Origin of the sequence: Halobacillus sp. A5 (assembly GCF_024189315.1) — a bacterium.
Classification (GTDB): Bacteria; Bacillota; Bacilli; order Bacillales; family Halobacillaceae; genus Halobacillus_A.
In genome coordinates this window covers 1-55535 of record NZ_JAIZEO010000006.1, presented here as the reverse complement: position 1 = coordinate 55535, position 55535 = coordinate 1, and the positions used below count along the sequence as shown (strand labels likewise).

Sequence of the window (55535 nt, the reverse complement as noted above, 5' to 3'; positions counted from 1 at the left end):
GGTAAGTCATCTCCACAATATTTCATGCTGGTGAAAAGCGCCGCTTCGAAGCGGGGCAGGACGGGCAGTTTCCGCGGTTTGCGGGACCTTCCCCCTCTGCTCGCCCAGCAGGAGTCGGCGTTTTGTTTGTTTCGTTTGATTGTAATAGGTTTTCGGGACCATTGAAGTATGGAGCCGTGTAAGAAAGTTCAGCCGTCAATTTGTCTAGTGATTCTTCTATCAAAAAAAGGATTTTAAGAAACGTCGGCACTCTGTTAGTTGTGATAGTATATAAGGGCAAAGCAAGTGATGAGAGGGTTGAATAGATATGTGGAAAAAGGCAGAAGACTTTATACGTCAATGTTATACAGAGTTAGATAAACCTTTCAATATAGACAGCAGATTACAGGAAGTTAAGACAGCTATTGAGCAGACCGGTACATATGAGCACACTTATGAAGAACTCGAATTTGGAGCGAAGGCTGCCTGGCGGAACAGTAACCGATGTATCGGACGGCTGTTTTGGGAAAGCTTACACGTGGTAGACCAACGCAGCGTGAAGAATGAGGACGATATATATGAAGGGCTTTTGGAGCACATCGACTATGCTACGAACGAAGGCAGAATCCGATCAGCAATTACTATTTTCCCGCCTCAATTAGGGGGGGAGCGAGTACGTGTCTGGAACCATCAGTTGATCCGCTATGCAGGTTATGATGAACCTGCAGGCGTCATAGGTGATCCTGCTTCAATTGAATTTACGAATTTCTGCCGGCAGCTTGGATGGAAAGGAGGCGGCGGTTCCTTTGATATCCTTCCTCTCGTTATTCAAATTGGCGAAGCCCAGCCGAAGTGGTTTGAGATTCCTTTAGAAAAAGTACTTGAAGTTCAACTGCGCCATCCAGAATTTGACTGGTTTAAGGACCTGCAGCTGAAGTGGTATGCCGTTCCGATCATTTCTGATATGCGTCTGGAAATCGGCGGTATCGACTATACAGCCGCTCCTTTTAACGGATGGTACATGGAAACAGAAATAGGGGCTCGTAATTTAGCCGATTCCTTCCGCTACAACATGCTGCCGGCCGTAGCGGAAGGAATGGGGCTTAACACACGCAGAAATACAATACTGTGGAAGGATCGTGCCTTAATTGAACTAAATCAAGCCGTCCTTTATTCATATAAAACGGATAAGGTAAGTATTGTGGATCATCACAGTGCTGCTGAGCAGTTTCAATTATTTCTTGAAAAAGAGAAGACATGTTCACGGGATGCGACAGGAGATTGGACATGGCTTATTCCTCCTGTGTCACCGGCAGCGACTAAGATTTTTCATCAATCATTTGAGAACCGCATGGATACCCCTAATTACTTTTACCAGAAGCCCCCCTATAGAAAGAGGTCGGGACAAAACTGAATAAAACATAAAATAATCCGAATGATTTTGTAGAAATCAGTTCGGATTATTTATGTTAAAGCGAACATGGAGCCTTGTAGAAAAGCACATCTTAGTCGCCGCTTGGTTTAGTAATCTATTACCTAAGACCCTTTCCTCTTGATCCTGCCACTAATGTTTACACTTTCGAGCTAAAAGAGAAAACAAGGGTTTCTCATTTAGCTGAAATGTGAAAAAGTTTTTTTATTCGTATAAGTCGGGTCGGCGGTCCTGGAAAATCGGGATCTGTTCTCGTATGGCTTCTACTCTTGTGAAATCGACATCACATAATAAAATTTCTTCATTGTTACCGGCTTCAGCCACGACATTTCCCCACGGATCAATTACGATTGAATGTCCGCCAAATTCATTATTCTCGTCAGCTCCCACACGGTTGCAGGCAATTACAAAGCTTTGATTTTCAATGGCACGGCTGATTAAAATATTTCTCCAATGCTCCACTCTGGGCTTCGGCCATTCCGCAACGACAAATAGTGCCCGCGCACCATTCAGCATATGGGTACGGATCCATTCAGGGAAGCGGATGTCATAGCAGATCACACCGGCGACAAGCGTGTCATTCAAAGTAAAGTTTCCTTTTTGATTTCCGGAATGAAGAAATTTCTCTTCATTCATTAAACGGAAGAGGTGAGCTTTACGATATTTTAATATACGATGGCCTTCCGGGTCGTAAGCGACTAGTGTATTATAAAAATGCCCCTGGTCTTTCTCTGCGATGGATCCAGTGATCGTCACGTGATGCTGTCGGGCGAGATCCCTCATCAGTTGATGAGTCGGGCCATCAATGGGTTCAGCAATTTCGTCAAAACGGCTCAGGTCATAGCCCGTTGTCCAGAGCTCAGGCAGGACGATTACTTCTGCTCCTTCTAAGACGGCTTCCTTAATTCGGGGGATGGCTTGCTGGCGATTCGTTTCCGGCTTACCAAATTCGATATGCATCTGAATAATAGCAATGGTAGTTGTCATCGTTTCACCTCTTTTTCTTTTTATTTTAACAGAAGAATTTAAGGAATTCATAGCATAGCCTTCTTCAACAAAGGGTATATAAAGGGAGGGAAGGGCAGGTGTTAGTGAAAAATGGCACGTATTCAACAGGAAGAAGGACGCTTTTATATTAAGGAAGGTGGAGAGACAGCGGCTGAAATGAAATTTGAAGAAGAGGACTCAGTCATAACGATTACGCATACTCACGTTGTTCCGCCTATGCAGGGAAAAGGGATGGCGACCGAGCTGGTAGAATTTGCAGCGGAGTATGCGAGAAAATATAACAAAAAAATTAATCCTGTATGTTCATTTGCTAAGCAGGTACTGGAGGATGATGAATCTTTTCGGGACGTACTCTAATCATGAGGAGGGGATGCTGCATGACGGTTGTCATTCGAAAACCGGCCGAAAGAGATTTAATGCATTTTACCCGCTATGCCATTGAGTTTACAAGGTGTGGTGTAGCGGACTCTGCTCACTCCGCTGGTTCTAAGCTGTTAAAAGAGAGAAAGGACTGGGCGGCTGATCATTTGTTTGTTGAGGATGAGAGTCAATGTATTCTCGTTGCCGAAGAAGGCGGAAAAGTGGTCGGTTATGTTTACGGAGTAGTTACTAAGCAGGGTGCGCTTCGCATTGGGAGAATGGAAGAGATTTTTGTCGATGAATTTTACCGGCGTGAAGGAATAGGGACAAAGCTCGTTAAAGGGCTGACACAGTGGCTGGACAGCAGACAGGTGGATCGTTTCGAAGCGGCAAGTCCTCCTGGTGTTGGGAAGGCGGAAGGATTTATTCATTCTTTAGAACTGTCGACTGACAACAAGGACCCTCTGGTTTAGCGTGAAGGAGATGATGAGCTTGAGTAAGGCAATGTTGATTGTAAATCCTTCTTCTGGAAAGGAAGAAGCGTTAGATTACGTTGAAGAGATTGAGTCAATTTTAAAGGATAAAGGCTATGTTGTAAGCACGGTTCAGACGGAGAAAGAGCTGGATGCTACGAAATATTGTGTGGAAGCGTGTAAAGATGAATTCGGTCTTGTCGTTTCGCTGGGCGGAGACGGGACGCTGAATGAAACGATAAATGGGATGGTCGATCAGGAGCACCGGCCTAAATTAGCGATCATCCCTTTAGGCACAGTAAATGATTTTGCGAGAGCTTTAAATCTTCCTTTAGATCCTAAGCAGGCTGTCGCTACGCTGCGGTCCGACCGGACGAAGAAAGTGGATGTAGGAACGTTTAACGACCGCTTTTTTGTAAATATTGTGGCTGTAGGGGCGATTGCTGAAGCCACTTCAGAAGTGACTACGGATCAGAAGACGAAGTTCGGTCCGCTTGCTTATCTAATGGAAGGAGCAAAGACTCTGGCTTCAACTAACGCATATCCTCTGCGTATCGAGCATGATGATAAAGTGTGGGAAGGTGAATCTTTTTTATTTCTAGCCGCTTTAACAAAATCGACCGCTGGCTTTGAAAAGCTGTCTCCGGAAGCGAAAGTAAATGATGGTGTTCTTCATTGTTACGTTGTTAAAGAAGTAGGGATGATTCGTATGGCTTCAATCATTACTTCAGTACTGCGCGGACAGTTAAAGGAGGATAAAGACGTTGAATATTTCAAAGCGGAAAAAATTCGTGTCTCCTCATCTGAGAAACTTCATACCAATGTAGACGGAGAGGAAGGCGGATCGCTTCCCGTGGAAATGGAAGTGTGGCCGAGGCATATTGAAGTAATTATAAGCGAGGATGGGAGCGAATAAAAAAAGCCCCTTTGCTATAAAGGGGACGGCAAGGACTGAACGTTTCGCCTGCCGTAAATCTACAGGTCTATTCTCACGACAAAGAATAGAGAGGGTGATTCGACATTAGAGACAAAAGAGACTCTTTAAAGATTTGAGAACATATGACCAGATGCCTTGAATTATTACATTCAAGAAAAGAGAAATCTCTTTTGCTTCCTACTATTATATCATCGAAAGCGGGGGTGTGGTTTTGGGAAAAGTTTTTTAAGAAAAGCGTTTAAATCGTGGGGTGATGAAAAAACTTTCTCAAGTTTTGGGTTTTACTGTCATTTCCTACTAACAAAAGGTTGAATTCATTCCTTTCATAAGTTGTGCAGGTGTTCGTTTTACTGTAAAATTAAGTTATTCAAAACATAGAGGTGAACTGATGGATTTTAATGCAATTCGTCATGCTATGCAAATGCAGACCATGTCTTTATTAGGCGGTAAATCAAGTGCCGGCACACCATCTCAAAGTGGTGGAGAGGATGTTTTTCAAGCTTTATTGCAACAGTTTTTAACTTCTACTGTTCCGTCCCAGTCTTTCCAGTCCAATCATTCTGCGGAAGGCGGAGAGAATTTAACGACTTTCAACGCGTTTAAGCCCACAAGCACTGATCAAATTATACATAACCAGTCTCCTTCTGATAAACAACCTTTAAAAGCAGAGGTTGAAGATCAGGAACTGGAGCAGCTTATTGAAGAAGCTGCCAGGGTGAATGATGTCGACGAATCGTTAGTACGGGCTGTCGTCCAGGCAGAATCAAATTTTAATCCGAATGCTGTAAGTCCGGTTGGGGCTCAAGGGTTAATGCAGCTTATGCCTGAAACCGCTAAAGGGCTTGGTATTACGAATTCTTTCGATGCCAGGGAGAATGTTATGGGCGGAACGAAGTATTTAAAGCAGATGATGGATCGTTATAACGGTGATCAGAAGCTTGCTTTAGCTGCTTACAACGCAGGACCCGGAAACGTAGATAAGTATGGAGGAGTTCCACCGTTTGAAGAAACGCAGAACTACATAGGGAAAATATTAGGTTAAAGAAATCCTCATGGCCGGAAGGGCTCCATGAGGATTTCTTTATATCGAATTCCGATAAAGCAAAAAAAAGCCTCTTCCCTAAAAAAGAAAGCGGCGGTTTAAATCTCTTTACTCATTTGAATGTACTGGTGAAATACCCGCGTCATTTCCTGCAGCCGATTGTGTACGTCTTCATCGATTAACTCACCCTGGGTGGAAAAATGATTAGTGTGAGTATATACATAGTTTGGAGTTACCAGGCAGCGGAAATAGTTTAGAATAGGTTTAAGCTGATTTTCTATAACGAGGTGGTGCTGCAGGGTACCGCCGTTAGCTACGATCGAAACGGGCTTATGGCGCATAGCTAGTGGAGACACAGCATCGAATATATTTTTTAAAGTACCGGGAATAGAACCTTGAAAAATAGGAGTCGAAATAACGTAGGCGTCAGCTTGTTCCATTTCTTCAATCAAATATCGCATATCTTCATTATATTGTTCAAAGGGACGTCCGTCGACAAATTGAAGTTCATAATCCTCCAGGTTAATCATTTTAGTATCGTATTGCTCTGGAAGTTTACTTATATATTTTTCAATTTCAAATAGTAACGTTTTTGTTTTCGTGCCGACAATTGTACCGTTTAGAAGTAGAATTTTCATAAAGGGGTCTCCTCTTTAACAGGTTGTTGCGTTCACGTAATCTTATCATTCATTATGTTAAATCATACGTACAGATTTAGCAATTGTTACAGCAGGAAGGCAGGGAAAAGAACGATGTTGAAAATGTGGAGAAGAATTAAGTTTTTAGCTAATTTGAAAAAATCAATTCCTTTTTTAATTCGCTTTTTTCGGTCCCGGGAAGTAAGTACAAATAAAAAAGTTATTTCGATTGCATTAATGCTGGGATATGTTGTCTTTCCGTGGGATTTGATTCCTGACTTTCTTGTACTGATTGGATTTATTGACGATGCTGCTGTTTTAGCATTCATTCTGCAGCAAATTATAAAGATGGCACCTGCTTCTCTTAAAGAAGAATTCGAATTTGAAGAAAATAGATAAGGTTTAATGGTATGGAAATTGAGGTACATACTATTTGTGGAATGATTTAATTAACTCAAGGAGTGATTATAATGAGTAACGTAATGTTTACTTCACACGCAACGGCTAAAGGCGGACGCGAAGGTCACGTTAAGTCAGATGATGGTATTGTTGACGTAAATCTTGTCATGCCTGGAGGCGACAGCAATGAAGAAGGCTCAAACCCGGAGCAGCTGTTTGCAGCCGGTTACTCCGCCTGCTTCGACGGAGCATTAAACCTGATGGCCAGCAAGCAGAACAAAGACATTGAATCTGAAACTACAGCAGATGTAAGCTTAATTAAAGATGAATCTGATAATGGGTTTAAACTTGGTGTAATTTTGAATGTAAGTGTCAAAGGTGTTTCTCAGGAGGAAGCAGAAAAACTTGTAGAGGATGCGCACGATTTCTGCCCTTATTCTAAAGCAACAAGAGGCAACATCGACGTGGAGTTAAATGCAACAGCTGTATAAACCTCTTATATAATGAACAAGCCTCCTTTAAGTAAGGGGGCTTGTTTTCATTGAGCATATTTTTACTAGAAATGCGCGGATGCCCTCATACTAGAGAAGAACAGCAAGGTGAAAGGGGGAATGGTTTTAATGAAAATTACAAATGAGGCTCGGGATTTAATCAACCAGATCCTTGAAGACGCAGGAGAAGGCGTCTTACGTCTGTATTTTGCTGGATATGGCTGCGGAGAACCTGAGATTGATTTAACTATCGGCCATCCGGAAGCTGATGATGAGCTTGAACGGATCAACTCTGTACCGGTGGCTGTTGACCGAAGAATTCTTCACCTTACAGAAAACTTAACGCTCGACGGAAAGCAGACGATGGAAGGACCGAAATTTAAAATGCTTGGACTGCCGGAAAAGGATTGTTAACGGGATGCGAATGGATGTTCTGTTCTTTGTTTACGTAAGAAATGGATTCAGCTAGTATAGAAGAAGCCCTATGGGTTAGGAATTATATAAGCTGAAGGAGAATAGAACATCATGTTAGCACCTGGACATCAAGCGCTCGGTTTAAGCAGCGGACTAATTGTATTAACCCTGCTGCCCCGATGGGGATTGGTTCCTGACGCCCCTTTGGAAGCCGTATTATTTATGCTGTTTGTATTATTTGGCTCACTGCTCCCTGATATCGATACTCCACGTTCAAAACTCGGATATCATTTTTGGCGGGGACTTATTTTCGTTTTGCTGATTGCTTTTGGATGTTATTTATTTGCTCCGGACTATCTGGATCAATACCGGGACGAGCTTAAGGTATTCGTTATGTTAATGGCTCCGTTACTTGTTATGGTGAAAAGTCACCGGAAAATGACTCATTCTCTCATGTTTATCGGTGTTCTTATACTGTATCACGCGGTCATTACCCGTTTTTTTGAAGTACCGCCCTATTACTTTTTCGGTTTTATTACCGGAGTGGTTTCTCATTTACTAGGAGATTACTTAACAAAAAGAGGAATTCCTGTTTTCTATCCGATTTTTAAAAAGCACTTTAGGTTTATAGTTACGTTTAAAACAGGTTCTTCATTTGAGAAAGGTCTCGTATGGTCTCTCTCTATTTGGAATATATGGTTTGTGGTCACACAGGTTTTTTAAAGGGAATGAGCTGTTTAATGATTACATACATGGATGTACGTGGTACATAGTAAGCATGACGGCAGATACTAAAAAGGAGCGGAGGCGTCATGCTGATTACTGGAGTTACAGGATATATTGGCCGTGAACTTGCCGGCTGTCTCCTGGAGAAGGGGATATCCTTCCGCGGTGCCTCCAGACATCCATCTGAGGCAGAGCGTATTTTTAACGACGATCATATGAAGGGCGTACGATTTGATTATGACTCACCTGTCACTCATGGCCCTGCTTTTGAAGGGGTAAGGACCATGTTCTTAACCTGTCCGTGCGGAGCTGAGCACTTTAAGTCAATAGAACAGGCACTGCGGACGGCCAAACAGAGCGGAATTGAACGAATTGTCTTTTTATCTGTATTAGGAAATGAAAAAATGCCTTTCCTTCCTCACAGGGAAATAGAAAAAGCAATTATCCATTTAGGATTTGATTACACCTTTTTACGTGCGAGCTCCTATATGCACGAATTGTTAAGGTCTCAGAGAAAAATAATAATGGAAGAACAGAAGCTCCGCATTCCTGTTGGAGATACAGAGGTCAGCTTTGTTGATGGGAGGGATGTGGCAGAGGCTGCTTTCACTGCATTATTAGGGAAATCCTATTCTAAAGATACTTATAAGCTGACAGGCAGGGAGGCTCTCACTTTTGGTCAAGTGGCAGATATTCTCACGGAAGAGCTTGGAACGAAGATCGACTATGAAAGCTCCGGGAAGCATGATTTTATAAAAAATTATGAAGAAAAAGGGTGCTCAAGCAGAGAAGCAGAAATAATTGCCAATTATTACACAGCAGTAAAGAACGGGGCGTGCAGGCGGGTAAGCCTGGATGTCGGGAAGATTCTTCAGCGTGAGCAGCGCACTATGAAGGAATTCGTTAGAGACTATCACCATGCGTTTGTTTAACTCTTAGACATTAAATGATTGAAGCATGGAGACAATAGAAATATCAAAAGAAATCGAGTATGAAATCAAAAAGATTCATACTCGATTTTTAGACTGTTGAAAAAAACTTAGATGGATATATTTTTTTCTTGAAGAAAAGGAAAAGGATATCGGGTGTGTAATCACAAAGAAAAAATTGTTGTTAGAAATCCTTAATTAGGGAATGGTAGATGAGAAAAGAAAGGAGCGGCAGCTATGTTTGAACCATGTCTTCAAGTGAATGAAGTGATGAAGCATTTTGATGGGAAATGGTTTGTTGCAGGCGGATGGGCGGTTGATCTCCATATTGGTGAGGAGACGCGCGAGCATGAGGATATCGAAGTTGCTGTATTTCGTGAGGAGCTGCCGGAATTATCGGATTGGCTGAATGGATGGACGACCTATATAGTTGATCACTCCAGACTTGTGGAGGGGAAAGTAGACAAATCTTTAGATGAGCATATTCACGAAATTCACGCCCATCGTGAAGAGACGAAACTTGAAGTTCTCCTGAACGAGAAATCAAGGGATAGATTCAAGTTCCGCCGTGATCCTGAGGTTACATTTCCGCTCAATCGTATGAATCTTCGATCGGAGCACGGGGTTCCTTACCTTAATCCAGAGATTGTGCTGCTATATAAAGCGAAAAATACAAAAGAAAAAGATGAGCAGGATTTTCAGTCGGTTTTTCCATTTTTAAATGAACAGCAGAAGGAATGGTTAAAGCAGGCGTTAATAATCCATCAGCCAGAACATCCCTGGTTAGAAAAGTTGTTGTATTAGTTCGAGGATGATTGCTTTCTGTTTATTTTTTAATAGAAGGGGGTAATCTTTATTCATATTCCACTGCTCAACAACCCTCGACAAATTCCACAGTATTCAGTAATTTATTACAATTTCGAAAGGAGCAGAACATTTGAATAAGCTTACTTCAGTTTTTTGGGTAACTCTTGCGATTGCCTTGTTTTCAGTTATTTGGGGAGCTGTGGCACCTTCCAACCTCGAAAGCATAACAGGCAGTATCCAGCAGTATCTTTCCGTGCATTTTGGGTGGTATTATTTATTAATAGTGACAGGGTTTGTCGTTTTTTGTTTGTATATGATCGTCAGCCCTTATGGGAAAATTAAGCTTGGGAAAAACACAGATAAACCGGATTATAACTATGCCACATGGTTTTCCATGCTTTTTAGTGCAGGAATGGGGATCGGGCTTGTCTTCTGGGGCGCCGCGGAACCTATCTATTTTTACGGTACAGAACCTCCGACAGAAGAGGCGGGAAGTCCTGAAGCTATGAGCGAAGCCATGCAGTTTGTATACTTCCATTGGGGGGTACATGCCTGGGGAATTTATGCGATTGTCGCCCTGGTGTTAGCTTACTTTAAGTTTAGAAGAGGAGCACCTGCATTAATCAGTGCCACTCTTGAGCCGCTTTTTGGAAAGAAGATGAAAGGACCGTGGGGTAAAGCAGTTGATGTAATCGCTGTTTTTGCTACGATTGTCGGTGTCGCGACAACTCTCGGGTTTGGGGCCGCCCAAATTAATGGAGGACTGACGTACTTAACCGGTATGGAGGAGTCATTTACCCTTCAGCTGGTTATCATTCTTGTGGTAACCGTTTTATTTATGATTTCCGCATACACAGGTCTGAGTAAAGGGATAAAATATTTAAGTAATGCAAATATGGCCTTAGCACTGATTTTATTAGCTATGATGCTGATCATCGGACCTACTTTGATGATTATGAATATCTTCACCGATACGATAGGAAGCTATTTAAGAAACATTCCATCTATGAGTTTCCGTTTAGCTCCTGAGAGCGAGGAGGCGAGAACTTGGATTAATGACTGGACCGTTTTTTACTGGGCATGGTGGATTGCGTGGTCGCCTTTCGTTGGGATCTTTATCGCTCGTGTTTCAAAAGGACGAACGATCAGGGAGTTCTTATCGGGAGTACTTCTCGTGCCTTCAGTTGTCGGTTTTCTGTGGTTTTCGACGTTTGGTTCTTCAGCGATCGATCTCCAACAGAATGAGACGGCGGATATCGCAGGTCTTGCTACTGAGCAGGCTCTGTTTGGCGTATTTGATCATTATCCACTAGGGTTAATTATGTCGATCATTGCGATGACATTAATCGGTACTTTCTTTATCACATCTGCCGATTCAGCCACCTTTGTATTAGGCATGCAGACGACGAATGGTTCACTGACTCCCCCGACTATGGTTAAGTTTGTGTGGGGGCTCGCCCAATCTTCTATGGCTGCTGTACTTCTATATACAGGCGGGCTGCAGGCTTTACAAAATGCACTGATCTCGGCAGCCTTTCCATTCTCGTTTATTATGATCCTGATGGTGGTCTCTTTATATAAAGCATTACGCGCTGATCGTGCTAGTGCAGAGAAGGACAGCATATAATGATTTTGCAGGGTGGGACTGTATATAAATTGTCTACAGTCCTTTTTTAAAGTTAAGCTATTAATCTGGTAAAACTTTGATAAAATAAAAAAGTGATGATTACGCTGGAGGGTGAGAACTAACTTATGTGGAAGTGGAAAAATATTTACCGTGGAATAATCATGGGAGCAAGTGATGTAGTACCTGGCGTCAGCGGTGGTACAATCGCTGTAGTATTAGGAATTTACGATCAGTTAATCGAAGCCATTAACGGTTTTTTCAGCAGGGAGTGGAAGAAGCATCTTCGTTTTTTACTTCCTCTTGGTATAGGAATAGGCACGTCCGTACTCGTATTAGCAAGGTTAATAGAATGGCTCTTCGAACATTTTCCCGGGCCGACTCAATTTTTTTTCCTTGGATTAATTATCGGCGTTATTCCTTATTTAACTCATAAAGCAGATATAAAGCACCGATTTGAAAGCAGACATTATATACTCCTTCTCATTGGAGCTTTGCTTGTAGCATCTATGGCGATTTTCCAGACTTCTGAAGGAGACGCCATGACAAATCTGTCTTTTGCCTCTTATGTTGGGTTGTTTTTCTCTGGATGGCTGGCCAGCAGTGCCATGATATTGCCGGGAATAAGCGGATCATTTCTACTGTTGATTATAGGTATGTACAGTACGATCATTTCGGGGATTTCGAATTTTAGATTTGATATCATTCTTGTGGTCGGGCTTGGTATTGTTATTGGAATTGTGATTATGAGCAAAGTTGTGAAATTCTTTCTAGAGAACTACACCTCTGGTACGTTTGCATTGATTATTGGACTGGTTATTGGTTCGATTGTTGTCATATTCCCGGGAGTTCCAGGAAGTGGAACGATGTGGATGGTAAGCATCCTCACTTTTATAGTGGGTCTTACAGCTGCCTGGACGTTGGGAAGAGTAGAATACAAGTGAGCCAATCATAAGACAGCAGGTCCTTTTTCCTTTATGATTAATATAGATTACGTTGAAAAAGGGGAAATTGTAAGATGGAATCTATTCACACGCTGGATGAATTTAATAAAGTCATTCAAAGCAGTCAGCCTGTAATCGTAAAATTTCAAGCTGACTGGTGCCCGGACTGCCGCCGTATGGACATGTTTATCGGTGGTATTTTGGAGGAATATAAGAATTACAGTTGGTACGATGTTAACAGAGACGAAATTCCTGCTGCCGCTGAGCAGTATGAAGTCATGGGAATTCCGAGTATTCTCATTTTCCAGAACGGAGAAAAAACAGGGCATCTGCATAGTGCCAACGCTAAAACTCCAGAAGAAGTGCAAGAGTTCCTGCAGGGCCGGCTGTAGGAGCACACTGGAACACCTGCATGGTATACATGCGGGTGTTTTTCAAATCATTCTTGATCTTGACCGGCTGTAACCAATTTTTTAAGGGGGATATGAGTTGAAGAAACGATTATTGTTAGTCGGGGCAGGACATGCTCATTTGGAAGTGATCCGACAGCTTAGAAATAACCCCATCGAGAATGTAGAGATATGTTTAATTTCGCCATCTGACTACCAATATTATTCCGGTATGTTTTCCGGCTATGCCGAGGGAATATATTCGGAGGAACAGACTCGTGTCAACCTGCGGGAACTCACTAAAAAAAGTAAAATAAACTTTGTACGCAAGAAAGCGGTTCGTATTTTTCCAGAACGAAGGAAATTGTTCTGTGAGGGAGGAGCCGTCTATCCTTTTGACTTGATCAGCTTTGACATCGGTTCAAAAAGCATTCCGCCTGATTTCACTGCTTCAATAGCTCGTTCAGTTAAGCCCAACTATCAATTTGTTGAACAGATTAACCATCTGAGAGAGAGACCGACTCCATTGATTGTAGGCGGGGGAGCAGCAGGGTGTGAGCTTGCTTTGTCCATTCAAACGTATAAGAATAACCACCGTATTGAGGGTCAGGTTAAGCTCATTACATCCAGAGCGGTGCTCTCTTCAACACCCGGACGAACTGCTAGAAAGTTAAGGTCCGTATTGGAAGAGGCCGGTGTTCTGCTGTGGGAACATGAAAAAGTCACCCATATTTTTGAAGATTATATAAGCACCAATGAAAATAACCGAATTCGGCACACAGGTGTGCTTTGGCTCGGCGGTCCGGTTGGAGATCCAATTTTCACAGACTCCTCCATATCAGTTGATGAAAGAGGATTTGCCTTTATTCGTCCGACATTGCAATTTGCAGAATATGACTTTATTTTCGGAGCAGGAGACTGCGTAACCCTGCGATCGGATCCTTCCATGGACAAAAGTGGTGTGCATGCTGTCAAACAAGGCCCTGTCTTATTCCGGAATCTTCGGGCTTATTTAACCCATGAGTCTTTGCAAACCTATGAACCTCAAAAACATGCACTTTATATATTATCAGCCGGAGATAAAAAGGGCTTTTTATTATACGGCGGCTTCTCTTTATACGGACGTCAGGCATGGAGGCTTAAACATAAAATTGATACAGATTTCATGAATAAATATAAATGAAAGCGTACCTTTATCAGAAAGTTACGCTTTTTTAGTTTGTGAGAGAAGAAGAAATCATCAAGTGAGGTGAGCTGGTCTCGGTTTATGGGCGTTTATCGCCGTTTATGGGCCATTTCACGATTTTACGGGCGATAATTAAATATTATGGGCGATAATTTCAATTTATGGGCAAATAGACAAAATTATGGCATTTACGAAAAAAGGACGGGATTAGAATGGACTTTACATTAGATGAAGATATTCAGTTTCTTAAGAAGAATGTGCGCCGCTTCGTTCAAACGGAAGTGGAAGCATCATCAATGGAGATGGAGAAAGAAGATTAGGTGCCCGGGCTATTGTGATGGTCCAAAATGCGCTTTTCGTAAATAGGAATAGGAACACGTCGCGCCGGGCGTGACCTGTCGTGACCGAGGAAACTTTCCCCCCGCCCCGCTTAAAAGCGGCGCTTTTCCTGTTCCTTTTCTCTAGATTCTAATGGAGGAACTATGGGATCCCTTGTGTACATGCATCCAAGCTTTTTTAACGAGTAAGCCAATGTTTAACTTTGCTTCGGAAGAGAAAAGTAAGCAGAAGAAGGACGAAAAAAATGGTGAACGCAAGAATAATTAAACTTTGATCGCCACTTGCCAGGCTGCTCCCAACAAGACTGTAGGCAAAGGTTCCCGGGAGCATCCCAATCACGGTGGCGGTAATATAAGAGCTGATCTTTACCCTTGCTAATCCAGCTGCGTAGCTTAGAATATCGAAGCCAACTACAGGTATGAGCCGCAGGATAAGAACATACATAAATCCATTTTCATTCATGCGGCGGTACAACCAGTCTGCCCATTTAAAATGCTGAAATCGGACAATCGAATCGCCGAAAAAACGACCCAAAATGTATCCAGTAATGGAGGCGCCCGCAGCTCCTATAATGATGTAGCCCATTCCCGGCCAAATGCCGTAAGCGAAAGCAGCGGCGAGTGACAAAACTGAAGTTGGAAAAGCGATGATCGGTCCAATCGTATAAAGACCCATAAAGAGTAAAGGGCCGAGCATGCCAAATGATAAAATGTAAGTTCGAATTTCTTGTGGAGAGGTCTCAATTTCCCGTCTGACGAGCCAGGCAGCAAGGATAAAGGCAGTAAGAAAAAGAAGTGCACGTATTAACGATTTATTATTCATTATTCTAAGCCCTGCTGTGAAAGTGGAAATGAGTGGATGTGCTCCTTAGGTACAAACAGGTTTATATAATTCTTCTGATTAAATTGAAGAGGCAGCCGCAGTGATAACCGTTTATCCTGTTCCTTAATATAAACATGGGCAATTCTTTCTCCGTATGAGATCGTGGTGTGCAGGAGTTCAGCTTTAATCACTACAGACGGGTCGTCTGTTTCAAAAAGAGTGATCCTGCTTAAGGGAGCATAGCTGTTATCATTGATCAGGATATGATTATTAAAGAATTGAACGACAAAAGGATTGGCCGGGAAATCCAATATAGTCTCAGCGGAGGCGGTCTGCTGGAATTCCCCATTGTGAAAGATACCAATTTTATCCCCCATAATCATCGCTTCCTCACGGTCATGGGTGACGAAGATGGACGTTATTTCCCGTTCATCTAACAGCCTTCTTACCCAGTACCGCAGCTCCTGGCGTAAAGCGGGGTCCAGGCTGCTAAACGGTTCATCGAGCAGCAGGATTTTAGGTTCTGCTGCAAGAGCTCTTGCTAAGGCTGTACGCTGCTGCTGGCCGCCTGAAAGTTCAGAAGGAAAGCTAGTCCGCGATTTTGTTAAACTCACAGCTTCGAGCAAATCATTTGTTTTCGTCTTAGAAAAAGTTCCTGACAGCCTTGCACCGTAAGTGATATTTTCTTCGACGGTCATGTGCGGGAATAGCAAAGGCTGCTGGAAGACGAGTCCGACTTTTCGCTTTCGGGCATCTATGCCAATGACGGACTCGCCATCTACTTTAATTGTTCCGGAGGAAGGTTGGTCCAGCCCTGCCAAAATGCGCAGCAAGGTTGTTTTTCCACCTCCCGAAGGGCCGACAATGCTCCATTTTTCTTCATAGTTGAGTTTGAAGCTTAACTGATTGATAATCGTTTCCTTCCCATATGCTTTAGACAAATTTTTCACTTCAATGGCTGTACTCATGTACGATTCCTCCAGAATGTAGGTGAATATGGAGCTAATGATAATAGTGCTTCCACTGCAATATACATCACAAGGGGCGGGACAGCGAACCAAATGGATAACGCAGCCATCAGCGGCGGGTTAGCTGAGTTCAGAAACGGAAAGAATATCATAGGCATTGTAATGACACTGCCGCCGCCAATAATGGCTGTAATCGCATATTGACTTAAGCTGATAACGATCGTTAAGAAAGTTACGCTGCGTATGGCGTTTTTTAATAAGGGCAGTTCCACAGTAAAAAACTGATGGCTTACACTTGCTCCGAGGTTCTCTGCCTGTTCCAGTAAAGGCCTTCCTATCTGGCTGTAAGCATGGTGGAAAATTTTTATAGTGTAAGGAACAGTAGGAACCAAATGGACGAGCGCGACACCTAACCATGTATCAGCCAGGTCCAGCCTGATCATGAACAAATGCAGACCGATTGCCACCGCTAATAAAGGAATAAGCAGCGGTGATAAGAGCAGTGCTTCTATGAGGGATCTCCCTTTAAAAGAATAGAAGGCTAACGCTTTACCGGCTGTCAAGCCAATGAATAAATTAAACAAAAGTACTACGGCTCCAATAATGATAGACCATACGGTAGCTGTCCATAAGTTTGGATCAGACCAGAGGACTGTAAAACTCTCCAACTGTATGTTTATGCCTTCCCGGGTCCGCCATGGTGTTGTTATGCTTTGCAGCAGCAACAGAACGATAGGAAAGATGAAAAAGAGAGCGGTGATGAGGCGGAAATATAGTTTAGGTCTCATTTACAGCCTTCCTCTCAATGCTCGCATTCTTTTTCGGTTCACGTATAAATAGCTTGACAATGATAGGAGGAAAAGCAAAAAGCTGGTCATGACCATAGCTGAGAAAGCCAGTGGGCGGTCCTCAAAACTCCCGCTGTAGAACCAATCGTAGCTTAAAACAGAGACCATTTCAGGGAAATTTGTTCCTAACATGGCCGGCACTTCGTAAGCTGTCAGCGTGAAAGCGAACAAGATGATAAAAGTTTCCATAACTACTGTAGAAATTTGCGGCCACTCCACAGTTTTAAACTGCTGATAACGTCCTCCGCCCAATGTTTTGACAACGTCAAAGTAAAATTGAGGAAGGGCTTGATAAACTGGATATAACATCAGAATCACAAACGGTACTTCTTTTCCAATATACGTAAGGATGATTCCAACTCCATAGTCATCGCGGGTAAGAATAGGAAATTGATCCGCTCCTCCTATAAAACAAAGAGTAGATAACAACTCGTAAAGCAGCCCTGTTTCTGAAAATAAAAGGATCACGATATAGCCAAAAACAAGGTGGGGAAAGAGCATGGGCAGCCACACAGCAAGTCTCGGAAGTATTTCCGTTAAATAGCGGGCAAAGCTGCGGGTAATTAAAATGCCGATAATGATAGATGCCATCGATGCTGTCCATGCCGTGCGCACACTGAACCACAGTGAATGAAGAAAACGCTCGGAGGTAAGAAGCTCACGGTAATGTAAAAAAGTAATACCGTCTGTACTGCTTACACTTGCCGAGGCTGCAGACCACAGTCCATACGCAGGCAATAGGAGAAAAAGCAAAGCAGGGAACAGCAGGATCCACGGTTTAATTCTGTGCAATCTCATTAATCCATTCGTCCTCTAGCCAATCCACGTATTCAAGGTCACCTTCAGGCATGAATGTGTTCTCGAGCTTCTCCTCGTCCAGGACGCTGCTTCCGCGGTCGACACTCTCAAATTGTTCTTTTTGTGCATCATTTAACTTCTCAAAGCTAATGGGAGAGCTCTCTCCCCAGACGCCGGGCTTCTGCTTCTCTAGTTGAGCTTCTGGTGACAGCATATCATTAATAGCGACGAGCGCCCCTGACTTGTCAGGGCTGTTAAAAGGGATAGAGAGAAAGTGAGTGTTTCCGAGCGAACCTGGTTCCATCACAAATGATTTTGTACTTTCAGGAAAAACTCCGTCTTCAATTAACGATTCTGCCCGCGCTTCGTTGTAACCCATAGTCATCGCTACTTCTCCTTGTCTATACAGCTGATCCAGCTCTTCTAAACTGTTTGGGTAGTGCTCGCCGGACCGCCATAAATCAGGTTGAATGTCATTTAAATAGTCCCACATGTCGTTTGCGGGGCCGCTGACCTTCTTTTCCTCAAAAGCTTGATTATAAATATCTGAGGGTTGGTCTGCTTTTGCATACAGAAGCTGTCTTAAAAAAGCATTACCCGTAAATTCATCAGCCGCAGGATAAGTGAACTGCTGCGGGTTTTCTTGCAGCCACTGCTTTAACTCATCAAAGGTAGCGGGAGGGGTGTCGATTTTCTCTTCATCATAATGAAAGACAAATTGTACTTGTCCCCACGGTGCCTCAAGACCTTCTACCTCCGTTCCGAAATCGGTGGTAATCGCGGGGTCTGTCTCATCGTAATATTCATTGAAGCTGGGCAGTTTTCCGGTAAAAGATCCAGCAAGCAATTCATTCTCCTTGGCATCTTAAAATTCTCGCCGTTCAGCCAGATGATATCAATTGTCCCTGTGTTTTTACCGGCCTGCTGCTCTGTTTGCAGCTTCTGCAGGATTTCTTCCGTATCCATAGGAACACGTTCTAAAGTCAGGTTGTATTTTTCTTTTAAACGCGGGATAAGCCACTCATCTATGTATTCGTTAATCCCTTCATCTCCTCCCCACATGTAAAGACGCACTTCAGAACCATCGGCTTCTTCTTTAATAGAGTCCCAGTCCTTGTCTTTTATTTCATCTAAAGAAGGGGGAGCATCTGATTGAGTGCAGGCGGATAGAATCAGACAGAATAATAGAAGGAGAGTGAACTTCATGATTTTCAAAAGGTTCAGCCTCCTTTGGTGTTTGAATAATACGGTACTGTTATCTATCTTACAAACTAATAAGACGGAATGGAAACAATAAAACTGCGTGAATCGGTTTTAAAGAGGGTAGAAATAAGAAGGGAGGTTGAAAAAATGTTAGAAGGTCAGTTTAAAAAGCCAAAAGGTTGGCTGGGAAAAGCTGTAGGGCGTTTTATGGAATTCGAAAATGACGAGCTCATTCAGTGGACCCAGTCTTTTTTACAAATAGAGGAAGACGATACGGTGATGGAAATCGGATTTGGTCCGGGAAGTGGACTTGCTTTAATAGCTGACAATTCTCCCGGAACGGCATTAATTGGAATAGATCCTTCAGAGTCGATGGTTGAAATGACATTGCGCAAGCTCCAAAAGATAAGCCGTGAGCAGCAGATCCTGCTCATTCATGGACCGGCTCAAGTTATTAAAAGGTTTGATGTGAAGCTTGATAAAGTATATGCCATTAATAACATTACATTCTGGGAGGCTCCAGTCGATACATTAACTTTCCTTCATTCCTGCATGAATAAAGGTGGAAGAATTGCGCTGACTTTATGTCCTCATGAAGAAGGTGCGACTAATGATACTACGGAAGTGCTGGGCGGGCAGTTAACATCGTTACTAAAGAAGGCAGGTTTCATTCAAATTGAAACATTTATAAAACCAACTGCTCCTAATAACACAGTGTGTGTGGCAGCCACGCGCTAATACATTCGTTTCGTGTAACTTTTGTGAAGCGACTTCCGCACCTGATTCTCATCCATTTCATTAAGCTGTGAGTGAGCCGCAAGCATTTTAGCAGGAGCAGGCAGGTCAGAAAGCTCCGGCCATTTCTCAGGTGACCATAAATGGGATCGTTTTAAAGCTTTGGCACAGTGGATAAAACATGCTTCCACATAGACGGCGATGCCGACAGAAGGAACGTGACCTTGGGATTCCAGTCTGTTCATAAAGGTCTCATCCTTAATGATCACAGCCTGGCCATTGATGCGAAGCGTTTCCTCAAGTCCTGGAATCATGAACAACAGTCCAATATGGGGATTCTCCAAAATGTTCTGAAGCGAGTCTGCACGCTTGTTTCCCATGCGTTCAGGCAGCACGAGATGCTTTTCGTCTAAAATATAAGCAAAACCAGGCGCATCACCCCGGGGGGAACTGTCACAATGACCTGCTGAATCAGACGTGCTTACAACTGCAAATGGGGCGTGCGCAATAAACTGCCGGCAGTAGGAATCTAAATGAGAAATGACTTTATGTTCAGCGAGCCGGCCTGGAGTCCCGAGAGTGTGCCGCAGCTCTTCCAGCGACTGAACCGGCTTTTCGAATTTTTTCATTGAGCTGCCTCCTTTTTAAAATAGGTGTGCTACGATAAGGTCATGGAGGGGATATTGTGAATAAATCATTATCGAAAGAACAGAGAGAATATATGATTGATCGTCTTCAAGAATATTTTGAGCTTGAGCGAGATGAACAGATGGGTGAATTAGCTGCCGGCCAGCTGCTGGAATTCATGGTGAAGGAATTAGGACCGTTTATGTATAATAAAGGGATTTATGATGCAAGACAAATGGTAGAGCAGAAGGTCGTTAATCTTGATGAAGATTTATTATCGCTCGAACGTCCAGCCGGCCGCCCCCAGCGTTATTAACCTTATTAACTAAACGAAGACAGCTGCTAAATGGTTTCATATTAATTGAATGAGGTTGTTTCTGTTTACGAGAAAGGGTCATCTATATACTTAAGTCTTCTTATAGAGACAGCGGGGAGGATGGGAAGGTAGACCGTCAACACTATTAATTAAAAAAGCTTTATAAAATGAAAAAGGAGCAATTGGTCTGCTCCCTTTTACCGGTTTGTTGAGAAACGATCGTTTCGAAAGTGTAACATTCCTTACATGATCAAGGGAAAGGGTTTTAGGAAACGACTCCCTTTCCAAGGGCGAACGGTGTGCCTCCTCGGGCGTTATCAGCCCTCCGGGGTCACACCTGATTCGTCTCTCCCTTAGGAGTATCGCCGTTTCCTAAAACCCTTTTTTGATAAATGATCACTGGACCTGGCGGCGTTTATGAGATCCTTTTCCACAAGGCTCCGTGATCAAACGGTTTCGAGAATCTCTTTTGGTTAAAAGGAAAGGAAAGCGTGACGCCTCCTGTGGGACGAGCAGAACAAAGAGATTTTCCGCCTCCCCCACTTAAAAGCAGCGCTTTTTCCAGTTCCTTTTTCTTCTTAGTCTGATAGAGGAACCATGAGATATCATGTGTACATCCATTCAAGTCTTTTCAACAGCTTGGAAAAAAAGGGAGCAATTGGTCTGCTCCCTTTTTGATATACTCAGCTTGCTGCATAAGGCATGCTTTCGTTATCGTCTTCTTTCTTTGTTTCACCCAGCTTCAAAAACTCTCCATCTGAAGGACGCTGCTCCCATTGAAAATGAGCTAATTGTTTATTTAAATCTACCACCATTCCTTCTAAATGGTCGGCTTCATTTTTTAATTGATTGAACGCATTCTGCTGCTCTTCAGCTGAAGCAGAAATTTCTTCTGTTCCTGCCGCTGTTTCTTCCGTTATGGCGCTGACATTCTCAACAGAAGAGGTTACTTGTGAGCTCTGCTCCTTCGACTCCATCATCCCTTTAACTAAATCGTTTAATTGCTGATAGATTGCATCCACCTGCGTGTGAATCACGTTAAAGGCCCCTTCAGAGGCGTTTAAGGATTGATGCTGTTGTTCAGTAAGTGTCATCGTTTCTTTCATTTCTTCCTCAATAGTGGTAACTCCTGATTTAATTTGCTGAACCATAGTAGAGATCTCGCCGGTTGCTTTCGTGGATTGATCGGCAAGCTTCCTTACTTCCTCTGCAACTACAGCAAATCCTTTCCCATGTTCTCCTGCGCGGGCTGCTTCAATAGCTGCGTTTAAAGCGAGCAGGTTCGTTTGTTCCGCAATTTCATTTACCAATTTCACGGTTACTTCAATTTGATCTGTATAACGGATAAATTCATTCACTGAACCTTCCACATTGGTGATCGACTGATTGTTTTTCTCCATGACCTGGCGCTGGTCCAGTATAGCTTCCTGACCTTCCTGTGCAGAAGAGAGCGCCTGTGTGCTTTTTTCAGAAGCAAGCTTGCTCTCCTCTGTATTACGCTCAAAATCACGGTTCATTTTGTCCATTAATGAGGCGATTTCCTGAATATCATTTGAAATGGACTGGCTTCCCTGTGCTAATTCATCAGTCGAACTTGAGACTTGCCCGGTAACCTCTGAGAGCCCTGCCATTTCCTTGTTCAGCTTAGAACTGAATTGTTCAACGTTGCCGCCAATGCGGTGTACTGACTGAAGGGTGGTTGTTAAGTTATCCACCATCGTTTGAAAAGCACGTTTCAGCTGGCCGATTTCATCATTTTCACGAGCTGTCGTTTCAATTCTTGTGGTTAAATCTCCGCCGGCTACTTGTGAAGCTTTATGAGCAAGCTCCCGCATCGGTTTAGCAATACGTGAAGTCAGGCGGGACGTAGCAAAAATGGATAATACGACTAACACTCCTGCTGACACGAGGGCAAAAATAATTAAATTACGAATCGAATCAGCCTGTGCGGCTACTTTATTGTCATACCAAGCCTGAGCTTCTTCCTGCAGATTATACGTATCATTTACTATACCAGCTGTACGTGATGCCTGCCTCTGCACTTCGTTATTGTCTTCGGCTTCAAGCGCTTCAATGGCGGTCTGCTGCCACTCCTCATATTTCGTCTGTGCCTGCTCATACCATTGTTCCTGCGATGCTGTCTGGATCATAGGGGACAAGTTTTCAAACGATTCACCTGTCGTCTCAATTTGAGTCAGCGCCTCCTCCTTAGTAGCTTCAGAAGGGCTGTATCCATATGTATCTAACGCCTGCTCGACTGAAACCAACTGGCTGTTTACCTCTTTTCCTTCTAGAAGAAAAGCCACGTCTTCGTTACTTGAACTCTCAAAGCTGATCATTTGAAACACGATATAAGAAATAAGCAGTAAACTTAACAAAAGAGGCAGAAGTGTCATCGTATATAAACGTTTACCTATCGTCATTGTCCAACCTCCTCGTCAATCCGTTCCTGTTCCTCATTCGACATATCAATTAACCGGATAGGGGCAAGACCGACGCCTTCTTCCTCAATGCCGAGCTCTTTCAATCCACCCTCGAGTTCCTCGCCATCAGCCAGCTGAGCCATGACATCATAGAGCGCGACATTTACATTCTTCATCATCGAAGACACAACGGCATCCTCAGCAACAAAGTATTGATCGCTGTCTGCGCCAAATGCATAGATTCCCAGGTTTTCCGCTTCCTTCATCACGCCGACACCCGTAAAACCAGCCGCATGAAAAACATAATCCGCATTCTCATCCGCCATTTCCCGGGTCAGCTCTGCACCTTTCGCATCATCGTCGAACGTCTCAGCGTATTCGACAAGCACTTCGGCCTCTTCATTTACTTCCTCGACCCCATCACGAAAGCCGGTCTCAAACCGCTCCACAACCTCAATCTTCTCTCCGCCGACAAATCCAACCACGTCCGATTCTGTCTTCATTCCTGCCAGCAGACCAATTAAATAACTGCCTTCATCCTCCCGAAACGTAATCGACGTCACATTCTCAAACTCAGAAACCGCGTCGATTAATACAAACTGCTGATCCGGATATTCTTCCGCAAGAGCATCGATAGACGCTTGAGCATCATAGCCAAGCCCCATAATTACATCGTGATCCTGTTCAATTAAATCTTCCATATGACCCTCGAAGTCTCCATCAAAAGGTTCACGATAATCGAAGGAAATATTCAATTCGTCCCTGGCCAGCTCCAGTCCCTGAAAGGCCGAGTCGCTAAACGAATCGTCACCAAGCCCGCTTTCTGTAACGAGAAGGCCGGCGCTGATTCCTTTATCGGCACTGGCCGAATCAGCTTCACTGCTGCTGCAGCCCGCTGCTGCTAGTAATAAAATCATTAAACCGAACCATCGGTAGGCTTTCATAAACTCAACTCCTAACGTAAGATGTCTGACATCCTGTAATATCGGTTAATTTTTACAAATGTAAATAGATGACCAAAAAAAAACGCCGACTCATGAGTCAGCGTTAGATGGAGAAATCAGTATAATCAGCACGGAGAGAGGGCGGATTCTCTTTTAAAATTAATTCACCATTAGCTAATGAAAATGTATGGTTTTCGACCTGGCTTTCTAATTGATAAATAGAGGGATACAGACTTGCAGCTGTCTTTAAGTTCTGAACACCGATGCAAATCCGGAGGAACCGGGATTGGTTTATTTCATGCTCGCTTGAAGGGACATTTTTACCAGTCCATTCAATAAGAAAGGGCAGAAGCAAATTTTCTTCACCGTTTGTGTGAGGAAAGAGCATCCGCCATTTCAGCAAAGATCCATCAGGACGTTTCCTTTCACCCGGAAAAGGGCCTTGGTAAGGGATGCTGTTTTCGTTAAAGTTCTTGACGTATTCATCCATGCAGGTGGTCCTGAGGGCGAACTGAAAGGGACCGAATTCACCCTGGTCAAACGTTTGTTTAAACTGCTGAATGAGCGGATTGTCTGATCTCGCTGCCTTTTCACGATCTAGAAGCCCGAGCCATTCGACGTAATTGTCGTTCGTAAAGTAGCACAGTTCATTGAATGTGCCCCAAAGCTTATGGTTTCCTCCTTCTACACCGAGAAGTCCATAATTCCGGGTGAAGGATTTCTGTTCTACCCCGGGCTGTTTAGAGGCAATCACCAAATGATCAAAAGCGAGCATGAATTGTTCACTCCTTGTTCAGCTGAAACGCTTCAGCAATTAATTGATAGGACTTCAACCGATCTTCAAAAGGAGAAACGATTGTATTGATAATCACTTCATCCACATTGTAGTAATGAGCCAGCCATTCGATTTCCTCTTTTACTTTGCCAGGAGAACCGACAACCATACGATTACGGTTATCCTGAATTTGCTGCTCTTCAAACACACTGTACGAATAGTCTAACGCTTCATCAGGGGTAGGAAAGCTGCGCTGCAGGCCGCCTTGTTCAATCTTTAATATCGCTAAGTCAAGACTTGAAGCAAGGAACTCTGCATGTTCATCTGTTTCGGCACACACAGCAAAGATAGATACGTTCCCATGGGGTTCTTTCTGCTGTACGGAGGGGTGAAAGTAATCAAAGTAACGGTTCATCGCCCGTGACCCTCCGTGTCCATTGATAAAATGGGCAAATGAATACGAAACTCCAAGTTCAGAAGCGACTCTGGCACTCGTGCCGCTTGATCCAAGCATCCAGATTGGCGGACTGCTCTCTCCTTTAGGTGCGGCGAAGATACCCATCCCGTGAGGGTCTTCTCCATAAAGATAGGAGAGAAGCTCGCTTAATTGTTTGGGGTAATCTTCAATGGATGGAATCTGGCCGCGGTTTAAAGCGAGATTCACATTAGGAACTCCCCCCGGGGAGCGGCCGACCCCTAAATCAATTCGTCCAGGGTAGAGCGTTTCAAGCACGCGAAATACTTCCGCAATTTTATAAGGGCTGTAGTGGGGGAGGAGTATACCACCTGTGCCAATACGTATACGGCTCGTCTGACTGGCTAAATGTGCAGCCAGAATTTCCGGAGAGGAACCCGCAAGTCCCTTTGTACTGTGATGTTCGGCTGCCCAGAAGCGGTGGAAGCCAAGTTCATCAGTTCGTTTAGCAAGCTCGGTTGTCTGCTGAAATGCTTCCTCTGGTGTACTGCCTGATAGAATAGGAGATTGATCTAGTACGCTTAACTTCATAAGATTGGCCCCTTTACTCGACGATGTTCTACTTAAACTACTATACATCGTGGCATGAGACTTTAACTTTTGCAAAAGCTTTCACTTGAAGAGAGCTGTTATCTATTAAAGATTCCGAGCAGGAAGTTCTCTTTCATAATCGCTTTTGAACCGTCGAAGAGCTCATCTTCTTTGACGTGGCTAAGATCGATTGGTGTGATAAAAGGGGTAAGGGTGCGGAATTGGCCTTCGGGTTCATCGGCAAGCTTCACCTGATTCTCCAGACCGTCTGTGATTTCCACAACTCCTTCCTCTTCTAACCCTGTCTCGATTTCTTTTCTTTCAAGTACACCGGCAGCCGTCATTTCCCAGGCGTATAGATGTTCACCCGTAATCAAAACGTCTTCATAAGCAGCAACTGCATCGGCCGCTTCATCTGTAATGACTTCAACATCCGTATGATAACCGGGTCTTATCTCTTCGTTTTCCTCAGTTAACGTGATTTCAAAAGGATATCTGCTCGCTTTTTGGACGTCTGTTTCCTTAGAAAACGTGTCGAGTTCAGCTATTGCGCCTGGAAGAGTAACTTCACCATCCTCTATATCTTCAACTGTGACTTCTGTCCGCATCTCTTCTTCAATAAGCTTCCGATCCTCTTCATTTACTTCCCCCTCAACGACAAGCTCTGTGGAAGACAGAGTAAGTATAGGAGTGGATAAGTCTTCTGACAGATCACGCACTACGCCTTCAAATGTACTGCGGACGGTGATCGTCTGCCCGGTTGTTGTCAGCTGATCAAGCTGGTCATTCACCATGGCCAGTTCAGCTTCCTTCTGGGCTCGTTCTTTTTCTTTATCGTTGATCGCTTCTTCCTGAATCAGCTCAGCCTCAGCTGTAGACTCTTCGTTATCATTGTCTTCACCGTTTTCCTCAGAGTCTTCATCTTCGTCAGATTCGTCAGACGGGAAAGGGGAGTCAAAGCCCTCGAATGAATCATCCGACCCTTCCTCGATCGTATAGCTTTCAAGCTCGGTAAGATATGTATCAATGGCCGTAATTTCCTCTTCTATTTTTGCCGCTTCAAGCTCAAGATCGCTAACCTGGTTCTCAAAATCGAGCACTTCGTAAGCGTACAGTTCATCCCCCTCACTTACCTCATCACCCACCTCCACAAAAAACTCCTGAAAAGCACCGGTGTTGTCGTCAAAATAAACAGGGGCGTCTTCATTGGAAGCAAATACACCACGGACGTCAATAGATTCCACCACGTCGTCAGTAAATGTACCTGACCAGTTATGGACGAATGATTTACGCTCAACAGCTTTTTCTTTATCAAAATAGAGTAATAGGCTGTTGCAGACAATAAAAAGAAAAACACCAGCTGCTATCCATTTCTTTCTGCGAGTTGACTTCATTATTCGATCATCCTTTTAAGAGAGTAATAGTTGTACGATAGTTTCATCGAAATAGACTAATGCCGCTGTTCCGGCCCATAAGATGATATTCCAAAGAATGACACCTGCTATGATCCACCATCTTCTTGATGGAGAGAGCCAGGTGATCGATTTGACTTGAAACCAAACAATGAAAAGCTGAAACAACGACAGTGATCCAAAGAAATAGATCATCCAATCTAAATGTGTAAAGTAAGAAGCGATGATACCAAATGATAAAGGCGATACATACCAATCAAGTCCCAGATAAATCATGAAAGGAATCCAGGTAAGACGCTCGACAAGCATCAATATCCATACGCTTAATTGAATGTTGACTATTTTTTTAAAAGGCAGGTCAAAGAGTAGCCAGAAAATAAAAGGGGGTAAGATCAATACTCCGAGGAATAAACTAAGACCTGCAGCGATCCGGCCGAATAAAAACCAAACTTTCTGGAATTCAAAGTCGATTCGGCTGAGAGTGCTTATTTCTCCTGATAGTGGATCGGTGCCCAGACCGGCCCAGGCTGTAGCTGCATATGTAAGAATAGTAAAAAAGAAGAGAAGAAAAAAAGTTTTCCAGAATCCACGAAGGCGTTCTGCTTTTCGCAAACTAACGAGCTGGTTACGCGGATGGAATAGTAGTTTAATAGAGCTTGTATAGTAGGTCATTGAACGTCACCTTCCTCATTACATCTAATCATAAGTGTAACTGAAAATTCTTAATCTTTCTATCGATTTTTATCAATAATTGGAAAAAGCCGCTTCATTTTGAAGCGGCTTTTGGATCAGACAGCGCGGGTAAGGGAGGCTGGTCATTCATTTTCTGTCAGCTTTTTGCGTCGTCGGTTAAGTTATTTTTCATTCTGTGCAGCCATGAGACGATGACCTGCTGCTCTTCAGAAGAAAAGCCCTTCGTAATTTCCGTTTCGATCTCCTGGATAATGGACCAAATGGTTTGATCCAGCTTTTCCCCTTTTTGTGTTAATCGAATCATCTTCGTGCGCTTATCCTTGACGCTTGACCCTTTTGTAATGCATTTATTCTTAAGCAGCGTTTCAATAATGCCGTTCATCGATGAGGCTTTAATATATAGACGGTTCTGCAAATCAGACTGACTCTGCTCCCCGTGCTTGGCCAGAAAGTAAATCACTTTCGCCTGCGCGTTGGTAAGGCCGTATTCGCTCAATTTATCATTATAAATATTTTTTAAGAAATGAGAGATGACATTGATATTATAGCCTAACAAAGGTTCGATTTGTCTATTCATTCTTCAGTCAGCCTCCTAAACTAGGATAAGTATATAAGTTTTGTGGGGAATGGTAAACCCCTTTGTTTATGGAGTGGACATACGTTTGATAGGGATGAAAACAGGCAATTATAATAAGACGGAGAACGGGGGAAGGAGGATGATGATGCCTCGTTATGAACGTGGGTTATTTATATACAACGGCAATTCGGGAAATGGACAATTAGAACAAAACCTTTCAGAAACCATCCCCGTTATCACAAAGGAAATCAAAGAATTGCAGGTCATACAGACGGAAACGCTGGAAGAGTTTAAAGAAACGTGCTGCAGCTATGGTCCGTATGTGGACGTTCTATTTATTCTGGGTGGGGATGGCACGCTGCATGAATGCATTAACTGTCTGGCGGACAAACCGGACAGACCAGTGATCGGCATACTTCCAGGGGGAACGTGTAACGATTTCAGCAGAGTGCTTGGTACCCCGCCGCAGATGAAGCAGGCAGCTGAAGCTGTGATAAACGGTGAGGAAACAAAAGTGGATATCGGTCAAAGTAATGATAATTATTTTATAAACTTTTGGGGAATCGGTTTAATTACGGAAACCTCGACAAATATTGATGAGGGGCAGAAGGATCGTTTTGGAGTTCTGAGCTATTTTATTAGTGCTTTTAAGACAATGAATCAGGCCGAATCTTTTCATTTTGTGTTAGATGTAGATGGGGAGAAGATTAGAGAAGAAGCCGTAATGGTTTTAGTATTGAATGGACGATTTATTGGAACGAGAGAGGTGCCGCTGCCGGAAGCCAGCCCGGAAGACGGGCGTTTTGACGTGCTCATTATTAAGAACTCGAACTTAACATTGTTCAGGGAACTGCTGTCGATGAACAAGCCCTGGTCCGATCCGGATAACTTTCAGGAGCTGTCGTATCTGCAGGGAAATAATATCAAAGTCAACGTGGAGAAAGAGCAGAAAGTAGATATGGATGGGGAGATAAAAGGAGCCACTCCTTCCCATATTCAAGTGCTGCACGGGCACTTTACGTTCCTGACCCCTGACCCGGCAGTCGCTAAGAATCAGGGAAGGCTGTCAAATGGACAGTGAAAAGATGAACTGGCGCTGACTTAGCAGGCCTCTATTTAAAGTCAAAGCGTTTTTTTCTATTGTTTGTCTTTTGCAAGCTCTGATTCTTTGATATATTAAACGTAACTAGAGGGCAGGATGAGAGGAAGAGAACTATGGACGAACATGAATCTTATAAACAGAAGAAACAGGACCCATCGTTAAAGCTGTTTGTTGTACTGGCAAAAGCTCAGCGTTCTATTGCAGATTTAGTGAAAGAGGATATTCAGGGTTATGGCTTAAACACGACGGAGTTTGGGGTGCTTGAGCTGCTCTATCACGAAGGGGAGCAGCCGCTGCAGAAAATCGGAGAAAAAATCTTATTAGCGAGCGGCAGTATTACGTATGTCGTGGACAAGCTTGAGAAGAAAGGGTACATTGAGCGTGTCCCATGTCCGAATGACCGGAGGATTACGTATGCCTCCATTAATGAAAAAGGAAGAGAGCTGCTCCACGGCATCTTTCCTGACCATTGGCAACAGATCGAGAAGATTACTGCCGGCTTAACAACGGAGGAGAAGAAACAGGCTATTGAACTGCTGAAAAAGCTTGGCACCTACGCAGATCAGCAAATTAACTAGACGGACGTTTTATTTTAGGTATAATAGAATATAACTAAGGACAGAAGGAGGGAATGAAGATGTTATCGAAGCACGTTATTGATCGTGAACTGCTCTATATCAATCGTGCGCTTTTTCATGATTTAACTGTACAAGGGATCAGTGTGTCCCAATTACCAGTTAAATAATGGAAATAGATAACGTCTCATACCTGATTGAATTATGATATTAAAGTCAGAGGTCACGGGACCTCTGGCTTTTTTTGGTCTTTAGGAGGATTTTATAAATGAATATTACACTAAAAGATGTCTATAAAATTATCGGTGGAAAAGTCTTATTTGAGTCGCTTACCTTTGAGTTATTGGAAGGAGAAAAAGTGGGGCTTGTTGGTCGTAATGGCAGTGGAAAGTCGACTCTTTTTCGACTGCTGACAAGAGAAGAAGAACTCGATGGAGGAAGCCTCTTTATTAAGAAGGGGCTTACGATCGGCTGCTTAAAACAAATTCCGGAGCAGTACAAAGGCACGGGGAGAGAGTACCTGCGGTCAGCCTTTCAAAAGCTTACTCAGTTATCTGACAAGATGAAGCAGTTAGAAAAGTCTATGCAGGATCCTGAACAGATGGAGAAAGCCTTGGTTCAATACGGTGAACTGCAGCAGCAGTTTGCTGAAGAGGGAGGCTATGAAATGGAAGCTTCCATCGACCAGGCAGCGAACGGACTTAAGCTCGCGTCGTTACTTGACCAGCCTTTCCATCTTCTAAGCGGCGGAGAAATTACCAAGCTGTCGCTGGCTAAAATTTTGCTGGAGCGTCCAGATGTATTGTTGCTGGATGAGCCGACGAACCATCTGGATCTGCACGCGATTGAGTGGCTTGAGAGTTATTTACAGAGATATAAAGGGTCCGTCTGCATCATCTCCCACGATAGAACTTTTCTCGATCAAGTTGTTACGTCGGTCATTGATTTAGAAGAGGGAGAAACGATGCGTTACAAGGGCAATTATTCGTCGTTTGAGAAACAAAAAGAAGAAAAGCTGCTAATTGAATTTCACCAATATCAGGAGCAGCAGAAGAAAATAAAGAAAATGAAAGAAGCCATACGAAGGTTAAGGCAGTGGGCCAATGAAGCCAATCCTCCAAATGAAAAGCTCTTCAGAAAAGCTAAGAGTATGGAGCGGGCACTCGAGCGTATGGAAAAGGTTGACCGTCCGCTTATCGATGCCAAGAAAATGACTCTTTCACTGAAAGCGGAAGAGAGAAGCGGCAAGGACGTAGTCGTCCTTGAACGCGCAGCTAAAGCTTACAATGGCCGGGAGATCCTAAGCGGTGTCGATCTTCATTTGCGTTTTCAGGAGCGGTTAGCGGTTGTAGGAACAAATGGCAGCGGCAAATCGACCCTTTTGAAGATTATCCTGAATAAAGAAAAGGCAGATAGCGGGCTGGTCCGCTGCGGGGAGTCTGTGAAAGTGGGCTACCTGCCGCAGAACCCGCTTCAGGATGTTGATGAAGCTCAGCGGATGATTGATTATTTTCGCAGCCAGATTATTGTAACCGAAGGGCAGGCCAGACACATGCTTGCCGCGTTTATGTTCTATGGATATGATGTCTTTCAAAAGATATCGCGCCTCAGCGGCGGCGAAAGAATGCGGCTGAAGCTGGCTGTGTTCATGCACCAGGGAGTAAACTTGCTCGTACTTGATGAGCCGACGAATCATTTGGATGTCGAATCGCAGGAAGTGCTGAAAGAAGCGTTGCAGCGCTTTGAAGGCACCGTCATAGGAGTCTCACATGACCGCCATTTTCTAAACGCCTGTTTCCCAGAGACGGCATACCTCGTAAATGGGCGGCTGCACCGCTGTCTGGGGAGCTATGAAGAAACAAGGGAGATTTGGCAGCAGTTATTAGAAAAAGTAGCAGCTTCGAATGCGCCCAAGAAAAAGGAATCAACAGGTGACCATCCAGCTGCGGGTTTAAACTGGGAAGAACAAATAATTCAGTTGGAGGAACGAGTTTTGCAAGAGAAAGATCCAGCGGTTCAAGCCGATATTCATGTTCAAATCGAACAATTGTATGCAAAATGGATGGATCAATAGCATAAAGAACAGCCTGCAGAAAGGAATGCAGGCTGTTTATTGTTATACCTACAACAGAGCAAGGTGCTTATGGCCGTCCTGTCGGTGGGCTTCATAATATTGAATTAATACAGGGAGGTAGCTCGTTAAATTCGGACAGCAGATGCTGGCTTTTTTTAAATCATTACAAGCGTTCTGCTGCTCGTATTTGCTGCTGCAAGTAAAATAGGATAATGCGTGCTTTTGAATTCCTGTTAATCTCCTGGATGTTTCAAATGATAAAGCGGCCTTCGCTAAAGGAAGGGGAATAGTGAAGCTCGGAGTCTTATGGAGATAAAGGTTCGCAAACATCCGGTAAATGTTATGGGCGGTATGCGGAGCCGGGTCTGTAAGGTGGTAGGTCTTCCCGATACTCTGAGGCAGGTGAGCTAAGTAAACCGCAGCTTTTGTAACAAAGTCCTGAGGCACAATATTGACATAGGCTTCTCCTTGACCAAAAGCAGGCAGGAGGGGCAGCCGCTTTAATTGATGTAACAAATTCAGAATAAAGTAAGGGCCGTCGAATTTCATCGTTTCTCCTGTCTGTGAATGACCAACGACAATCCCGGGGCGGAGGGTAGTGGTCGGAAGGATGGAGTTATATTGCTGTACCAGACGTTCTGCTTCGTATTTCGTGTATTCGTAATGGTTTTTGAAACCATGGGTATGGCTGAGCTCGTGTTCAAAAATCTTCCCTTCGCGTTTTCCCGAAACAAAGGCGCTGCTGAAATATATAAAATGTTCTAAAGCCGCTGCATGCCGAAGCCATTCGAGTACATTTCTTGTACCATCCACGTTAATTCTCCAGGAAGGTAAGAGAGGGGCAGCCAAATCATACAGGGCAGCTAAATGAAAAAAGTGAGTAATCTTTAGCAGCAGCGAAGCAGACCGCTCGGAGGTCAGTCCTAAATGAGGTAACGTAATATCTCCCTGTATCAACTGGACATGGTTTTCTTTTAGGAATCCTTCCTTGAGCAAGCTGTCCAACTCGTATTCTGCTGTATCTTTTACTGATGGATGATACAAAAGGTATAACTGATCAATCGGCTTCCCCTGGTTTGATATTTCTTTAATTAAATTAGTAGCGAGATAGCCTGGAAATCCTGTCAGCATGTAATTAGGCAAGTGGACCTCTCCTTTCTCTATTACTAAGTTACTTCGCTGTCTCCTGTGAAATTCCTGCGCGGAGAGCGTGATACTGTTTATTTTTCGGGGGATAGGGAACTTTACAGTAATAGATTGTCAATACGTAAGGAGGCTGGCACGTGCGCGTTTTAGTCATTGGAGCCAATGGAAAAGTAGGCAGGCATATTGCATATAAATTGAAGGAAGCTCACTATACCCCTGTAGCTATGGTAAGATCCACCGAACAAATTCCTCAATTCGAGGAAAAAGGAATTGCTACCGTACTCGGAAACCTGGAGAAGGATTTTGAATCTGCGTTTTACAACATTGATGCCGTGATATTTGCGGCAGGATCAGGACCTGATACAGGAGCAGACAAAACGATCTTGATTGACCAGGAGGGAGCAATTAAGGCAATTGAGCGGGCGAAGCACTTTGGAGTTCAGCGGTTTGTGATGCTGAGTTCGATGGCTGCAGACCGTCCGGAGTCCGGTCCAAGCGGGTTAAGGCATTATCTATATGCTAAACACCGGGCCGATGAGTATTTAAAACAGTCTGGATTAAGTTACACGATAGTACGTCCCGGCCGTTTAACGAATGAGGAAGGCACAGGCAGGGTTCAGCTGCAGGAGCATATGAATAATTTTGGGGAAATTCCTCGTGAAGATGCAGCCGAAGCGATTGTTCGTTTATTAAGTATTCCTAAAGCTGAGAATAAAAGCTACGACCTGATCAGCGGAGAACAATCCATACAAGAATTACTCTTATAAGGAAGTGGTGAAGACTACTGTTGGGTCCTCATCTATATAGAAGCTCCGGATCGCGGGGGTGTTCCCATTTCGGCAGATAGAAAAAGGTGGAATGTACAAGCGGCCTCGTCGGTTCACTGAGGATTCCTCCCCGGACTTCGTAGTTCTGAAGCAGGCTGACCACTCTGAATCTATTACTCTGCCTGATTGAGGACCATTTAAAAGGTTATTAATCCAAACGATGGTACGTTTTGGGAAAATGCAGGTTTAAAAAGAGAGAAGCCGGGTATTTATATAGTGAGTCAATAGAACTAGATGCAGACATGGAAGAGGAGGACCACCGATGAATCAACAAAGAGTAGTGGTTTATACGAGTGATCATTGTACCCACTGTAAACAAGTTCTCTCCAAGCTAGAGGAGTGGGAGATAGATTTTAAAGAGAAAAATATTTCGCAGGATCGAGCCTATTTTAAAGAACTGCAGCAACAAAAGATTTACGGCACTCCTGCAACGTTTATAGACGATGAAAAAGTACTGGGCTATCAGGAACGGGGCTTAAAACGAGCATTAGGTATTCAGGATGCGGGCCGGTTTCAAAGTGCAGATACCATTCATTTTTCATAAGAGTTCAAGTGATGTGCTGTCACTTGTTTTTTTTTACACTTTTTTAAAACGGTGTCATAGCCTATAGTATTAAACGTAAAGGGGGTCCTTCTATGTATCCGCCGTACAACCCGTACTATTGGCAGCCGCCTCAATCACTATACGGTAATGAGGCAATCGACCGCAGTTACAATGAATTATACAATCAAGTGCCGTATGGATGGGATCCGGGCATGTATCAAGCGCAAGGTCAACCTCAGGGTCAGCCTCAGGTTCAACCACAAGGTCAACCGGGCATTCAAGCACAATATATGCAGGGATATGGATATCCAGGTTATTATGATATTGGAGCTTATGGCATGCAGAAAAAGAAGATGATGGCTTATTTTCAGGATGAGAATGGGCAGATGGATTTTGATAAAATGATGAACACGACTGGGCAGGTCGTACAAACGATTCAACAAGTATCACCTATGGTAAAAGGAATCGGATCATTTGTGAAAGGGCTGCGCTAATTCGCAGTCTTTTTTACATATTAGAAAGAGTGGTGGGAGATCAGTGAGTACAGGGTGTCTATGTATCCATGGTTACACAGGAAGTCCTGAAGAGGTGGAGCCTCTAGTGGACTATTTACATTTGAGAACCGATTGGGAGTTCAAAGTCCCGACGCTGCCTGGTCACGGGACGGAGCTTGATTTACGGGGTCATTATTATCAAGAGTGGATTGCGACAGCAGAGCTCGCATTACTCGATTTAAAAAGCCGTCATGATACTATTCTCATCATCGGCTTTTCAATGGGGGGAATGATTGCTTCTTACTTAGCAGCTAAACATGAAGTTGACAGACTTGTGCTGCTGTCAGCTGCTTTAAAATATATCAGCTTTCCTCAGCTCGTGAAAGATACGTTTGGAATAGCTGCAGATGCATGGAAAGGTACCTTGACCAACAATCCATTGTTTGTACGTTATCAAACGAAAATGAAGCAGACTCACTTTCTGTCCAGCTTTGAATTCATGAAGTGCGTCGAGTTTACAAAGCCTTACCTTCAATATGTGAAATGCCCGACGTTAATTTTTCAAGGTAAACTGGATGGAATGGTACCGAGCAGAGCAGCTAACTTTCTGGAACAGGAAATAGGCTCCTCCCATAAGAAAGTAGTGTTTCTGCCCAATTCCAAGCATTTAGTCTGTCATGATGAAGACCGTGATACTCTTTGTGAAAGCGTATTGTACTTCTTAAGTAAGCTGTCCTATGAGAAGAAGGAAACGGAGGTGGGGGTTTATGGGTCATAATTGAGATTTATGGGCGAAAACCGAGGGTAGTCCAACCCGCTTCCGTGCGGGGGACAGCCTGGCAAGCCCTGCGGATCTCGCCAGCCTCATTCCCGCGGAAGTCTCGCTGTGATCCATTCAACCCCTCTATTCTGAGGTTTCAGGCACGCACTCTCTGCCTTTATCTAGGGCAAGGAATAGCTCTCCTCACAAATGAACAGAGTCTAATCTTTAAAAAAGGCAATAACTAGACCGCTTTCGCCTGCATAGGTTGAAATTAATGGGCCGGTTTCTGTGAAGATGGAATCTTTGAATGGGTATTTCTCTTTAATGGTCTGCAGGACGGAGTGTCCCCGTTCCTCATCATGACTGTGGGACATTGCAATCACTTTATCTTCAAAGTGATGGGCGTATTCCCCGATCTGCTCGACAAAGCGGCGGAGAGATTTTTTATCACCGCGAACTTTTTCCGTAACTTCAATCGATCCTTCGTCTTCGGTTGCTTTCATTAACAGCTTAATATTCAGCGTTTTTGCAATCGTTCCTTTTACTTTATCTAACCGTCCGCCTTTTATGACGTTCTCAAGTGTTTTTAAAATAAACAGCGTCGTCGTTTGTTCGATTTTAGCTTCCATATGGCGTACGATCTCTTCGAAAGGCTTGCCCGCTTCAATTTGGCCGGCTGCTTCATGAACGAGTAAAGCGATCCCGCAGGAAGCGGTCTTCGTATTCAGGACAGTAATCTTTCGGCCGGGTTCTTCTTCTAAAAGCATATCCCGTCCCATAACAGCACTGTCATACGTACTGCTTAAGCCTTGGGTTAATGCCAGCACAAGAATAGGTGTACCGCCTTCGACCTGTTTGTATTTTTCGTAAAAATCATAAGGGCTTGGTGATGACGAGGTCGGAAGCTCGTCTGAAGCTTTTAATTTTGTATAAAATGTCGGCAAGTCAATGGTTACCCCCGTTTTATACTGTTCTTCACCAAAGTGAATATTTAAAGGTACTACTTTAAGATGGTGTTCTTCAATCATCTGTTGTGGAAGATCGGCTCCTCCATCAACAATAAGTTGAATCGACATCTGTTCACCTGCTCTCCGGTATTAATCGTACGCTCTATCGTTTAGTATAACAGACGCACGTTCCTTAAGACTTTCCTGAGTGATGGGTAAGCTTCGGTTTCATCATTTTTTTCGTACTGATAATAAACAGCATAAGGCCGAAGATTACAATAGATCCGCCGAGCCATTGGGCCCAGGAAATTCTTTCACCTAGTATGATAAAAGCTAATATCGCTGCTCCAATGGGTTCTAACAAAATACTCATCGATATTTTGGAAGCACTGATCCAGCGTAATGACCAGTTGAACAATGAATGGCCAAAAAAAGTTGGAATTACAGCCAGACATAAATAGATGAACCATTGATTACCGCTATACCCTGTTAGTGGCACATGTAAGCCGATGTTGTAAAGCAGTAAAGCAGCCGTAGCTACAAAATAGACGATAAACGTATAAGAAGTCATGGATAAGCGTTTACGCAGATTTTGTCCGACCAGGAAATATCCTGTTACCATAACAGCTCCGCCAAGCGCCAGCAGATCTCCGTATAATGCGGTTCCGCTGACTTGGAAGTCTCCCCAGCTGATTATGACGCTTCCTGTAACCGCAATAATCATACTTAAAACGGCACCAGCTGAAAACCGCTCTTTAAAAAAGAGAAACGTTCCAATAAAGGCGAAAATCGGCTGCATGGAAACGAGAACGACAGAACTGGCAACAGAAGTATAATTTAAAGATTCAAACCACAAAATAAAGTGGAGAGCTAAGAAAACACCTGATACAGCAGCCCATCCCCAATCTTTTCCGGATACCCCTTTTAGGTCAGGCATGTGTTTAAGAAGAACATAGGGAGCCATTATGATTACCGCAAAAGCCAATCGGTAAAATGCAGTAATAGAGGATGGAGCATCGCCGGCCAGCTTGACGAAAATCGCCGAGGTTGAAATTGAGATGACCCCAACGATTAATAACAGTATGGGATGAAATGGAGGCTTATCCATTAAAAGGCCCTCCTTTTTAGTTAGTTTAGGATGACGACAGCTTAAGCGTAATGCCGTTTTCCTTAATTTTATCACTGTTACGATTGAAAAGCATTTGAAAAATGTGTAGAATTAATACAGTTATGTGTGTTATGATGGAAGAATCGTTCAGGCAAGTATGTCGAAGCCTCTCCGTAATTTCAGGACAGAAGGCTTTTTTCACTTGTTATAACATGTAAATCTATTTCGGGTCTAACAGCATCGAGGCTTATCATACTTCAATCAAGTAGAGTGGAAGGCGAGCCTCAAACGGTTAGATGCGTAATTCTAAACTGACCACCGTGTTCAACGGCTGGAGGTTTCACTTTATTTAAAAAGGAGTATGAAAGTATAGTGACAACATTTAATTCATTAGGTTTGTCAAAACCAGTACTAAAAGCATTAGATTTTATGGGTTTTGAAGAAACTACACCAATTCAAGAACAAACGATTCCGCTCGGGCTGGAAGGTAAAGATGTCATCGGGCAGGCGCAAACAGGAACTGGTAAGACTGCAGCGTTTGGTATTCCGATGATCGAAAAAATTGATAAAGACGTTCGCTCCGTTCAAGGGCTGGTTATCGCCCCTACACGTGAACTTGCGATCCAAGTGGCTGAGGAAATCAACCGTCTTGGAAAAAATAAAGGCGTTCGTGCGCTGCCGATTTACGGCGGATCGAACATGGACCGTCAAATCCGTGCGTTAAGAGACAATCACATCGTTGTTGCGACACCTGGTCGTCTGCTTGACCACATTCGTCGTAAAACAATTAAGCTTCAGAGTGTGCATACTGCCGTTTTAGATGAAGCGGACGAAATGCTCAACATGGGATTCATTGATGATATTCGTGACATTCTTAAATCCCTCCCTGAACACCGTCAAACCTTACTGTTCTCGGCTACAATGCCTAAAGAAATCCGTGACATTGCTACGAAGCTTATGAAGCAGCCGGAAGAGGTCAAGGTAAAAGCGAAGGAAATGACAGTAGAAAATATCGAGCAGTATTATATTGAAATTCCTGAGAAGCATAAATTTGATACGTTAACTCGTATGCTTGATATTGATGCGCCAGCTTTAGCAATTGTCTTCGGTCGTACGAAGCGCCGTGTCGATGAAGTTTCTGACGGTCTTCAGGCCCGTGGGTTCCTTGCAGAAGGTATTCACGGAGACCTTACACAAGGAAAGCGTATGTCAGTTCTGAACAAATTTAAAAAAGGACGCATTGAAATTCTGGTTGCTACAGACGTAGCGGCTCGTGGACTTGACATCTCTGAAGTATCTCACGTATATAACTTTGATATCCCACAAGATCCAGAAAGCTATGTTCACCGTATTGGACGTACAGGACGTGCAGGACGTAAAGGGAAGTCAATTTCCTTCGTTACACCACGTGAAAAAGCACAGCTGAACTTAATTGAGAAGCTGACAAAGAAAGAAGTGGAACGCCTGAGCGTGCCATCTTCTGATGAAGCTCGCCGTGGTCAGCAGCAGATGGCTGTCGATAAGATTGTCCAGACGCTTGATCAGGAAGATGTTTCTAAATACCAGCAGTCGGCAAGCGAATTATTAGAACAGCATGATGCTTCTGATATTATTGCGGCTGCCCTGAAACAGATGACGAAGGAACGCAGTGAAGTTCCTGTCAGGCTTTCATCCGTTCAGCCGATCAGTGTTAAAGGCGGCGGTGGCGGCGGTCGTGGTAAAGGCGGCAAGAAGCCTTACCGAAAAGACGGCAAACGCCCTTATAACAAACAAGGCGGCAATTCCCGTAACTATAAAGGTAAAGGCAACCGCAGCTTCCAGAACAAAGGACGTAACAACTCTAAATAAACACCAAAAAGCCCGATCATAGCGATCGGGCTTTTTGTTATGATGCAAAATCAATATTTAGAGCTGTTTGCCTCAAGGTTACATAAAAGCAAGGAGGACTAAGAAGATGATAACCCCCCAAAGAAGATATTTACCATATTTTTTAAGAGTCACGTTCGAACGTTTATTCCAGCGGTTCGGATTAAAGCCGATATCCTTTGGCTCACGATTCGCAAATTTGGACCTGTTCTGCCAGACTGAAAAAGGGCGCGCCTTTGTCAGCAGGGGAGGAGCTATGGCGAAACCGCCGATCAAACCGAATAAGTGAGCCCAAATGTTTATACCTGAGCGGGAGAAAGTCATAAATAAGCCTAGTACAAGCATGACCATGATTATTTGAGTATTTGCATATCCCATTAACGATTTACGATAAAGCACCATAAAGAGGTAAACGCCAAATATTCCAAAGATAGATCCTGAAGCGCCTAGATGCTGATAAAAAGCGTCAGGAGCCATAAAGTAAGTACCCAGGTTGCCGGCAATACCGGCTGTCAAATACATAAGAATGAATTTTGTCTTACCGAGCATCTGCTCTAGTGCCGGTCCGAACAATACGAGCGAGAAAGAGTTAAACAAGGCGTGCGCAAAACCACCGTGAAGAAATATAGGAGTCACGAGCCGCCAGTATTCGCCCTGACCGACTAAATAGTTATTGCCGATCCCTTCCCTCAATATCTGCATCGCAAACGACAGTTGAAAAATGTCAATAAATAACCAGAGCACGAGATGAATGACGATCAGCCCTGAGACAATAGGGTAAAATTTTATAAATTCTTGAAAGCTTTCCGTACGGACAAACATGTGCGACTGCTCCTTCATGTGAAAGGTTATTAATCACTATAATCAAATAATGAAAGAAGTATGCTTTTTGATCAAAGAGAAGATCGGGTATACTAATCACAAACGATTTAAAGGAAGATGACGATGATTAAAGGAATTGGAATTGATCTAATCGAACTAGATCGTATTAAACAAAGTATAAAGCGTAATCCTCGTTTTGTTCAACGAATATTAACTAAAGAGGAGCGTAATTATTATGAGCGGCTGAACGACAGGCGTCAAATAGAGTTTCTTGCTGGAAGATTTGCGGCAAAAGAAGCGTTTGCGAAAGCTGCAGGAACGGGTATTGGTACGATAAGCTTTCAAGACATCGAAGTTTTGCCTGATCAGAAGGGGGCCCCTCATATTAAAGTATCCTCTTATTCTGAACTTTCAATTTGGGTTGCGATTACCCACAGTGAACAGTATGCAGTGGCCCAGGTGATCCTTGAAGAACGTTAAGTGGACATATTTACATAGATTTAGTCATAGCATGGTAATGCGGGTAGGAGGGAACGAATGGATATAGTGACCGCACAGGAAATGTACGAGAGAGATCAAGTCGCTATTCAAACGGTTGGAATATGCGGATCAATGTTGATGGAGAATGCTGGACGAGCGGTTTCTGATGATGTGGAGAAGAAACTATCGGCCGGACAGCAGATTATCGTGCTGATTGGAGGTGGCAATAACGGGGGAGACGGCTTTGTCATTGCCCGGACTTTGCGGAATAGAGGGTATCTTGTCCAGGCGTGGCAGGTCGTACCTGATGAGAAGATTAAGGGAGATGCACTTGCGCACAAGAAATTGTATCTCCATTCTGGATATCGGCTGAATAAAATGGAAGACTTACCTTCTCTTCGTCAATCCCTGCATCAAGCTGACGTCGTGATTGATGCCATTCTTGGAATTGGAGTGGACGGTCCGCTGCGCTCTCCATTAGATCAAGTCGTGTCCATTGTGAATGAAATTCCGGCATATACAATTTCGGCATATACAATTTCGGTTGACCTTCCAAGCGGCGTTCCCGCAGATGAGGGAGCAATAGAATTTGACGGGGTGTGTGCAGATTATACGTGCGTTATTGACACTCCCAAGATGAGCGCTTTTCTGGAATCGACAAGCCCTTATTACGGGGAGTGGACGACGGTAGAAATCGGCCTCCCAAACCACCTCGTTAAACGTACAGGCCGGCAATGGTGGGGGATGGAGGATGCGTTAAATACGTTTCCTGTTCGTGACCCTCACTCGCACAAAGGAAGTCACGGCAAAGGAATTGTAATTGGAGGATCCTGCTCTATGCCGGGATCAGTCGGTATGACAGCAAAGGCGGCGCTGCGAAGTGGGATTGGGCTGTTAACCATCGCTGCTCCAAAAAGCTCTATACCTATGCTTGCGCCGTACCTCCAAGAAGCTATGTTTCATCCTTTGCCAGAGGACGGAGGCTTTATCCGGGATTTTAAAAATGTGGACTGGTCTGCTTATAATGGAGCTGCAATTGGGATGGGAATGGGGCGTGATGAACGCTTGACCGTTCAAATGGATGAGCTTTTCACCCATGCTGAAGGTCCGCTGATTATAGATGCGGACGGCCTCTATCATATGAAGGAGAAGGCAGCCAAGTGCAGGGATTATCCTCATCCTGTTATTCTAACCCCTCATCCGGGTGAGTTTGCTTTTTTAACGGATCGGTCGATCGCAGAAGTGATGCAGTCTCCATTTTCAATCACCCGCAATTTTGCAAAAACAAACGGTGTATACGTTGTCCTTAAAGGTCCTTCTACCATTATCACAAGCCCCGACGGAGAGCAGAGAGTCGAAACTTCGGGCAACGAAGGATTGGCTAAAGGCGGAAGCGGTGATACGCTCTCAGGTATCCTGCTCGCTCTGGTTCTGCAGAGCAGCTCCGTACTGGACGCGCTGGCTAATGGCTGTATGGTTCACGGGAAGACGGCAGAACGTTTGACGATGACGACTCACTCCACGTTTGATTTATCAGCGACAGATCTTATAAACGGTTTATCTCAAACTTTTCGTACATTTTCTTCTTCCACGTAAATTACGTTCCCTTTGTCCTTCAGGATGAGACAAAGGAGTTGAAACTAAGATGAGACGTTTTCCAATCCTTTTCTTTGTGGCTATAGCACTTACGCTTGCTCTTTCAGCTTGCGGCGAGCAGTCGAAAGAGGATGTCGTACAAAAGCTTGAAGAGCAGGAAAGTGAAATGAAGGGGTATAAGACAGACGCCAGCATGACCATGAAAACAGGAAAAGAAGAACAGAAATACCATATTCAAATCTCCCACAAGAAAAAAGATTTCTACAAAGTGGAGCTTGAGAACGACCAGGATGAAAAAGGAAGTCAGATCATCTTGAAGAATGACAGTGGTGTTTTTGTGTTGACACCGGCCCTGAATAAGAGCTTTAAGTTTCAGAGTGACTGGCCGGAGAATACGAGTCAGCCTTACCTGTTTAATTCATTAATTAAAGACATTAAAGCAGATGCCGATACAGAATTTAACGCTACCGACAACCATTATGTTTTTAAAACGAAAACTAATTATCAGAACAACCAATCGCTCCCTTATCAAGAAATATATTTTGACAAGAAATCGTACACTCCTGTAATGGTGAAGGTGTTTGACCAGGATATGACCGCTCTGGTAGAGGTGCAATTCTCTAATTTTGCTGCTGATGACTCATTTAAAGAAGAAGATTTTGACGTCGACCAGAATATGGCGATGACCTCTTCTGACGTTCCTGTATCTGTCCCTGAAGAGAAGCTGGCTGGGTCAGAAGTACTTTATCCAGAGGAGACTCTTGGCGCAAGTCTATGGGACAAGCAGGAAGTGGATACGGAGAATGGTGAAAGAGTGATTATGACTTATAAGGGCGATAAGGACTTTACAATTATTCAAGAAACAGCTTCCGCTCAGCCTGCAAGTGCCAGAGAAACTGTGGAAGTCAACGGAGAACCTGTCCAGCTTTCAGGTGGATTAGTAGGGGCGCTTTCTGATCAAAAACTTGAATGGAGCGATGAATCTACGACTTACCACCTGGCGAGTACCGAATTAACTCAGGATGAAATGGTCGCTGTAGCTAACTCTATTCACAGCTACTCAGAGAAATAAGGCATCACCTCGGGCAGGCTTAACGGTCTGCTTTTGTTTTGGTCTTTCAGCATATCATTTTCTTCTGGTTTGTCCCTGATTTGACACACCACTTCCTCCGTTCAATAATAGAAAGATATAGAAAGAAAAGGAGTGCTGGTTGTGTCACAGGAGCCGTATTATCGAGATACGTGGGCAGAGATTAACCTGTCGAATATCGACTTTAATATAAAACAATTACGAAACCGATTAAAGGAAGAAACAGGGATTTACGCTGTGGTTAAAGCCAATGGTTATGGGCATGGTGACATTCAAATAGCGGAGCAGGCGCTGGAATCAGGAGCAGACCGGCTGGCCGTCAGCCTCTTAGATGAAGCAATTAAGCTGAGAAGGTCCGGGATTAACGCCCCGATCCTGGTTATGGGTTGGATTCGCCCGCAGGACGCCATAGCAGCTTCTGAGTATGACGTTGCGGTTACCGTTTTTCAGAAAGAGTGGCTGGAACAAATAGAGACGGAGAAACTGAAGAATCCTCTGAAGATTCATATGAAATGGGATACGGGAATGGGCCGTATTGGTATCCGAACCACAGATGAAATGGATGAGATTCTTCAAGAGATCAACAAGCATCCAGATTTCAAGCTGGACGCCATCTTTACTCATTTCGCTACTGCAGATGAAGAAGAGACCGCCTACTTCCTGAAACAGGAGCGGCGGCTGGATGAGCTTTTAAATCACCTGCAGAAAGTCTGGCCGGAGGACGTAGATATTCATTCGGGGAACAGTGCAGCCAGTATGCGTTTTCCGGAGCGGATGAAGCAGTTTATCCGCTTTGGCATCAGTATGTATGGTATGTATCCTTCAGGCGATGTGAAACGGGAGAAGCCGATCGAACTGAAGCCGGCTTTTTCGCTTCACAGCCATTTAATTCATGTGAAGAAAGTTCCGGCCGGGGAATCCCTCAGCTACGGAGCGACTTATACAACGAGTGAGGAAGAATGGATCGGAACGGTCCCTGTTGGTTATGCAGACGGATGGATTCGCAAGCTTCAAGGCTTTGAAATACTCGTTGACGGGAAAAAGCAGCCGATTGTCGGACGAATTTGTATGGATCAATTCATGATTCGGCTGGATCAGGAATATTCTATAGGAAGTACGGTTACATTAATTGGCAAGCAGAAGGAAGAAGAAGTGCATATGGACGATGTGGCTGAATACCTAGAAACGATAAACTATGAGATTCCGTGTACAATTAGTTACCGAGTTCCACGAATGTATGTGAAAAACGGGCATATTGTAGAAGTAGAGAATGCTGTATGATTTTTTTCTGAATTAAAGAATTCCTGCTAAAATCCTGCGTCACGCTGCATCTTTCACGAAAAAAACCGAAGACTCCTTTGCAATAGACACAAGCGAATGATAAGATTAAATTGGAATTTATACGACTGGTTTCTTTTTGGGTAAAAGATGGTGGAGGTGTATGGATGTGTCCGATAGCATGCGAGAGATTGTCATTCGGATTCCGAATAACCTACTAGTTGAATTGGATGGACAGGTTCAACTCGAAAACAGTGATCGGAGCGATTTTATGTGTAAAGCTACGAAAATGTATTTGCGTGAAGAAAAGCAGAGACACGTAAGAGAGTCAATGCGCAGAGGCTATATGGAAATGGCAAAAATTAATCTTAATATCGCTTCAGAAGCGTTTCAGGCCGAAGAGGAGGCGGATCACACCCTGGAGCAACTAGTGAGCGGGGTGTGAAGTCGGTGATAGTCAAACGAGGAGATGTTTATTTCGCTGATTTGTCCCCAGTTGTAGGATCAGAGCAGGGTGGAGTCCGCCCGGTGCTCATTCTTCAAAACGATATCGGGAATCGTTTCAGCCCCACAGTAATTATCGCCGCGATTACCGCGCAAATACAAAAAGCCAAACTACCTACACATGTCGAAATTGATGCCGAAAAATATGGTTTCGAACGAAATTCTGTTATTCTGTTGGAGCAAATCAGAACGATTGATAAACAGCGTTTGACCGACAAAATCACTCAACTGGATGAGCCTATGATGAAGCAGGTGAACGAAGCGCTGCAAATCAGTTTAGGGCTAATTGATTTTTAAAATAAAGCTGTCTGTTACAGGCAGCTTTATTTTTGTTTGCAGAAATGTATCATGCACTTCAACGAAGCCTCCCGTGCGGCACGGGCTTCTTACATATATTTCATAAACTTTAAAAACAGCAATAAGGTTGGCGTCTACTTAAAAAAAGTATAAAATAATGTTAATTAGTATATTTAGATCGGATTTTTTGATAACATTATTTTTATATAGCGATAGAACGTGAGATTCATTTTGAAATAGAGAGAGTTCACAGTTGAATGCGGAGGTATGGGTAATGGATCAGAAGTTAAAGGATATAGTAATTGAACACAGCGACGACATTGTGAAAATGTGGCTGGATGACGTAAATAAGAAGAAATCAAGTGACTACACAGCGGCTATATCTGACGAGCTGTTCGACAGCACGAACCGTGAATTTGTTAATGTTATTTTTTCAAGTATTGAGAAATTAGGTTTAGCTAACGATATTACCGAGTTCTCGGAGCGCCTCATTAACTTAGGATGGCCGCTGAGCTACTTAACAGATGGGATGCAGGTCTTCCGTCGTGTGACCTCTGAATATATATTGAGGCAGTCTGATCAGGTGGACTCGGACTATTTTGCGGAAGTCCTCCGTGAAGTAGATAGTTGGGTGGACCCGGTAATTAACAAGCTTGTCAATGAGTACTCTGGAAGCTGGGAAAATATTGTTTCTCTGCAGAGAGTTGCCCTGCAGGAATTATCCGCCCCATTAATCCCGGTGATGGATAATATAACGATCATGCCGTTGATCGGGACGATTGATACGGAAAGAGCAAAGCTGATTATGGAGAATCTGCTGGACGGTGTTATTAAGCACAATGCCGAAGTAGTACTGATTGATATTACCGGTGTGCCGGTAGTCGATACGATGGTGGCCCATCACATTATACAAGCTGCAGAAGCTGTGCGTTTAATCGGATCGCGCTGTATTTTAGTAGGAATCCGGCCGGAGATAGCTCAGACCATTGTTAACTTAGGAATAGATCTAAGTAAATTCCCGACTAAGAGCTCCCTTAGAAAAGGGTTCCAATCCGCACTTGAACTTACTAATCGCACTATTGAAGATGTCCAATCTAAAGATGAAGATATAGAAAAACTAATTGATTCTCTAAATAGGGAGTGATGGGAAGATGAGAATACCTATTTTAAAGCTTCATAACTATCTGTTGATCTCGATTCAAATTGATTTAGACGATCAGACAGCCATCCAGTTTCAAGAAGACCTGTTAAGCAAGATCCATGAAAGTGGAGCAACGGGTGTGGTCATTGATCTGACTTCTGTTGATATTATCGACTCTTTTATTGCTAAAGTACTCGGGGATGTAGTGACGATGTCTGACTTAATGGGAGCAAAGGTTGTCTTAACCGGGATCCAGCCAGCCGTTGCTATGACATTAATTGATTTAGGTATCCACATGCAGGATGTTCCAACTGCACTAGATCTAGAACAAGGGTTGATCAAACTTCGCCAGGAATTGGAGGAGTAATTATGGAATTCCAATCCTGTGTCAATATTAAAAAAGAATGGGATATTGTTGGAGCTCGTCAGCTCGGCCGGGATGTAGCAAGAAAAATTGGTTTTGGAACCGTAGATCAAGCCCGCATCGCGACCGCAATATCTGAATTAGCAAGAAACATTTATTTATATGCTGGGACAGGTAAAATTTGCTTTGAAGCCATTGATGATATTAATCAAAAAGGGCTCAGTATTGTAGCTATGGATGACGGCCCTGGTATTGAAGAGCTCAGCCAGGTGATGGAAGACGGATACTCCACTTCCGGAGGCCTGGGAGCAGGACTGCCAGGTGTACAAAGGCTTATGGATGAATTTGATATCCAGTCAAACCCCGGTCAGGGTACTGAAATTAAGGTTATCAAATGGCTCCGTTAAAGGAGGTTTAATATGAGTACGTTGAAAATTGATCTCGAAAATTACAAAGAATTAATGCGCCAATATATAGAAACAAAAGATGAACAAGCGCTCTATCAAGCGGAGCAGTTTAGTAAATATTCAATGCAGCAAAACATTTCTCCAGAAGAAATAATCAATGTTCATATCCAATCCTTAGAGGCTCTTTACCCGGAAATGCCTGAATATATTCAATCTTCTCTCGATTTTTTATTGGAAACGATGATTTCCTACGGGCTGGCCTACCAGGAATACCAGTCTTTAAGGGAAAAACAGCTAGAGTTGAAATCAGAAATTTCTGTAGCGGCCAATATGCAGAAGACTCTTCTAGCGACGGATAAACCACAAATCGACGGGCTGGAAGTGGGAGCCGTCAGCATCCCTGCCAAACAAATGAATGGTGATTACTATCACTTTGTTAAAGATGACAACGGTGCTCTTGGTGTGGCTGTGGCTGACGTTGTAGGTAAAGGTGTGCCTGCAGCGTTATGTATGTCTATGATCAAGTATTCCATGGATAGCTTTCCGGAGAACAGAATGGATCCTGATGTTATTTTAGGCAGCTTAAACCGGGTTGTGGAACGAAACGTTGACTCCAGTATGTTTATTACAATGTTCTACGGCTTATATAACATTAATAATCATACGTTCCGCTATTCCTCCGCAGGTCATGAACCAGGTTATTACTATGACAGCAGCCAGGATAAGTTTGAAGAAATAGACGCCTCTGGTTTAGTGCTCGGTGTATCTTCAGAAGCTACATATGAGCAGTGCACGAAGAAAGTAAATGTCGGCGATATGATCATTATGCTTACGGATGGCGTAACCGAGTGTCGTCAAGGCGACCGTTTTATTGAGGAGGATGAAGTTCTTGAAATTATTCAAAAGTACGCTCATCTGCCTGCTCAAGAAACCGTGGAGCAAGTTTACAAGCACTTTGAACGTTTACAGGATTTTCATTTAAGGGATGATTTTACATTAATCATTTTAAAAAGAAGGGTTTAACAAGGTTCTGTGAAGGGAATGCTCCCTCTACTGGGCTAATTTAAGGATTATTGGGAGGCTGAAGAAATGAACTTAACGATAGATGTTTCTAATAAAGATAAATTGACGACGGTATCGCTGGCAGGAGAAGTGGACGCCTTTACTGCTCCTAAGCTTAAAGAGACACTGCTGCCTTTAACAAAAGAAGACGGACAAACCATTGAAGTAGACCTTCAAGGGGTTAATTATATGGATTCAACGGGATTAGGTGTATTTATAAGCGCATTGAAATCTACAAAAGAACATGATACAAACCTGAAACTGATTCAGATGCAGGACCGTGTGCATCGTTTGTTCAAGATTACCGGTTTAACCGAGATTATGGATATTGACAATACTGTTCGAGGTGGAATGTAATCATGGAACCATTTGATTTTGTCGAGGTTAAAGTCCCTGCAAAAGCGGAATATGTGGGTGTCGTACGTCTGAGTACATCAGGTATTGCCAATCGAATGGGATTTGCATACGAAGAAATTGAAGATCTTAAGGTCGCAATTTCTGAAGCGATTACGAATGCTGTGAAGCACGCGTACAACGATTCAGGAGAAGGCGAAATTACGATCGGTTTTGGCGTGTATAAGGATCGCTTAGAAGTAATGGTTGCTGATCACGGCGGCAGCTTTAACTTAGGTGAAATCAAAGAAGACATTGGACCTTACCAGCACAAGGATGATATTGGCGAGCTGCGGGAAGGTGGTTTTGGTCTCTTCTTGATTGATGCATTAATGGATAAAGTCGAAATTAACAGTAAATATGGAGTTATTGTCCTAATGACAAAATACCTTCATGAAAATGGGGTGGGTCAAGATGGCGACCAGATCTCAACATCATAATGACGAAGTTTATGAGTGGATCGCATTTTTACAGGAAAATCCTCGTGATGAAGAAGTGCAGGAAAAAATTGTCCTCGTCTATAATGATTTAGTTGAATCCATTGCTAGAAAATATTCCAAAAACAGCACCATTCACGAAGATTTAGTCCAGGTAGGGATGCTTGGTCTGCTTGCAGCGATTCGAAGATATGACCCTTCTTTTGGTAAATCATTCGAATCGTTTGCTATCCCTACCATTATTGGTGAGATCAAACGCTTTATTCGTGATAAGACGTGGAGCGTTCACGTTCCGCGTCGAATAAAAGAACTCGGTCCGAAAATAAAAAAAGCAGCAGAGGATTTAACAAGCGAGCTTCAGCGCTCTCCTTCTGTTATCGAAATTGCTGATTATCTTGAAGTTTCAGAGGAAGATGTTCTTGAAACGATGGAAATGGGCAAAAGCTATAAAGCTCTGTCAGTCGATCGGAAAATTGAAGCAGATTCAGATGGAAGTACGGTGACCATTCTGGACTTGATCGGTAATCCGGAAGGCGGATATGATCAAATCGATCAAAAAATGCTTCTTCAAAAAGTACTGCCGATATTAAGTGAGCGTGAGCAGGAAATTCTGCAGTGCACTTATTTTGAGAATTTGAGTCAAAAGGATACAGGTGAACGCCTGGGGATTTCACAAATGCACGTTTCCCGCCTTCAACGTCGAGCCCTTCGAAAACTTAAAGAAGCTTTACAAGCTGAGTCAATCGAGGCATTCTAATGGACGACGAGCTGTCAAGAGTAGCTATTTCCATCTATCAGAAGGCGAAAAAAGGGAATTATTATTGTGGAGATAGTTATTATTATAAAGAGACGGAAAATGAATTTGTCTGTGCGTTAGCTGATGGGCTGGGAAGCGGAGAACCAGCAATGGATTCTTCTCAGGCGGTCATGGATATCATCGAGAAATATCCCGAACTTCCTATTGAATCGATCATAAAAAAATGCAACGAAGCTCTGCTCGGTAAACGCGGAGTAGTGCTAGGCATACTTAAAATCGATTTTAACCAAAACACATATTCATACTCTTCTATAGGAAATATAGGTGTAATTACCATCGATCAAGATGGTCACCGGAGCCGAAACATTCCTTTAGCAGGTTACTTGGCTGGTTATCCACGAAAGCTCAGGGTGAGCAGAGGTAAGGCCGGGGAAGGGATGGTCTTTATGATGTTTTCGGATGGCGTTCAGGACCGCAGGTTATCAGCGAAGCATACGTCTACGCGTAATGTTAAGTTCATTACAGAACAATATAAGCAGCTTTATGGGGAGAATCGTGATGATGATACGACGTTAATCGCCATGAAGTATAAATAAAAGGGGCCTTATTCTGAAATTCAGATATAGGGTCCCTTATTAATGGGAATACATTTGATACAATAGATAGGTGAACTATCGTGAGGAGGCTTTTGAATTGAGTGAGAAACAAAACTTAACCGAAATCGTAGCAAAACAGACAGGTCTTGCTGCCAAACCGATTGAACAAGTTATTGAACTTCTGGGGGAAGGGAATACGGTTCCCTTTATAGCACGTTATCGAAAAGAACTGACAGGCGGACTGGATGAAGTGCAGATTAAAGCCATTGAGGATCAATGGAATTATGCGCAGAACCTGGCGCAGCGGAAAGAAGAAGTGATCCGCCTCATCGAAGAACAGGACAAGCTGACCGATGAGCTGAAGCAGGAAATTGAACAGGCTGATAAGCTTCAAAAAGTAGAAGACCTTTATCGTCCATATAAACAAAAGAGACGCACAAGAGCGACAGCAGCTAAAGAAAAAGGATTAGAACCGTTAGCCCGGCTTCTTTGGAAGCAGGACGAATTCAATTTTAATGAAAAAGCAAAAGAATTTATATCTGAGGAGCACGAGCTTCATACCATTGAAGATGTCAGGGCAGGAGTCAATGATATTGCAGCAGAGTGGATTTCAGACGATCCAAAGTACAGAGAGAGCATTCGGCAGCAGACTTCCCGTTCAGGTACCATCGAATCCAAAGGAAAGAAAACGGAGGAAGATGAAAAAGGGATCTTTGAAATGTATTACGAATACCAGGAGCCTGTACGGGCTATTGCCTCTCACCGGGTTTTAGCCTTAAATCGTGGGGAGAAAGAGGGAATATTAAAAGTAGCTGTCCATCCTCCTGAAGAGAAAATAGTGAAATATCTCGAGGATCAAGTCATTAAGCGTTCAGCTAACCACGAGCATCGCGAGTTGTTACAGGAAGCGATTGCGGATAGTTACAAACGTCTGATCCAGCCTTCCGTGGAACGGGAAATACGGAATTCGTTGTCCGAAACAGCAGAAGAGAAAGCGATTGAAGTCTTCTCTAGTAATTTAAAGAGCTTACTGCTTCAGCCCCCTCTTAAAGGGAAGGTTGTACTTGGCGTTGACCCAGCATATCGCACGGGATGCAAACTTGCTGTCATTGATGAAACCGGGAAAGTGCTTGAGATCTCCGTGATTTATCCGACACCGCCAAAGAGTGACATAAAAGGGTCGGAGCAAAGAATTCTCGAATATTTTAATAGCTATCCGATCGAACTCATCGCAATTGGAAATGGAACAGCTTCAAGGGAAACAGAACAGTTTATAGCGAATATGATCCAGACGCAGTCGTTAAATGCTGGCTACATGATTGTGAATGAAGCCGGCGCAAGTGTGTATTCAGCTTCGAAGCTTGCACGTGAAGAATTTCCGGACTTAAAGGTCGAAGAGAGAAGTGCAGTCTCAATCGCACGACGTGTTCAGGATCCGCTCGCAGAACTAGTGAAAATTGATCCAAAATCAATCGGCGTAGGTCAGTACCAGCACGACGTAGGTCAGAAGAAGCTGAACGAATCGTTGACATTTGTCGTAGAAACCGCTGTAAACCAAGTAGGTGTGAATGTGAACACGGCCTCGCCATCATTACTGCAATATGTATCCGGTTTAAGTAAATCCGTAGCAAATAACGTCTTGAAAAAACGAGAAGAGCTCGGAAAATTCACAAACCGCAGGCAGCTCAAAGACATTCCCCGCCTCGGAGCTAAAACGTTCGAACAAAGTATTGGATTTTTACGCGTACTTGAAGGAGAAGAACCACTCGATAAAACATCTGTACACCCAGAGAGCTATCGAGCAGCGAAGTCACTGCTGAAAATGGTGAATGCGTCACCGCAGGAGATCGGAACCGATGAAGTAAGCGAACAGCTTGGCCGGCTTGAACCAGTATCAACTGCCGCCGAGCTCGAGATCGGAGAACCAACGTTAAAGGACATTGTCAAAGCATTAAGAGAACCAGGAAGGGATCCACGAGACGACCTGCCTAAACCATTGTTAAAAACGAATGTCTTGTCAATGGAAGATTTAGAACAGGGGATGGAGCTTGAAGGAACGGTTCGCAATGTAGTGGACTTTGGGGTATTTGTTGATATTGGAGTGAAACAGGACGGGTTAGTTCATATCTCCAAGCTATCCAACAAATTTGTAAAGCATCCGATGGACGTAGTATCCGTAGGTGATGTTGTCACCGTTTGGGTCGATACTGTAGACATAAAGAAACAGCGTATTGCTTTAACGATGTTAAATAAGTAAACCAAAGATAACCTGGGGAGCTCATCTTCCGGGTTATTTTTCATATTTATGACGGTAGAAATACCAGCATTGATTCAGCATTTTAATCTGGTATTTATCCTTGTTGAAAAAGGCGTCCGCCATTTGCTTCTGTAACCAGCGGGGCACAGAAATCTCCTCCCTTTTGAAATAAAGAATGAACCCATTTATAATAAAGTATGCAAAAAAGGGAGAGGTGTGCCACATTGAATAAAACAGATATCGATTTACAGCATTGGACAGACCATGTGTCCCGTCGTTACTTTGGCAAACCGTATACCGATGAAGTCGTTTTTAATGCAAGACTGCGTACGACGGGAGGCCGGTACATACCGTCAAAACGTGTCATTGAATTAAATCCCAGGTACTTAGACGAATTAGGAAAAGCTGAATTTGAAGGCATTATTAAACACGAGCTCTGTCATTACCACCTTCATATTGAAGGGAAGGGATATAAACACGGGGATCGTACATTTAAGGAACTGCTTAAAAAAACAGGCTCTCCGAGACACTGCAAGCCGCTTCCTTCGGTAAAACAAAAATACTACCATTATCAATGCTCTAAATGTAGTCAGAACTATATGCGGAAGAGAAGAATGAACCTTTCACGCTATGTGTGTGGAAAATGTAAAGGAAGGTTAAAAAAACTTCACTAAATCCATTGACGAAAAAACGCCTCCGTGTTAAATTAAATAAGCCCTGAAGAAAGGGCGTTCGAATTCTTGAGACAAGCAATTCTGTTCCAAAAACTATAGACGAAAAATATTGACATTCAATGGTGATTGTTATAATATATAAAACGTCGCTGACATTACTTACATAAATTCTTCAATTGAATTTATCCGGCATTATTCCACAGTAGCTCAGTGGTAGAGCAATCGGCTGTTAACCGATCGGTCGTAGGTTCGAATCCTACCTGTGGAGCCATTACGGAGAAGTACTCAAGTGGCTGAAGAGGCGCCCCTGCTAAGGGTGTAGGTCGCGCAAGCGGCGCGAGGGTTCAAATCCCTCCTTCTCCGCCATTTTTTATTTGTCTAAAATGGCCCGTTGGTCAAGTGGTTAAGACACCGCCCTTTCACGGCGGTATCACGGGTTCGAATCCCGTACGGGTCACTTTATTCCCATTACATATTTGGGGTCCGGTAGTTCAGTTGGTTAGAATGCCTGCCTGTCACGCAGGAGGTCGCGGGTTCGAGTCCCGTCCGGACCGCCATTTTCAGTTGGGCTATAGCCAAGCGGTAAGGCAACGGTTTTTGGTACCGTCATGCGCTGGTTCGAATCCAGCTAGCCCAGCCATTTTCTTTTGAAAAAAACATTGACTTTTCTTTTTAAAAATTATATGATGTTTCTTGTGCTTAAAACGCACAATGATCATTTCTTTTCTTTAAGAGCCATTAGCTCAGCTGGTAGAGCATCTGACTTTTAATCAGAGGGTCGGAGGTTCGAGCCCTCCATGGCTCACCACTTTTTTTGCGGGTGTGGTGGAATTGGCAGACACGCTAGATTTAGGATCTAGTGCTTCACGGCGTGGGGGTTCAAGTCCCTCCACCCGCACTTTAGTAAGTCAGCATTGCTGCTTACCCATATTTATCAATTAGCGGTCGTGGCGGAATCGGCAGACGCGCTAGGTTGAGGGCCTAGTGGGGGCAACCCCGTGGAGGTTCAAGTCCTCTCGGCCGCACTAAGGTTTTATAAAAAAAGTTATTGCATCACAAGCTGAAACGTGATATATTAGATATTGTCGCTTCAAAAGGCGCCCGTAGCTCAATTGGATAGAGCGTCTGACTACGGATCAGAAGGTTAGGGGTTCGACTCCTCTCGGGCGCGCCAATACTTACGGGAAGTAGCTCAGCTTGGTAGAGCACTTGGTTTGGGACCAAGGGGTCGCAGGTTCGAATCCTGTCTTCCCGACCATGGATGCTCATTAACTAGGTGACTATCAATCTTAGATCAACTATTTTACATTAAGCTTAGAGATAAAGGCATAAATGAACAAAGCTAATGAAACTTTATAAATGCGGGTGTAGTTTAGTGGTAAAACCTCAGCCTTCCAAGCTGATGATGAGGGTTCGATTCCCTTCACCCGCTCCATTAAATCTTTTTACTACCATTGGGGCCTGTAGCTCAGTTGGTTAGAGCGCACGCCTGATAAGCGTGAGGTCGGTGGTTCAAGTCCACTCAGGCCCACCATTAAGTCAATTTGATCTTTGAAAACTGAACGAACCAACCAGTACGTCAACATCTTCTTTCTATATAGAAGGAAGTAAAACAAGCACATTCGGTGTGCAGAGCTAAAGGATCTTCAACTAAGTTCGCAACGTCCTGT

64 protein-coding genes and 12 tRNA genes (1 of these 76 running past the window's edge) are annotated in these 55535 nt (G+C 43.6%); 55 read left to right on the top strand and 21 right to left on the bottom strand.

From position 1 onward, the window contains the following. Both LF822_RS20395 and LF822_RS20390 read left to right on the top strand, forming a co-directional pair. Nucleotides 1-5, top strand: partial view of a zinc ribbon domain-containing protein gene (locus LF822_RS20395; protein ID WP_253925942.1) — the 3' portion only. The gene continues 202 nt to the left of window position 1, outside the view; 5 of the gene's 207 nt are visible here — the last part of the coding sequence; its start codon lies off the left edge, out of view; it ends in the stop codon at nt 3-5. A gap of 302 nt (nt 6-307) precedes the next feature. Next, nucleotides 308-1393: a nitric oxide synthase oxygenase gene (locus LF822_RS20390; protein ID WP_253925941.1), complete on the top strand. Its 1086-nt coding sequence runs from the start codon at nt 308-310 to the stop codon at nt 1391-1393. A gap of 222 nt (nt 1394-1615) precedes the next feature. Here LF822_RS20390 and LF822_RS20385 read toward each other — a convergent pair whose 3' ends face one another. Further along, on the bottom strand, nt 1616-2398 hold the full coding sequence (locus LF822_RS20385) for a carbon-nitrogen family hydrolase (protein WP_253925940.1): 783 nt from the start codon (nt 2396-2398) through the stop codon (nt 1616-1618). 111 nt (nt 2399-2509) lie between these two features. On the opposite strand from LF822_RS20385, the gene LF822_RS20380 reads away from it, so the two are divergent. The 4 genes from LF822_RS20380 (at nt 2510) to LF822_RS20365 (ending at nt 5231) form a co-directional block, all read left to right on the top strand. Then, nucleotides 2510-2776 carry a GNAT family N-acetyltransferase gene (locus LF822_RS20380; protein ID WP_253925939.1) on the top strand — a complete coding sequence of 89 codons (267 nt, stop codon included), beginning with the start codon at nt 2510-2512 and terminating at the stop codon, nt 2774-2776. Between the two features lie 20 nt (nt 2777-2796). Further along, nucleotides 2797-3252, top strand: a complete 456-nt coding sequence (locus LF822_RS20375; RefSeq protein WP_253925938.1) for a GNAT family N-acetyltransferase — start codon at nt 2797-2799, stop codon at nt 3250-3252. A 19-nt stretch (nt 3253-3271) separates the two neighbouring features. Continuing rightward, nucleotides 3272-4168, top strand: a complete 897-nt coding sequence (locus LF822_RS20370; RefSeq protein ID WP_253925937.1) for a diacylglycerol/lipid kinase family protein — start codon at nt 3272-3274, stop codon at nt 4166-4168. Between the two features lie 409 nt (nt 4169-4577). Then, the gene (locus LF822_RS20365; protein WP_253925936.1) at nt 4578-5231 is read left to right on the top strand and encodes a lytic transglycosylase domain-containing protein; all 654 of its coding nucleotides are present in this window, start codon (nt 4578-4580) and stop codon (nt 5229-5231) included. 98 nt (nt 5232-5329) lie between these two features. Here the strand turns inward: LF822_RS20365 and LF822_RS20360 are convergent, their stop codons facing one another. Further along, complete coding sequence (locus LF822_RS20360) at nt 5330-5869, bottom strand: NADPH-dependent FMN reductase (protein WP_253925935.1); 540 nt, start codon at nt 5867-5869, stop codon at nt 5330-5332. Nucleotides 5870-5983: 114 nt separating this feature from the next. Here LF822_RS20360 and LF822_RS20355 point away from each other — a divergent pair, with 114 nt between their 5' ends. The 10 genes from LF822_RS20355 (at nt 5984) to LF822_RS20310 (ending at nt 13775) form a co-directional block, all read left to right on the top strand. Further along, a complete protein-coding gene (locus LF822_RS20355; RefSeq protein ID WP_253925934.1) occupies nt 5984-6268 on the top strand; it encodes a YkvA family protein in 285 nt (94 codons plus the stop codon). A 71-nt stretch (nt 6269-6339) separates the two neighbouring features. After that, the gene (locus LF822_RS20350) at nt 6340-6759 is read left to right on the top strand and encodes an organic hydroperoxide resistance protein (RefSeq protein WP_253925933.1); all 420 of its coding nucleotides are present in this window, start codon (nt 6340-6342) and stop codon (nt 6757-6759) included. A 129-nt stretch (nt 6760-6888) separates the two neighbouring features. After that, a complete protein-coding gene (locus LF822_RS20345) occupies nt 6889-7173 on the top strand; it encodes an iron-sulfur cluster assembly accessory protein (RefSeq protein WP_253925932.1) in 285 nt (94 codons plus the stop codon). 111 nt (nt 7174-7284) lie between these two features. Next, nucleotides 7285-7896, top strand: a complete 612-nt coding sequence (locus LF822_RS20340) for a metal-dependent hydrolase (RefSeq protein WP_253925931.1) — start codon at nt 7285-7287, stop codon at nt 7894-7896. Between the two features lie 89 nt (nt 7897-7985). Then, entirely contained in the window at nt 7986-8831 is an 846-nt protein-coding gene (locus LF822_RS20335; RefSeq protein WP_253925930.1) for an NmrA family NAD(P)-binding protein, read from the top strand. A gap of 234 nt (nt 8832-9065) precedes the next feature. After that, complete coding sequence (locus LF822_RS20330) at nt 9066-9632, top strand: nucleotidyltransferase domain-containing protein (protein ID WP_253925929.1); 567 nt, start codon at nt 9066-9068, stop codon at nt 9630-9632. Between the two features lie 133 nt (nt 9633-9765). Continuing rightward, nucleotides 9766-11262, top strand: coding sequence for a glycine betaine uptake BCCT transporter (locus LF822_RS20325; protein ID WP_253925928.1), 1497 nt, complete (start codon nt 9766-9768; stop codon nt 11260-11262). 125 nt (nt 11263-11387) lie between these two features. Beyond that, entirely contained in the window at nt 11388-12203 is an 816-nt protein-coding gene (locus LF822_RS20320; RefSeq protein WP_253925927.1) for a DUF368 domain-containing protein, read from the top strand. Between the two features lie 74 nt (nt 12204-12277). Beyond that, nucleotides 12278-12595 carry a thioredoxin family protein gene (locus LF822_RS20315; RefSeq protein WP_253925926.1) on the top strand — a complete coding sequence of 106 codons (318 nt, stop codon included), beginning with the start codon at nt 12278-12280 and terminating at the stop codon, nt 12593-12595. Between the two features lie 97 nt (nt 12596-12692). Beyond that, nucleotides 12693-13775, top strand: coding sequence for an FAD-dependent oxidoreductase (locus LF822_RS20310; protein WP_253925925.1), 1083 nt, complete (start codon nt 12693-12695; stop codon nt 13773-13775). Between the two features lie 519 nt (nt 13776-14294). Here LF822_RS20310 and LF822_RS20305 read toward each other — a convergent pair. From LF822_RS20305 to LF822_RS20280, 6 genes are read right to left on the bottom strand one after another with little or no spacing between them, the layout of a single operon-like run. Then, complete coding sequence (locus tag LF822_RS20305) at nt 14295-14939, bottom strand: TVP38/TMEM64 family protein (protein WP_253925924.1); 645 nt, start codon at nt 14937-14939, stop codon at nt 14295-14297. Next, entirely contained in the window at nt 14939-15907 is a 969-nt protein-coding gene (locus LF822_RS20300; RefSeq protein ID WP_253925923.1) for an ABC transporter ATP-binding protein, read from the bottom strand. The genes LF822_RS20305 and LF822_RS20300 overlap by 1 nt, the downstream gene beginning before the upstream one ends. Next, entirely contained in the window at nt 15904-16695 is a 792-nt protein-coding gene (locus tag LF822_RS20295; RefSeq protein ID WP_253925922.1) for an ABC transporter permease, read from the bottom strand. The genes LF822_RS20300 and LF822_RS20295 overlap by 4 nt, the downstream gene beginning before the upstream one ends. Next, nucleotides 16696-17553 carry an ABC transporter permease subunit gene (locus LF822_RS20290; RefSeq protein ID WP_253925921.1) on the bottom strand — a complete coding sequence of 286 codons (858 nt, stop codon included), beginning with the start codon at nt 17551-17553 and terminating at the stop codon, nt 16696-16698. Beyond that, nucleotides 17534-18400, bottom strand: a complete 867-nt coding sequence (locus LF822_RS20285; protein ID WP_253925920.1) for an ABC transporter substrate-binding protein — start codon at nt 18398-18400, stop codon at nt 17534-17536. Before LF822_RS20285 ends, LF822_RS20290 begins: the two co-directional genes overlap by 20 nt. Continuing rightward, nucleotides 18304-18768, bottom strand: coding sequence for a type 2 periplasmic-binding domain-containing protein (locus LF822_RS20280; protein WP_253925919.1), 465 nt, complete (start codon nt 18766-18768; stop codon nt 18304-18306). The genes LF822_RS20285 and LF822_RS20280 overlap by 97 nt, the downstream gene beginning before the upstream one ends. A gap of 135 nt (nt 18769-18903) precedes the next feature. On the opposite strand from LF822_RS20280, the gene LF822_RS20275 reads away from it, so the two are divergent. Next, nucleotides 18904-19494 (top strand): class I SAM-dependent methyltransferase, encoded by a 591-nt coding sequence (locus LF822_RS20275; protein ID WP_253925918.1) that lies wholly within the window; start codon nt 18904-18906, stop codon nt 19492-19494. Here the strand turns inward: LF822_RS20275 and LF822_RS20270 are convergent. Continuing rightward, nucleotides 19491-20120: a pyridoxamine 5'-phosphate oxidase family protein gene (locus LF822_RS20270; protein ID WP_253925917.1), complete on the bottom strand. Its 630-nt coding sequence runs from the start codon at nt 20118-20120 to the stop codon at nt 19491-19493. The two genes, LF822_RS20275 and LF822_RS20270, sit on opposite strands and share 4 nt — an antisense overlap. A 56-nt stretch (nt 20121-20176) precedes the next feature. Between LF822_RS20270 and LF822_RS20265 the strand changes: the two genes are divergently transcribed. Further along, nucleotides 20177-20434, top strand: a complete 258-nt coding sequence (locus LF822_RS20265; RefSeq protein ID WP_253925916.1) for a DUF2164 domain-containing protein — start codon at nt 20177-20179, stop codon at nt 20432-20434. A gap of 683 nt (nt 20435-21117) precedes the next feature. On the opposite strand, the gene LF822_RS20260 is transcribed toward LF822_RS20265, so the two are convergent. The 7 genes from LF822_RS20260 to LF822_RS20230 all read right to left on the bottom strand — a co-directional run bounded on the left by LF822_RS20260 (nt 21118) and on the right by LF822_RS20230 (nt 28264). Then, on the bottom strand, nt 21118-22857 hold the full coding sequence (locus LF822_RS20260; protein ID WP_253925915.1) for a methyl-accepting chemotaxis protein: 1740 nt from the start codon (nt 22855-22857) through the stop codon (nt 21118-21120). Further along, the gene (locus tag LF822_RS20255) at nt 22854-23801 is read right to left on the bottom strand and encodes a BMP family lipoprotein (RefSeq protein WP_253925914.1); all 948 of its coding nucleotides are present in this window, start codon (nt 23799-23801) and stop codon (nt 22854-22856) included. The genes LF822_RS20260 and LF822_RS20255 overlap by 4 nt, the downstream gene beginning before the upstream one ends. A 103-nt stretch (nt 23802-23904) precedes the next feature. Then, a complete protein-coding gene (locus LF822_RS20250) occupies nt 23905-24576 on the bottom strand; it encodes a VOC family protein (protein WP_253925913.1) in 672 nt (223 codons plus the stop codon). A gap of 7 nt (nt 24577-24583) precedes the next feature. Next, complete coding sequence (locus LF822_RS20245) at nt 24584-25582, bottom strand: LLM class flavin-dependent oxidoreductase (protein WP_253925912.1); 999 nt, start codon at nt 25580-25582, stop codon at nt 24584-24586. A gap of 98 nt (nt 25583-25680) precedes the next feature. After that, on the bottom strand, nt 25681-26976 hold the full coding sequence (locus tag LF822_RS20240) for an efflux RND transporter periplasmic adaptor subunit (protein WP_253925911.1): 1296 nt from the start codon (nt 26974-26976) through the stop codon (nt 25681-25683). Between the two features lie 15 nt (nt 26977-26991). After that, nucleotides 26992-27666: a hypothetical protein gene (locus LF822_RS20235; RefSeq protein ID WP_253925910.1), complete on the bottom strand. Its 675-nt coding sequence runs from the start codon at nt 27664-27666 to the stop codon at nt 26992-26994. A 157-nt stretch (nt 27667-27823) separates the two neighbouring features. Continuing rightward, the gene (locus tag LF822_RS20230) at nt 27824-28264 is read right to left on the bottom strand and encodes a MarR family winged helix-turn-helix transcriptional regulator (RefSeq protein ID WP_253925909.1); all 441 of its coding nucleotides are present in this window, start codon (nt 28262-28264) and stop codon (nt 27824-27826) included. Between the two features lie 145 nt (nt 28265-28409). On the opposite strand from LF822_RS20230, the gene LF822_RS20225 reads away from it, so the two are divergent. From LF822_RS20225 to abc-f, 4 genes are all read left to right on the top strand, one after another. Further along, nucleotides 28410-29345, top strand: a complete 936-nt coding sequence (locus LF822_RS20225; protein WP_253925908.1) for a YegS/Rv2252/BmrU family lipid kinase — start codon at nt 28410-28412, stop codon at nt 29343-29345. A 134-nt stretch (nt 29346-29479) separates the two neighbouring features. Further along, a complete protein-coding gene (locus LF822_RS20220) occupies nt 29480-29944 on the top strand; it encodes a MarR family winged helix-turn-helix transcriptional regulator (RefSeq protein WP_253925907.1) in 465 nt (154 codons plus the stop codon). Nucleotides 29945-30003: 59 nt separating this feature from the next. Beyond that, on the top strand, nt 30004-30111 hold the full coding sequence (locus LF822_RS22990) for an RAxF-45 family protein (protein WP_305881987.1): 108 nt from the start codon (nt 30004-30006) through the stop codon (nt 30109-30111). 98 nt (nt 30112-30209) lie between these two features. Then, on the top strand, nt 30210-32015 hold the full coding sequence (abc-f, locus tag LF822_RS20215; RefSeq protein ID WP_253925906.1) for a ribosomal protection-like ABC-F family protein: 1806 nt from the start codon (nt 30210-30212) through the stop codon (nt 32013-32015). A 48-nt stretch (nt 32016-32063) separates the two neighbouring features. Here the strand turns inward: abc-f and LF822_RS20210 are convergent, their stop codons facing one another. Beyond that, nucleotides 32064-33158 carry an SDR family oxidoreductase gene (locus LF822_RS20210; protein ID WP_253925905.1) on the bottom strand — a complete coding sequence of 365 codons (1095 nt, stop codon included), beginning with the start codon at nt 33156-33158 and terminating at the stop codon, nt 32064-32066. Between the two features lie 140 nt (nt 33159-33298). On the opposite strand from LF822_RS20210, the gene LF822_RS20205 reads away from it, so the two are divergent. The 4 genes from LF822_RS20205 (at nt 33299) to LF822_RS20190 (ending at nt 35804) form a co-directional block, all read left to right on the top strand. Continuing rightward, nucleotides 33299-33928, top strand: a complete 630-nt coding sequence (locus tag LF822_RS20205) for an SDR family oxidoreductase (RefSeq protein WP_253925904.1) — start codon at nt 33299-33301, stop codon at nt 33926-33928. 322 nt (nt 33929-34250) lie between these two features. Further along, nucleotides 34251-34532, top strand: a complete 282-nt coding sequence (locus tag LF822_RS20200; protein ID WP_253925903.1) for a glutaredoxin family protein — start codon at nt 34251-34253, stop codon at nt 34530-34532. A gap of 92 nt (nt 34533-34624) precedes the next feature. Further along, entirely contained in the window at nt 34625-35026 is a 402-nt protein-coding gene (locus tag LF822_RS20195; RefSeq protein WP_253925902.1) for a YppG family protein, read from the top strand. Nucleotides 35027-35069: 43 nt separating this feature from the next. Next, nucleotides 35070-35804 carry an alpha/beta hydrolase gene (locus LF822_RS20190; RefSeq protein WP_253925901.1) on the top strand — a complete coding sequence of 245 codons (735 nt, stop codon included), beginning with the start codon at nt 35070-35072 and terminating at the stop codon, nt 35802-35804. A 203-nt stretch (nt 35805-36007) separates the two neighbouring features. Here LF822_RS20190 and LF822_RS20185 read toward each other — a convergent pair whose 3' ends face one another. Both LF822_RS20185 and LF822_RS20180 read right to left on the bottom strand, forming a co-directional pair. Further along, on the bottom strand, nt 36008-36865 hold the full coding sequence (locus LF822_RS20185) for a DegV family protein (protein WP_253925900.1): 858 nt from the start codon (nt 36863-36865) through the stop codon (nt 36008-36010). A 64-nt stretch (nt 36866-36929) separates the two neighbouring features. Further along, nucleotides 36930-37844, bottom strand: a complete 915-nt coding sequence (locus tag LF822_RS20180) for a DMT family transporter (RefSeq protein ID WP_253925899.1) — start codon at nt 37842-37844, stop codon at nt 36930-36932. A gap of 372 nt (nt 37845-38216) precedes the next feature. On the opposite strand from LF822_RS20180, the gene cshA reads away from it, so the two are divergent. Next, nucleotides 38217-39692, top strand: coding sequence for a degradosome RNA helicase CshA (gene cshA / locus LF822_RS20175; protein WP_253925898.1), 1476 nt, complete (start codon nt 38217-38219; stop codon nt 39690-39692). 78 nt (nt 39693-39770) lie between these two features. On the opposite strand, the gene LF822_RS20170 is transcribed toward cshA, so the two are convergent. Beyond that, nucleotides 39771-40532, bottom strand: a complete 762-nt coding sequence (locus LF822_RS20170) for a rhomboid family intramembrane serine protease (protein ID WP_253925897.1) — start codon at nt 40530-40532, stop codon at nt 39771-39773. Nucleotides 40533-40655: 123 nt separating this feature from the next. Here LF822_RS20170 and acpS point away from each other — a divergent pair, with 123 nt between their 5' ends. The 15 genes from acpS (at nt 40656) to LF822_RS20095 (ending at nt 53191) form a co-directional block, all read left to right on the top strand. Next, nucleotides 40656-41012: a holo-ACP synthase gene (gene acpS, locus LF822_RS20165; RefSeq protein ID WP_253925896.1), complete on the top strand. Its 357-nt coding sequence runs from the start codon at nt 40656-40658 to the stop codon at nt 41010-41012. Nucleotides 41013-41069: 57 nt separating this feature from the next. Next, nucleotides 41070-42608 carry an NAD(P)H-hydrate dehydratase gene (locus tag LF822_RS20160; protein WP_253925895.1) on the top strand — a complete coding sequence of 513 codons (1539 nt, stop codon included), beginning with the start codon at nt 41070-41072 and terminating at the stop codon, nt 42606-42608. Between the two features lie 49 nt (nt 42609-42657). Further along, nucleotides 42658-43680: a LolA family protein gene (locus tag LF822_RS20155; RefSeq protein WP_253925894.1), complete on the top strand. Its 1023-nt coding sequence runs from the start codon at nt 42658-42660 to the stop codon at nt 43678-43680. Between the two features lie 141 nt (nt 43681-43821). Beyond that, nucleotides 43822-44979, top strand: a complete 1158-nt coding sequence (gene alr, locus LF822_RS20150) for an alanine racemase (RefSeq protein ID WP_253925893.1) — start codon at nt 43822-43824, stop codon at nt 44977-44979. Between the two features lie 160 nt (nt 44980-45139). Then, complete coding sequence (locus LF822_RS20145) at nt 45140-45421, top strand: CopG family ribbon-helix-helix protein (protein WP_253925892.1); 282 nt, start codon at nt 45140-45142, stop codon at nt 45419-45421. A 5-nt stretch (nt 45422-45426) separates the two neighbouring features. Next, entirely contained in the window at nt 45427-45777 is a 351-nt protein-coding gene (locus LF822_RS20140) for a type II toxin-antitoxin system PemK/MazF family toxin (protein ID WP_253925891.1), read from the top strand. 274 nt (nt 45778-46051) lie between these two features. Next, on the top strand, nt 46052-46921 hold the full coding sequence (locus tag LF822_RS20135) for an RsbT co-antagonist protein RsbRA (protein ID WP_253925890.1): 870 nt from the start codon (nt 46052-46054) through the stop codon (nt 46919-46921). 7 nt (nt 46922-46928) lie between these two features. Next, on the top strand, nt 46929-47285 hold the full coding sequence (locus LF822_RS20130) for an STAS domain-containing protein (protein ID WP_089654561.1): 357 nt from the start codon (nt 46929-46931) through the stop codon (nt 47283-47285). A 2-nt stretch (nt 47286-47287) separates the two neighbouring features. Continuing rightward, nucleotides 47288-47689 carry an anti-sigma regulatory factor gene (locus LF822_RS20125; protein WP_253925889.1) on the top strand — a complete coding sequence of 134 codons (402 nt, stop codon included), beginning with the start codon at nt 47288-47290 and terminating at the stop codon, nt 47687-47689. Nucleotides 47690-47701: 12 nt separating this feature from the next. Then, entirely contained in the window at nt 47702-48712 is a 1011-nt protein-coding gene (locus tag LF822_RS20120) for a PP2C family protein-serine/threonine phosphatase (RefSeq protein WP_253925888.1), read from the top strand. A gap of 66 nt (nt 48713-48778) precedes the next feature. Further along, nucleotides 48779-49108 (top strand): STAS domain-containing protein, encoded by a 330-nt coding sequence (locus LF822_RS20115; protein WP_253925887.1) that lies wholly within the window; start codon nt 48779-48781, stop codon nt 49106-49108. A 2-nt stretch (nt 49109-49110) separates the two neighbouring features. Continuing rightward, a complete protein-coding gene (gene rsbW, locus LF822_RS20110) occupies nt 49111-49584 on the top strand; it encodes an anti-sigma B factor RsbW (RefSeq protein ID WP_253925886.1) in 474 nt (157 codons plus the stop codon). Further along, complete coding sequence (gene sigB, locus LF822_RS20105) at nt 49559-50338, top strand: RNA polymerase sigma factor SigB (protein ID WP_253925885.1); 780 nt, start codon at nt 49559-49561, stop codon at nt 50336-50338. Before rsbW ends, sigB begins: the two co-directional genes overlap by 26 nt. After that, nucleotides 50338-50934: a SpoIIE family protein phosphatase gene (locus LF822_RS20100; RefSeq protein WP_253925884.1), complete on the top strand. Its 597-nt coding sequence runs from the start codon at nt 50338-50340 to the stop codon at nt 50932-50934. The genes sigB and LF822_RS20100 overlap by 1 nt, the downstream gene beginning before the upstream one ends. Nucleotides 50935-51031: 97 nt before the next feature. Further along, entirely contained in the window at nt 51032-53191 is a 2160-nt protein-coding gene (locus LF822_RS20095) for a Tex family protein (protein ID WP_253925883.1), read from the top strand. Between the two features lie 33 nt (nt 53192-53224). On the opposite strand, the gene cmpA is transcribed toward LF822_RS20095, so the two are convergent. Continuing rightward, complete coding sequence (cmpA, locus tag LF822_RS20090; RefSeq protein ID WP_253925882.1) at nt 53225-53338, bottom strand: cortex morphogenetic protein CmpA; 114 nt, start codon at nt 53336-53338, stop codon at nt 53225-53227. Nucleotides 53339-53415: 77 nt separating this feature from the next. On the opposite strand from cmpA, the gene LF822_RS20085 reads away from it, so the two are divergent. The 13 genes from LF822_RS20085 to LF822_RS20025 all read left to right on the top strand — a co-directional run bounded on the left by LF822_RS20085 (nt 53416) and on the right by LF822_RS20025 (nt 55399). Then, nucleotides 53416-53865, top strand: coding sequence for a SprT family protein (locus LF822_RS20085; protein ID WP_253925881.1), 450 nt, complete (start codon nt 53416-53418; stop codon nt 53863-53865). 196 nt (nt 53866-54061) lie between these two features. After that, nucleotides 54062-54136 (top strand) — tRNA-Asn (locus LF822_RS20080). A gap of 4 nt (nt 54137-54140) precedes the next feature. Next, nucleotides 54141-54231, top strand: a tRNA-Ser gene (locus LF822_RS20075). A 19-nt stretch (nt 54232-54250) separates the two neighbouring features. Further along, a tRNA-Glu gene (locus tag LF822_RS20070) sits at nt 54251-54322 on the top strand. A gap of 23 nt (nt 54323-54345) precedes the next feature. Then, nucleotides 54346-54422, top strand: a tRNA-Asp gene (locus LF822_RS20065). An 8-nt stretch (nt 54423-54430) separates the two neighbouring features. Next, nucleotides 54431-54505, top strand: a tRNA-Gln gene (locus LF822_RS20060). A gap of 92 nt (nt 54506-54597) precedes the next feature. Continuing rightward, a tRNA-Lys gene (locus LF822_RS20055) sits at nt 54598-54673 on the top strand. Nucleotides 54674-54681: 8 nt separating this feature from the next. Continuing rightward, nucleotides 54682-54763: transfer RNA gene (locus tag LF822_RS20050), tRNA-Leu, on the top strand. A gap of 43 nt (nt 54764-54806) precedes the next feature. Continuing rightward, nucleotides 54807-54890, top strand: a tRNA-Leu gene (locus tag LF822_RS20045). A gap of 72 nt (nt 54891-54962) precedes the next feature. Beyond that, a tRNA-Arg gene (locus LF822_RS20040) sits at nt 54963-55039 on the top strand. Between the two features lie 7 nt (nt 55040-55046). Next, nucleotides 55047-55123: transfer RNA gene (locus tag LF822_RS20035), tRNA-Pro, on the top strand. 103 nt (nt 55124-55226) lie between these two features. Next, nucleotides 55227-55300, top strand: a tRNA-Gly gene (locus tag LF822_RS20030). Between the two features lie 22 nt (nt 55301-55322). Next, nucleotides 55323-55399 (top strand) — tRNA-Ile (locus tag LF822_RS20025). The last annotated feature ends 136 nt before the right edge of the window (nt 55400-55535 follow it).

Bases quoted from the DNA above. Each gene is read 5' to 3' on its own strand.
- LF822_RS20390 (WP_253925941.1), top strand. From the start codon at position 308: ATGTGGAAAAAGGCAGAAGACTTTATACGTCAATGTTATACAGAGTTA.
- LF822_RS20385 (WP_253925940.1), bottom strand. From the start codon at position 2,398: ATGACAACTACCATTGCTATTATTCAGATGCATATCGAATTTGGTAAG.
- LF822_RS20380 (WP_253925939.1), top strand. From the start codon at position 2,510: ATGGCACGTATTCAACAGGAAGAAGGACGCTTTTATATTAAGGAAGGT.
- LF822_RS20375 (WP_253925938.1), top strand. From the start codon at position 2,797: ATGACGGTTGTCATTCGAAAACCGGCCGAAAGAGATTTAATGCATTTT.
- LF822_RS20365 (WP_253925936.1), top strand. From the start codon at position 4,578: ATGGATTTTAATGCAATTCGTCATGCTATGCAAATGCAGACCATGTCT.
- LF822_RS20360 (WP_253925935.1), bottom strand. From the start codon at position 5,869: ATGAAAATTCTACTTCTAAACGGTACAATTGTCGGCACGAAAACAAAA.
- LF822_RS20355 (WP_253925934.1), top strand. From the start codon at position 5,984: ATGTTGAAAATGTGGAGAAGAATTAAGTTTTTAGCTAATTTGAAAAAA.
- LF822_RS20350 (WP_253925933.1), top strand. From the start codon at position 6,340: ATGAGTAACGTAATGTTTACTTCACACGCAACGGCTAAAGGCGGACGC.
- LF822_RS20345 (WP_253925932.1), top strand. From the start codon at position 6,889: ATGAAAATTACAAATGAGGCTCGGGATTTAATCAACCAGATCCTTGAA.
- LF822_RS20340 (WP_253925931.1), top strand. From the start codon at position 7,285: ATGTTAGCACCTGGACATCAAGCGCTCGGTTTAAGCAGCGGACTAATT.
- LF822_RS20335 (WP_253925930.1), top strand. From the start codon at position 7,986: ATGCTGATTACTGGAGTTACAGGATATATTGGCCGTGAACTTGCCGGC.
- LF822_RS20330 (WP_253925929.1), top strand. From the start codon at position 9,066: ATGTTTGAACCATGTCTTCAAGTGAATGAAGTGATGAAGCATTTTGAT.
- LF822_RS20320 (WP_253925927.1), top strand. From the start codon at position 11,388: ATGTGGAAGTGGAAAAATATTTACCGTGGAATAATCATGGGAGCAAGT.
- LF822_RS20315 (WP_253925926.1), top strand. From the start codon at position 12,278: ATGGAATCTATTCACACGCTGGATGAATTTAATAAAGTCATTCAAAGC.
- LF822_RS20305 (WP_253925924.1), bottom strand. From the start codon at position 14,939: ATGAATAATAAATCGTTAATACGTGCACTTCTTTTTCTTACTGCCTTT.
- LF822_RS20300 (WP_253925923.1), bottom strand. From the start codon at position 15,907: ATGAGTACAGCCATTGAAGTGAAAAATTTGTCTAAAGCATATGGGAAG.
- LF822_RS20295 (WP_253925922.1), bottom strand. From the start codon at position 16,695: ATGAGACCTAAACTATATTTCCGCCTCATCACCGCTCTCTTTTTCATC.
- LF822_RS20290 (WP_253925921.1), bottom strand. From the start codon at position 17,553: ATGAGATTGCACAGAATTAAACCGTGGATCCTGCTGTTCCCTGCTTTG.
- LF822_RS20275 (WP_253925918.1), top strand. From the start codon at position 18,904: ATGTTAGAAGGTCAGTTTAAAAAGCCAAAAGGTTGGCTGGGAAAAGCT.
- LF822_RS20270 (WP_253925917.1), bottom strand. From the start codon at position 20,120: ATGAAAAAATTCGAAAAGCCGGTTCAGTCGCTGGAAGAGCTGCGGCAC.
- LF822_RS20260 (WP_253925915.1), bottom strand. From the start codon at position 22,857: ATGACGATAGGTAAACGTTTATATACGATGACACTTCTGCCTCTTTTG.
- LF822_RS20255 (WP_253925914.1), bottom strand. From the start codon at position 23,801: ATGAAAGCCTACCGATGGTTCGGTTTAATGATTTTATTACTAGCAGCA.
- LF822_RS20250 (WP_253925913.1), bottom strand. From the start codon at position 24,576: ATGCTCGCTTTTGATCATTTGGTGATTGCCTCTAAACAGCCCGGGGTA.
- LF822_RS20245 (WP_253925912.1), bottom strand. From the start codon at position 25,582: ATGAAGTTAAGCGTACTAGATCAATCTCCTATTCTATCAGGCAGTACA.
- LF822_RS20240 (WP_253925911.1), bottom strand. From the start codon at position 26,976: ATGAAGTCAACTCGCAGAAAGAAATGGATAGCAGCTGGTGTTTTTCTT.
- LF822_RS20235 (WP_253925910.1), bottom strand. From the start codon at position 27,666: ATGACCTACTATACAAGCTCTATTAAACTACTATTCCATCCGCGTAAC.
- LF822_RS20230 (WP_253925909.1), bottom strand. From the start codon at position 28,264: ATGAATAGACAAATCGAACCTTTGTTAGGCTATAATATCAATGTCATC.
- LF822_RS20225 (WP_253925908.1), top strand. From the start codon at position 28,410: ATGCCTCGTTATGAACGTGGGTTATTTATATACAACGGCAATTCGGGA.
- LF822_RS20220 (WP_253925907.1), top strand. From the start codon at position 29,480: ATGGACGAACATGAATCTTATAAACAGAAGAAACAGGACCCATCGTTA.
- LF822_RS22990 (WP_305881987.1), top strand. From the start codon at position 30,004: ATGTTATCGAAGCACGTTATTGATCGTGAACTGCTCTATATCAATCGT.
- abc-f (WP_253925906.1), top strand. From the start codon at position 30,210: ATGAATATTACACTAAAAGATGTCTATAAAATTATCGGTGGAAAAGTC.
- LF822_RS20200 (WP_253925903.1), top strand. From the start codon at position 34,251: ATGAATCAACAAAGAGTAGTGGTTTATACGAGTGATCATTGTACCCAC.
- LF822_RS20195 (WP_253925902.1), top strand. From the start codon at position 34,625: ATGTATCCGCCGTACAACCCGTACTATTGGCAGCCGCCTCAATCACTA.
- LF822_RS20185 (WP_253925900.1), bottom strand. From the start codon at position 36,865: ATGTCGATTCAACTTATTGTTGATGGAGGAGCCGATCTTCCACAACAG.
- LF822_RS20180 (WP_253925899.1), bottom strand. From the start codon at position 37,844: ATGGATAAGCCTCCATTTCATCCCATACTGTTATTAATCGTTGGGGTC.
- LF822_RS20170 (WP_253925897.1), bottom strand. From the start codon at position 40,532: ATGTTTGTCCGTACGGAAAGCTTTCAAGAATTTATAAAATTTTACCCT.
- acpS (WP_253925896.1), top strand. From the start codon at position 40,656: ATGATTAAAGGAATTGGAATTGATCTAATCGAACTAGATCGTATTAAA.
- LF822_RS20160 (WP_253925895.1), top strand. From the start codon at position 41,070: ATGGATATAGTGACCGCACAGGAAATGTACGAGAGAGATCAAGTCGCT.
- LF822_RS20155 (WP_253925894.1), top strand. From the start codon at position 42,658: ATGAGACGTTTTCCAATCCTTTTCTTTGTGGCTATAGCACTTACGCTT.
- LF822_RS20145 (WP_253925892.1), top strand. From the start codon at position 45,140: ATGGATGTGTCCGATAGCATGCGAGAGATTGTCATTCGGATTCCGAAT.
- LF822_RS20135 (WP_253925890.1), top strand. From the start codon at position 46,052: ATGGATCAGAAGTTAAAGGATATAGTAATTGAACACAGCGACGACATT.
- LF822_RS20130 (WP_089654561.1), top strand. From the start codon at position 46,929: ATGAGAATACCTATTTTAAAGCTTCATAACTATCTGTTGATCTCGATT.
- LF822_RS20125 (WP_253925889.1), top strand. From the start codon at position 47,288: ATGGAATTCCAATCCTGTGTCAATATTAAAAAAGAATGGGATATTGTT.
- LF822_RS20120 (WP_253925888.1), top strand. From the start codon at position 47,702: ATGAGTACGTTGAAAATTGATCTCGAAAATTACAAAGAATTAATGCGC.
- LF822_RS20115 (WP_253925887.1), top strand. From the start codon at position 48,779: ATGAACTTAACGATAGATGTTTCTAATAAAGATAAATTGACGACGGTA.
- rsbW (WP_253925886.1), top strand. From the start codon at position 49,111: ATGGAACCATTTGATTTTGTCGAGGTTAAAGTCCCTGCAAAAGCGGAA.
- sigB (WP_253925885.1), top strand. From the start codon at position 49,559: ATGGCGACCAGATCTCAACATCATAATGACGAAGTTTATGAGTGGATC.
- LF822_RS20100 (WP_253925884.1), top strand. From the start codon at position 50,338: ATGGACGACGAGCTGTCAAGAGTAGCTATTTCCATCTATCAGAAGGCG.